The 57,671-nt window shown below is 66.8% G+C and carries 41 protein-coding genes and 1 riboswitch (2 of these 42 only partly in view); of the genes, 28 read left to right on the forward strand and 13 right to left on the reverse strand.

The annotated features are described in order from the left end of the window. Positions 1-312, reverse strand: partial view of a hypothetical protein gene (locus tag PDM29_RS10485; RefSeq protein WP_311190126.1) — the 5' portion only. The gene continues 84 nt to the left of window position 1, outside the view; the window shows 312 of its 396 coding nt (coding positions 1-312); the start codon lies at positions 310-312; the stop codon falls past the left edge of the window. Between the two features lie 192 nt (positions 313-504). Between PDM29_RS10485 and PDM29_RS10490 the strand changes: the two genes are divergently transcribed. Continuing rightward, complete coding sequence (locus PDM29_RS10490) at positions 505-1,293, forward strand: thioredoxin fold domain-containing protein (RefSeq protein ID WP_311190127.1); 789 nt, start codon at positions 505-507, stop codon at positions 1,291-1,293. Positions 1,294-1,560: 267 nt separating this feature from the next. Here the strand turns inward: PDM29_RS10490 and PDM29_RS10495 are convergent, their stop codons facing one another. After that, entirely contained in the window at positions 1,561-2,517 is a 957-nt protein-coding gene (locus PDM29_RS10495; RefSeq protein WP_311190128.1) for a hypothetical protein, read from the reverse strand. Positions 2,518-2,794: 277 nt separating this feature from the next. Between PDM29_RS10495 and PDM29_RS10500 the strand changes: the two genes are divergently transcribed. Continuing rightward, complete coding sequence (locus PDM29_RS10500) at positions 2,795-3,067, forward strand: hypothetical protein (protein ID WP_311190129.1); 273 nt, start codon at positions 2,795-2,797, stop codon at positions 3,065-3,067. Between the two features lie 62 nt (positions 3,068-3,129). Here the strand turns inward: PDM29_RS10500 and PDM29_RS10505 are convergent, their stop codons facing one another. The 3 genes from PDM29_RS10505 to PDM29_RS10515 form a co-directional block, all read right to left on the reverse strand. After that, positions 3,130-3,447: a hypothetical protein gene (locus tag PDM29_RS10505; protein ID WP_311190130.1), complete on the reverse strand. Its 318-nt coding sequence runs from the start codon at positions 3,445-3,447 to the stop codon at positions 3,130-3,132. A gap of 139 nt (positions 3,448-3,586) precedes the next feature. Then, a complete protein-coding gene (locus PDM29_RS10510; RefSeq protein WP_311190131.1) occupies positions 3,587-4,786 on the reverse strand; it encodes a hypothetical protein in 1,200 nt (399 codons plus the stop codon). 180 nt (positions 4,787-4,966) lie between these two features. Next, positions 4,967-7,069, reverse strand: coding sequence for a glycosyl hydrolase family 18 protein (locus tag PDM29_RS10515; protein WP_311190132.1), 2,103 nt, complete (start codon positions 7,067-7,069; stop codon positions 4,967-4,969). Positions 7,070-7,363: 294 nt separating this feature from the next. Here PDM29_RS10515 and purL point away from each other — a divergent pair, with 294 nt between their 5' ends. Then, complete coding sequence (purL, locus tag PDM29_RS10520) at positions 7,364-11,248, forward strand: phosphoribosylformylglycinamidine synthase (protein WP_311190133.1); 3,885 nt, start codon at positions 7,364-7,366, stop codon at positions 11,246-11,248. Between the two features lie 89 nt (positions 11,249-11,337). On the opposite strand, the gene PDM29_RS10525 is transcribed toward purL, so the two are convergent. Together PDM29_RS10525 and PDM29_RS10530 are read right to left on the reverse strand one after the other, a co-directional pair. Beyond that, complete coding sequence (locus PDM29_RS10525) at positions 11,338-11,484, reverse strand: helix-turn-helix domain-containing transcriptional regulator (RefSeq protein WP_311190134.1); 147 nt, start codon at positions 11,482-11,484, stop codon at positions 11,338-11,340. A 41-nt stretch (positions 11,485-11,525) separates the two neighbouring features. Beyond that, on the reverse strand, positions 11,526-12,092 hold the full coding sequence (locus PDM29_RS10530) for a hypothetical protein (protein ID WP_311190135.1): 567 nt from the start codon (positions 12,090-12,092) through the stop codon (positions 11,526-11,528). A 1,057-nt stretch (positions 12,093-13,149) separates the two neighbouring features. On the opposite strand from PDM29_RS10530, the gene PDM29_RS10535 reads away from it, so the two are divergent. The 16 genes from PDM29_RS10535 to pncB all read left to right on the forward strand — a co-directional run bounded on the left by PDM29_RS10535 (position 13,150) and on the right by pncB (position 37,427). Then, positions 13,150-21,519 carry an ESPR-type extended signal peptide-containing protein gene (locus tag PDM29_RS10535; protein WP_311190136.1) on the forward strand — a complete coding sequence of 2,790 codons (8,370 nt, stop codon included), beginning with the start codon at positions 13,150-13,152 and terminating at the stop codon, positions 21,517-21,519. A gap of 161 nt (positions 21,520-21,680) precedes the next feature. Next, on the forward strand, positions 21,681-23,531 hold the full coding sequence (locus tag PDM29_RS10540) for a S8 family peptidase (RefSeq protein WP_311190137.1): 1,851 nt from the start codon (positions 21,681-21,683) through the stop codon (positions 23,529-23,531). A gap of 119 nt (positions 23,532-23,650) precedes the next feature. Further along, the gene (gspE, locus tag PDM29_RS10545; protein WP_311190138.1) at positions 23,651-25,384 is read left to right on the forward strand and encodes a type II secretion system ATPase GspE; all 1,734 of its coding nucleotides are present in this window, start codon (positions 23,651-23,653) and stop codon (positions 25,382-25,384) included. 2 nt (positions 25,385-25,386) lie between these two features. Continuing rightward, positions 25,387-26,607 carry a type II secretion system protein XpsF gene (gene xpsF / locus PDM29_RS10550; protein WP_311190139.1) on the forward strand — a complete coding sequence of 407 codons (1,221 nt, stop codon included), beginning with the start codon at positions 25,387-25,389 and terminating at the stop codon, positions 26,605-26,607. A 43-nt stretch (positions 26,608-26,650) separates the two neighbouring features. Next, a complete protein-coding gene (gspG, locus tag PDM29_RS10555; RefSeq protein WP_311190140.1) occupies positions 26,651-27,085 on the forward strand; it encodes a type II secretion system major pseudopilin GspG in 435 nt (144 codons plus the stop codon). Between the two features lie 69 nt (positions 27,086-27,154). Then, positions 27,155-27,625 (forward strand): type II secretion system protein XpsH, encoded by a 471-nt coding sequence (gene xpsH / locus PDM29_RS10560; RefSeq protein WP_311190141.1) that lies wholly within the window; start codon positions 27,155-27,157, stop codon positions 27,623-27,625. After that, complete coding sequence (gene xpsI, locus PDM29_RS10565; protein WP_311190142.1) at positions 27,622-28,044, forward strand: type II secretion system protein XpsI; 423 nt, start codon at positions 27,622-27,624, stop codon at positions 28,042-28,044. Before xpsH ends, xpsI begins: the two co-directional genes overlap by 4 nt. 2 nt (positions 28,045-28,046) lie before the next feature. Further along, the gene (locus PDM29_RS10570) at positions 28,047-28,691 is read left to right on the forward strand and encodes a type II secretion system protein J (protein ID WP_425508751.1); all 645 of its coding nucleotides are present in this window, start codon (positions 28,047-28,049) and stop codon (positions 28,689-28,691) included. After that, positions 28,691-29,560 carry a type II secretion system minor pseudopilin gene (locus PDM29_RS10575; RefSeq protein ID WP_425508752.1) on the forward strand — a complete coding sequence of 290 codons (870 nt, stop codon included), beginning with the start codon at positions 28,691-28,693 and terminating at the stop codon, positions 29,558-29,560. The genes PDM29_RS10570 and PDM29_RS10575 overlap by 1 nt, the downstream gene beginning before the upstream one ends. Further along, the gene (locus PDM29_RS10580; RefSeq protein WP_311190144.1) at positions 29,557-30,723 is read left to right on the forward strand and encodes a PilN domain-containing protein; all 1,167 of its coding nucleotides are present in this window, start codon (positions 29,557-29,559) and stop codon (positions 30,721-30,723) included. The genes PDM29_RS10575 and PDM29_RS10580 overlap by 4 nt, the downstream gene beginning before the upstream one ends. Continuing rightward, entirely contained in the window at positions 30,698-31,474 is a 777-nt protein-coding gene (gene gspM / locus PDM29_RS10585) for a type II secretion system protein GspM (RefSeq protein WP_311190145.1), read from the forward strand. Before PDM29_RS10580 ends, gspM begins: the two co-directional genes overlap by 26 nt. Continuing rightward, positions 31,464-32,255, forward strand: coding sequence for a hypothetical protein (locus tag PDM29_RS10590; RefSeq protein ID WP_311190146.1), 792 nt, complete (start codon positions 31,464-31,466; stop codon positions 32,253-32,255). The genes gspM and PDM29_RS10590 overlap by 11 nt, the downstream gene beginning before the upstream one ends. 9 nt (positions 32,256-32,264) lie before the next feature. Next, the gene (gene gspD / locus PDM29_RS10595; RefSeq protein ID WP_311190147.1) at positions 32,265-34,472 is read left to right on the forward strand and encodes a type II secretion system secretin GspD; all 2,208 of its coding nucleotides are present in this window, start codon (positions 32,265-32,267) and stop codon (positions 34,470-34,472) included. A 72-nt stretch (positions 34,473-34,544) separates the two neighbouring features. After that, positions 34,545-35,396, forward strand: coding sequence for a glycosyltransferase family 2 protein (locus tag PDM29_RS10600; protein WP_311190148.1), 852 nt, complete (start codon positions 34,545-34,547; stop codon positions 35,394-35,396). Between the two features lie 5 nt (positions 35,397-35,401). After that, positions 35,402-36,244 carry a glycosyltransferase family 2 protein gene (locus tag PDM29_RS10605; RefSeq protein WP_311193761.1) on the forward strand — a complete coding sequence of 281 codons (843 nt, stop codon included), beginning with the start codon at positions 35,402-35,404 and terminating at the stop codon, positions 36,242-36,244. Positions 36,245-36,251: 7 nt separating this feature from the next. Further along, complete coding sequence (gene pncB / locus PDM29_RS10610) at positions 36,252-37,427, forward strand: nicotinate phosphoribosyltransferase (protein WP_311190149.1); 1,176 nt, start codon at positions 36,252-36,254, stop codon at positions 37,425-37,427. Between the two features lie 125 nt (positions 37,428-37,552). Here the strand turns inward: pncB and PDM29_RS10615 are convergent, their stop codons facing one another. Both PDM29_RS10615 and ettA read right to left on the reverse strand, forming a co-directional pair. Further along, positions 37,553-38,869 carry an NCS2 family permease gene (locus tag PDM29_RS10615; protein ID WP_311190150.1) on the reverse strand — a complete coding sequence of 439 codons (1,317 nt, stop codon included), beginning with the start codon at positions 38,867-38,869 and terminating at the stop codon, positions 37,553-37,555. A gap of 464 nt (positions 38,870-39,333) precedes the next feature. Then, the gene (gene ettA, locus PDM29_RS10620) at positions 39,334-40,998 is read right to left on the reverse strand and encodes an energy-dependent translational throttle protein EttA (protein WP_125359933.1); all 1,665 of its coding nucleotides are present in this window, start codon (positions 40,996-40,998) and stop codon (positions 39,334-39,336) included. Between the two features lie 238 nt (positions 40,999-41,236). Between ettA and PDM29_RS10625 the strand changes: the two genes are divergently transcribed. Further along, a complete protein-coding gene (locus PDM29_RS10625; RefSeq protein ID WP_311190151.1) occupies positions 41,237-41,719 on the forward strand; it encodes an RcnB family protein in 483 nt (160 codons plus the stop codon). A gap of 507 nt (positions 41,720-42,226) precedes the next feature. Here the strand turns inward: PDM29_RS10625 and PDM29_RS10630 are convergent. After that, positions 42,227-45,580: an autotransporter domain-containing protein gene (locus PDM29_RS10630; protein WP_311190152.1), complete on the reverse strand. Its 3,354-nt coding sequence runs from the start codon at positions 45,578-45,580 to the stop codon at positions 42,227-42,229. A 235-nt stretch (positions 45,581-45,815) separates the two neighbouring features. Between PDM29_RS10630 and glyA the strand changes: the two genes are divergently transcribed. The 3 genes from glyA (at position 45,816) to ribD (ending at position 48,853) form a co-directional block, all read left to right on the forward strand. Continuing rightward, on the forward strand, positions 45,816-47,069 hold the full coding sequence (gene glyA, locus PDM29_RS10635; protein WP_125359936.1) for a serine hydroxymethyltransferase: 1,254 nt from the start codon (positions 45,816-45,818) through the stop codon (positions 47,067-47,069). 141 nt (positions 47,070-47,210) lie between these two features. Then, the gene (nrdR, locus tag PDM29_RS10640; RefSeq protein ID WP_311190153.1) at positions 47,211-47,735 is read left to right on the forward strand and encodes a transcriptional regulator NrdR; all 525 of its coding nucleotides are present in this window, start codon (positions 47,211-47,213) and stop codon (positions 47,733-47,735) included. Positions 47,736-47,770: 35 nt separating this feature from the next. After that, positions 47,771-48,853, forward strand: coding sequence for a bifunctional diaminohydroxyphosphoribosylaminopyrimidine deaminase/5-amino-6-(5-phosphoribosylamino)uracil reductase RibD (gene ribD / locus PDM29_RS10645; protein WP_311190154.1), 1,083 nt, complete (start codon positions 47,771-47,773; stop codon positions 48,851-48,853). 287 nt (positions 48,854-49,140) lie between these two features. Here ribD and PDM29_RS10650 read toward each other — a convergent pair whose 3' ends face one another. After that, positions 49,141-49,770: an outer membrane beta-barrel protein gene (locus PDM29_RS10650; RefSeq protein WP_311190155.1), complete on the reverse strand. Its 630-nt coding sequence runs from the start codon at positions 49,768-49,770 to the stop codon at positions 49,141-49,143. Between the two features lie 157 nt (positions 49,771-49,927). After that, a riboswitch (FMN riboswitch) is annotated at positions 49,928-50,072 on the forward strand. Between the two features lie 79 nt (positions 50,073-50,151). On the opposite strand from PDM29_RS10650, the gene PDM29_RS10655 reads away from it, so the two are divergent. The 5 genes from PDM29_RS10655 (at position 50,152) to thiL (ending at position 53,893) form a co-directional block, all read left to right on the forward strand. Beyond that, positions 50,152-50,781 carry a riboflavin synthase gene (locus tag PDM29_RS10655; protein ID WP_311190156.1) on the forward strand — a complete coding sequence of 210 codons (630 nt, stop codon included), beginning with the start codon at positions 50,152-50,154 and terminating at the stop codon, positions 50,779-50,781. Then, complete coding sequence (gene ribB, locus PDM29_RS10660; protein WP_311190157.1) at positions 50,778-51,875, forward strand: 3,4-dihydroxy-2-butanone-4-phosphate synthase; 1,098 nt, start codon at positions 50,778-50,780, stop codon at positions 51,873-51,875. The genes PDM29_RS10655 and ribB overlap by 4 nt, the downstream gene beginning before the upstream one ends. Positions 51,876-51,976: 101 nt before the next feature. Further along, positions 51,977-52,444, forward strand: coding sequence for a 6,7-dimethyl-8-ribityllumazine synthase (gene ribH / locus PDM29_RS10665; RefSeq protein ID WP_125359942.1), 468 nt, complete (start codon positions 51,977-51,979; stop codon positions 52,442-52,444). Beyond that, positions 52,441-52,920 (forward strand): transcription antitermination factor NusB, encoded by a 480-nt coding sequence (gene nusB, locus PDM29_RS10670; protein WP_311190158.1) that lies wholly within the window; start codon positions 52,441-52,443, stop codon positions 52,918-52,920. The genes ribH and nusB overlap by 4 nt, the downstream gene beginning before the upstream one ends. A 13-nt stretch (positions 52,921-52,933) precedes the next feature. Next, positions 52,934-53,893: a thiamine-phosphate kinase gene (gene thiL / locus PDM29_RS10675; protein WP_311193762.1), complete on the forward strand. Its 960-nt coding sequence runs from the start codon at positions 52,934-52,936 to the stop codon at positions 53,891-53,893. Positions 53,894-53,931: 38 nt separating this feature from the next. Here the strand turns inward: thiL and PDM29_RS10680 are convergent, their stop codons facing one another. Together PDM29_RS10680 and PDM29_RS10685 are read right to left on the reverse strand one after the other, a co-directional pair. Next, positions 53,932-56,442 carry an autotransporter family protein gene (locus PDM29_RS10680; RefSeq protein WP_311190159.1) on the reverse strand — a complete coding sequence of 837 codons (2,511 nt, stop codon included), beginning with the start codon at positions 56,440-56,442 and terminating at the stop codon, positions 53,932-53,934. 183 nt (positions 56,443-56,625) lie between these two features. Continuing rightward, positions 56,626-57,671 carry the 3' portion of an autotransporter family protein gene (locus PDM29_RS10685; RefSeq protein WP_311190160.1) on the reverse strand. 1,405 nt of this gene lie beyond the right edge of the window, so the window shows 1,046 of its 2,451 coding nt (coding positions 1,406-2,451); its start codon lies beyond the right edge, outside the window; the stop codon is at positions 56,626-56,628.

A 57,671-nucleotide genomic window follows, 5' to 3' on the forward strand; every position in this document is an offset into this window, starting at 1 on the left:
CAGAGTGCCCAGGCTGTGGGCGCGTGTCAGAGACGCCATCTCCTCGTTGAGATGTGTAACCGTGTGCGGCACACGGTCAAGCAGCACATCGTACAGCGACATGAGTCGATCAACTTTCGCCACCAGGGTGTCCTGCGCGATCCGCCCCTTTGAGTAGGTCATGCAGAGCGATGCCTTGCGATTCTCTATGCGCTGCAGTGCCTCTGGAACGCGTGCGCCTCGGGTCCTGCGTGCAAGCTCCACCTGTGCTGGAAGACTGCGGAGGAGGTCCGCCTTGAGGTACAGCGTCAACGTATGGGGAAGAATGCGCATGGTGGCTTCCAGGGCTGTGGGGCCCGTAGCCGGATACGACAGGCCAAGGGGCATATGAAGAGGAATTCCCCAGCCTCTCCGCCAATCGATCCGGCAACTTCCAGGTTTCAATCCCTTTCTGGGCCCCATGCCGCCGCGCCTTCATGAACCCTGTGCGAGAATCGCCCCAACCCCTGTTGTCTGGACCCCCTGATGCTCCGAGTTACCGTCGTCGCCCTGCTGGGCGCGCTCAGCCTCACTGCCTGCGCCCAGCCGTCGGCCCCGGCCGCCCGTTCCACCGCTGCTGCGCCAGCCGCCGCTGCCGCCGCCGGCGCGGTGTCTCCGGAGCAGGCTGAAAAGACCGTCCGCACCGCGCTGCAGGGCCTGAACCCCAATTTCAAGCCGGATTTCATCGGCGCCGCTCCCTTCCCGGGCTTCCGCGAAGTGCTGGTCAGCGGGCAGGTGCTGTACGTGTCCGATGACGGCCGCTTCCTGATCCAGGACCAGCCCTACGACATCCAGGCACGCCGCCCGGCCAGCAGCACCGCACTGCTGCAGTACCGCAAGGAAAAGCTGGACGGCATCCAGCGCGGCGACCGCATCATCTTCGCCGCCGCCAATCCCAAGCACACCATCACGGTGTTCACCGATATCGAATGCGGCTACTGCCGCAAGCTGCACCAGGACGTGCCCGAGCTGAACCGCATGGGCATCAGCGTGGAGTACGTGGCCTTCCCGCGCATGGGCCTGGGCAGCAAGGACTACACCGACATGATCTCGGTCTGGTGCGCGGTGGACCGCCGCAAGGCGCTGACCGAGGCGAAGGAAGGCCAGCCGGTCGCCCCGAAGAACTGCACCAACCCGGTGGCCATGCAGTACACCCTGGGCCAGCAGGTCGGCGTCAGCGGCACCCCCGCCATCTTCGCCGCCGATGGCACCCAGCTGGGCGGCTACATCGCCCCGGCGCAGATGAAGGCCGCGCTGGAAAAGCTCGGCCAGTAAGGCCGGGTGCGCACAGCGGACGGGCATGGCCCGTCCCTACGGCCCTGTAGCGACGCGCCATGCGCGTCCCACGCGAAGAATGCTCGCGCCTGACCGACTGTCACTGGTGTCCTCCCCGACACTTGGATGGACTCGCTCCTCGCCGATTCGTCAGGACACGCCGGTAGCGTCGGTCGACAGACGACGGCCCTGAAGCCCACAACGCCCGGTAACGCATGACCCCGGCCGAAAGCGAAAGCCGGCCAACAGCCAGCCCACCGTCAGACCTCACGCGTCGGATTCCCAATCCGCATCGGCATCGTCATGAACACTGGCAGCATCATCCACACCTGAGTCATCATCCGATTCGTTGATCAGGCTCTTGTTCTCGTTCTGCATGTGGACGAAGCTGCGGCTGAACATCTGTTCGACCAAACTCGCAATCCTCTCAGGCTCACCAGCCTGAGCAATACCTACAGTGCGAAGCGTATCCCTGTCGAACTTTTTCAAGGCATCCAGAAATGACGCCTGTTGTTCCTCGGCATCCGATACCCCACTGTTCCGCCTCGCCGACTCCACACTCGCCATCCGCGTAGCGAGCGGAAGCTGGTCATATGCTTCAAGTTCCGGCCTGTAACGTAGAACGTCAAGCTTGAGCTGCTGGACACCGCCTTCCTGCACAACTGTCTGGGACGTGTCAGTTGCCGCCACCCCCTGTTGCGCAGCACGGTGCGCCCATGTCAGACCGGCAGCAATGATCTCTTCGCCCTCACGCCGAAAGCGCTGCTCGGGAGTCTCCGGGATGTTCCTCTGGTCAGACGCGCCTGCATCGGACTGAATCGCAGGGTCTGCATCAATGTCGTCTTCGAAGTCGCTGTCAAAGTCGCCATCGAAGTCATCGCCCCAATCGCTCGCCACACCAACGTCTGGGCCCCACGCTTGAACGGAAGAACCGGCAATCTCGGCGGGGCTGCCCCCTCCATCCATGCCATCGGGCTCATGTCCATCGATCTCGATGCATGATGGCAGCGATGTCTCTGATTCCTCGACGATGGACGGATGCATGGCAACTTCAAGACGCTCGATACGTTCCTTGAACGGTTCAAACGCCGCCATCATGTCCCAATTGCCGTCGCCGCCGCCCATGCCGACGTGGGTTCCCGCGTCAGGTGACGGAGACAGCACTGACTCCGCTCGCGCCACCACCGCGTGCAGATGGATCTCGCTGCGTTCGGCCCGCAACATCCCTTGGTACCGCTCGGGTGGGGCAGGCTTCCGGGAACCTTCAGACGCGCGGGTTCCTATTCGCTGCAGTCGGGTAGTCGCGGCGAAGGTTGAGTGCGGGCGCGCCAAGGCAGGCTTGCGTATGTCCCGTATTTCCTTCACTGCCTGCGTTGGCACCGGCAAAGGCGGGGCCACTGGCACTGAAGGAGTATTGCCCTCACCGCCCCGATTCACGACGCCGGTAAGCGCCAGCACCAGCGCAGGAGACTTGAGTGGCGGCAATGAAGGAGTACGTTCGGTGGACGACGTGGCACGCACGACCGTCGCAATCGCCTTCACCGGGCTACCGGTGAAAGCGGCAGGCATCGCGGAGGACCTGAAAGCACGGGTGTCCGCGCTCCCAAACGTGCCGTTGTTGATGTGCTGGACGAAGGCCGCAACCCTGCCGACCTGGAACCGCGGCGCGGCGTGTGTCAACGAACCCGACGTCGTTGCCGGACCTGGCAGCGGCTGGGAGGCGACGGTAGGTCTGGGCTGGTTCGCGATGAGCATGGCTGATGTATCCCGCTGACAGATCACTAAGTGAATCTGTCAGCATGCGTGCAGGGTCTTCAGCTCGCTTTCAAATCCCGATCATTTTGCCTCAGACTTGGACGCTTTCGACCCTGCCCTGGGTGGTACCGGGGGCTTCTCACCTACGACCCCCGCGATCTGCCGACCTTCCCAGTCAAAGCGGTGATCGAAGTACGCCTGCCATTCGCTATTCCAGTTGACATCATCAAAATCCGATCCCCAGCCCTCATCGTCGCTGCCGGTGAACTCCGATGTATTGCGAATGGTTTGCGGGACGAGCGTGGGTCGCGGAATGCGGAACCCTTCCTCCGCCTGCTTGAGGTCGCTTACCGATTTCAGCGAAGGATTGACAGTGGGGGGCAGTGCGGGAAGTGGCATGGCGCAGGCGGTCTTGCTTTTGAAGTCGACGAACTCTCAATCGGACCGACCGCCGGCGCTTTCAGTTTCCACGCATTAACGCTGCCGAACGCAGTACCGGCGGAGCTCCGATGCCAGAGCTCCGCCAGTGGTGACGCTATCAGCCGCCTTGGGCGACTGTCGCCTTCAACATGCGCGCCTCCTGCTTCACTTTCAGCTCATCAACCAAGCTCCTCTGCTCCGTGTTTGGCACGAAGCGACCGTTGGGGAGATAGGTGCGTTGTGCCTCGGTTTTCGGCAGGTTGGAGTCAACGCTCCGACGCGGGGAAACCGACTGGGCCGCGTTTCGCTCCGCCTCCAGGCGCGCACGCAAGGCGTCAGCCTGTGCCTTGACCTCTGGCTTGACCTTGATGGCCTTTGCCTTCTTGGCCGGGATCATCTTTTTCATCAGCTCCAGCTGGAAGGCGTCGCGCTGAGGCGTCTCGCCTGGAGCCTTGGCTTCCATCGAGATCTGCTGCCCGCCGCCCGCGGAATCTGATTCGCACGCCGTCCCCATCGTGGCCGGTGCCGAATCGCTGCGCACCAGCTTGTGATCGCGCAGCTGTGCGAACACCGCTGACATATCCGGCCGGGACGGTGGTGGGGCTGAATCAGCGCGCTGCAACGTCTTGAGTCCGTCCATGGGAGGCGCGGGTGGCGGAGTAAAGGTCTTCGCAGACGCCGTGATGTCCTTCATTACCTGCGGCCGCGTCGGTGTTTGAACCGCAGACTGGGGCGTCGGCTTGCTGCTATCGGGTCCACGTGGCGCGGTCGAAGCCTTCGCCTGCTCGGGTGCGGGCACCGGTGGCGGCGGCGCACGCTTTTTTTTGCCATGACTGCGCACCGTCGTTGGCTTCGGCTGAGACGGAGCTTCTGGAGCGGGCCGCTTTACCTTGATGGACGCGGTGGGACTGGGTGGTCGCGCAGGAGCTCCCTGCACCGATGCCGCCGCCACCCGCTCAAAAAAATCGATACCCGCCTTTACCTGCCCGGGCTTCCAGGAGTCGTGCAGCCAGCTGCGGTTGCCGTCAGTTCGTGTCGGATTCGAGACCACGCTGGGTCCTGTCGTCACGCGGTCCGATGTGCGCGGAACAGCAGGTGCAGTACCCGCAGCGCGTTCCTTGCAGTACTCGGGGGCGGTTCGATTGCCCAGCGTATAAAGACGAATCTCCGACGAGGGCGATTTTGATCGCTGCGACGAAGGCTCTCGGAAGCCGTGGACAACAGGCTCCTTCGCATGCTTGAGGTCATACTTCTGACCGCGCAGCGGGTGTTTGATCATGGCATAGGTGTTCTGCACCCAACCGGCGAATGTGGTCAATGTAAACACTCCGTGGTGACAAGGAGTCATCACTGTGTGCATTGACCGCCGAATACGCTTTGAAAATTTGTGCAGAAATTCACAATTGCTTACACCATCACAGATGGCGCACGCGGTTCGTGCCTGCAAACCCAGCAACCACAACACCCGGAGCCGTTTCAGACTCCGGGTGCGTCGTGCTTACTTCAGGCCATTGCTGACGGTATTGACCAGCGTGCCCTGCGCATCGTCACCGCTGAACTCCCAGAAGAACGCACCGCCGAAGCCCTGCGCCTTCACGTAGCCCATCTTCTCGGTGATCAGTGCCGGGGTGTCGAAGCTCCAGAACGTGGTGCCGTTGTAGCTCCAGGTCGCCCGTGCGTTGGCATCGGTGTAGATCGGGTGGTTGAGGTTCTTCAGCACCTTCCAGTCTTCAATGCCGGCCTCGTAGGTGCCCGGTGCGGCGCTGCCGCTCTGGTACAGGCCGTTGTTGACGTTCGGCACGTTGGTCCAGCCGCGCCCGTAGAAACCAATGCCCAGGTTGAGCTTGCTGGCCGGCACGCCGCGGGCCAGGAAGGCTTCCATTGCATCGTTGCTGTTGTACAGCTTCACGTCACCGGTGGACGGGTCGTTCGGCGAATCGAACAGCGCCGAATGATGGCCGGTGATCGGGTCGAAGGCTCCGTGGAAGTCGTACGTCATCACATTGATGTAATCGAGGTACTGGTGGTACGTGGCCGGGTCGGTGACGCGGATCTTGTCGATACCCGCACCCACCGCCACGGTCAGCAGCAGACCGGGGCGTACCGCATCCAGCTGGCGGCGGAACTCGGCCAGCAGCGCGGTGAAGTTTGCATTGTCAGCCGGTGTGCCGCAGGCCAGGCCACAGGCCACCGGGTATTCCCAGTCGATGTCGATGCCGTCAAACACGCCGGCGGCTGCGCCCACGCCACCGGCCCCATCGGTCACCGGCAGGTTCCCCTTGATGTAGGCGTCGATGCACGAGGCCACGAAGGCCTGGCGGTTGGCCGGCTGCGCCGCGCTGGAGAAACCACGCGACCAGGTCCAGCCGCCCAGCGAGATCAGCACCTTCAGGTTGGGATTCTTCGCCTTGAGCTGCTTCAGCTGGTTCCAGTTGCCACGCAGCGGCTGGTCCCAGGTATCGGCGGCCCCGCTGACGCTTTCACCGGCCTGGAAGGCCTTGGTGTAGTCGGCGAACGCGTCGCCCCCGGCACCGGTGCTCTCATTGCTCGGCACGGTGACGCCCACTTCGCAACGGTTGTTGCGCACGTTGCCGAACGCGTAGTTGATGTGGGTCATCTTGGCGGCCGAACCACTGGTATCGATGTTCTTGACCCGGTAGTTGCGTCCGTAGATGCCCCACTGGGTGAAGTAGCCGATCACCCGCTTGTTGCCGCCGTTGCCGCCACCGGTCGAGGTGGTGACGCTGATCGACGCGCTCTGCGCCGAGGCATTGCCGGCGTTGTCGCGCGCACGCACGGTGTAGGTGTAGGCGGTACTGGCAGCCAGGCCACCGTCGGTGTAGCTGGTAGCGCTGGGCGAGCCGACCAGGCTGCCGTTGCGGTACACGTCATAGCCGGCCACGCCGCTGCCGCCAGTGTTGTCGGTGGCCGCATTCCAGGCCAGGCTGACGGTGCTGGCGGTCTTGGACGGGGAGTTCAGGCCGCCGGGTACGCTGGGCGCGGTGGTGTCGTTGCTGGCCGCGTTGACGGTAACGGTTACGGTGGCCGAGGAGGTCACCGCATTGTTGTTGTCGGTGGCCACTGCCTTGAAGGTGTGGCTGCCGGCGCTCGCGTTGGTCCAGGTCACGCTGTACGGCGCGCTGGTGTCCACCCCGAGCGAGGTGCCGCCGCGGAAGAACTCGACCTTGCTGACCGAGCCGTCGCTGTCGCTGGCATTGGCGCTGACCGTGATGGTGCTGCCGGCGCTGAAGCTGGCCCCGTTGGACGGCGAGGTCAGGCTGACGCTGGGCGGCTGGTTGCTGCCGGAACCGTCACAGGCTCCCAGGTTGGTGTAGTAGGGCGCGCCGGCCGGGTGGTCCGGCGGGGCGTTCCAGATGTCGATGTTGGCCCGGTACAGCACGCCGCCCTTCTGCAGGGTGGTGCCGGCCAGATAGATCACCGAGGCGTTCCACTCCGGGGCCCCGGTACAGTTCGCGGCCTGGGCCAGCGCCGGGGTCAGGGTGGCCGAAGCCAGGGCAAGGGCCAGCAGCCAGCGTCGATGGCGGGCGGCGGGGCGTGAGGATATCGATGTCACCGTACTGCGCAGAATCGGGTCCGTCATGGTCATTCTCCGATCAGGTCAGGGGCGCGGGGCGGCGGGCTGCCGCCCCGCGTTGCAGCAGGTCCGGGGCCGGTGAGAGGGGCCGGCAACAGCTTGAGGGGGCGGACAGTGGCCCGCCTGGCATGCACACCGGGGCGGGTCGTGGCAACGTTGTCATGGAATCCGTCGGCATTCCGTGAGCCAGCGCAAACTTCCGGCGGCCGGTCGTCGGAGACGGACCTCGACGGACCTCACGGGCAGAAGGCCCGTGAGGTTAGAATAGTGGGCCCCGTTCCCAACCACGGTTCTCCGGACATGATGGTCCTCGAGGGCGCATCCGCCCTTTCGCCGTTCCGCCGCGAACGTCTTGAATCCCGCCTGCAGTCCCTGGTCGCCGATCTGCGCATCACCGGTGCCTGGCATGTCTACTTCATCCAGACCGAGGGCGATGCGGCCCCGGACCCGGTGATCCTGAGCCGGATCCTGGAAGCGCAGCCGGAACTGGCCGCGCTGGAAGCGGGGGCGGTCTCGCACTTCGTGGTGCCGCGCCTGGGCACCCTGTCGCCCTGGTCGAGCAAGGCCACCGAACTGGTCCGCGGAGCCGGGCAGCCGATCCGCCGCGTCGAACGCGGTCTGCGCATCGACCTGGCCGGCTGGCCGGCCGACGCCGCCCAGCGTGACGCGGTGATCCGGGTGCTGCACGACCCGATGACCCAGTCGGTACTGGACACCACCGATCAGGCCCAGGCGCTGTTCACCGCGCCGGCCCGGGGCGAACTGGAGCGCGTGGCGCTGGACGACCTGGAAGGGGCCAACCGCCGCCTCGGCCTGGCCATGGCCCAGGACGAAATCGACTACCTGCGCCAGCGCTTCGGCGAACTGGGCCGCAAGCCGTCGGACGTGGAACTGATGATGTTCGCGCAGGCGAACTCCGAGCACTGCCGGCACAAGATCTTCAACGCCAGCTGGACCATCGACGGGTCCGAACAGCCGCATTCGCTGTTCCGGATGATCAAGAACACCCACCAGCAGACCCCGCAGCACACGCTCAGCGCCTACAGCGACAATGCCGCCGTGGTCGCCGGTCACCCGGCCGCGCGTTACCGCCCGGACCCGGCCACCGGCGCGTACCGCAGCGAAGCGGTGGTGGATTCGGCGTTCTGCATCAAGGTTGAAACCCATAACCACCCGACCGCGATCGCCCCGTTCCCGGGCGCGTCGACCGGTGCCGGTGGCGAAATCCGCGACGAAGGTGCCACCGGTCGTGGCGGCAAGCCCAAGGCCGGCCTGACCGGTTTCTCGGTCTCGCACCTGCGCATTCCGACCCTGCCGCAGCCGTGGGAAGCGCCGCGCGCGCTGAACCCGCGTATGGCCCCGGCGCTGGACATCATGCTGGACGGCCCGCTGGGCGGTGCCGCGTTCAACAATGAGTTCGGCCGCCCGAACCTGCTCGGCTACTTCCGCAGCTTCGAGCTGCCCGAAGGCGAGGGCCTGACCCGCGCCTATGACAAGCCGATCATGCTGGCCGGCGGCCTGGGCGCGATTGATCGCGTGCAGGTCGAGAAGCTGCGTCTGCAGCCCGGCGATGCGGTGATCGTGCTGGGCGGTCCGGCCATGCTGATCGGCCTGGGCGGCGGTGCCGCCAGTTCGGTGGCCTCCGGCGAAAGCGCGGAAGACCTGGACTTCGCCAGCGTGCAGCGCGACAACCCGGAAATGGAGCGTCGCTGCCAGGAAGTGATCGACCGCTGCGTCGCGCTGGGCCTGGACAACCCGATCCGCTGGTTCCACGACGTCGGCGCGGGCGGCCTGTCCAATGCCATTCCCGAACTGCTGCACGACTCCGGCGTGGGCGGTGTGATCGATCTGGGCAAGGTGCCCACCGATGACCCCTCGCTGTCACCGATGCAGTTGTGGTGCAACGAATCGCAGGAACGCTATGTGCTGGGCGTGCCGCAGGACCGTCTGGCCGAGTTCGCCGCGCTGTGCGCGCGCGAGCGCTGCCCGTTCGCGGCGGTCGGCGTGGCCACCGCTGAAGAGCGTCTGGTGGTGGCCTACGGTGCGACCGTGGGCAACATTCCGGCCGATTCCCCGATTGACCTGCCGATGGACGTGCTGTTCGGCAAGCCGCCGAAGATGCACCGCGACACTGCACACCCGGCGGCCCCGAAGTGGCCGGCACTGAAGACCGGTGGCCTGGACCTGCATGAAGCTGGTCTGCGCGTGCTGGCGCACCCGTCGGTGGCCTCGAAGAACTTCCTGGTCACCATCGGTGACCGCAGCGTCGGCGGCCTGACCGCGCGCGAACAGATGATCGGCCCGTGGCAGCTGCCAATGGCCGATGTGGCCATCACCCTGGCCGGCTTCGACACCGTTGCCGGTGAAGCCATGGCGATTGGTGAGCGCACCCCGCTGGCCCTGCTGGATGCCGCCGCGTCGGCGCGCATGGCGGTGGGCGAAGCGATCACCAACCTGTGCGCCGCCCCGGTGGACGAACTGGAAACGGTGAAGCTGTCGGCCAACTGGATGGCGGCCGCAGGCCACGCTGGCGAAGATGCGCTGCTGTATGACGCGGTGCGCGCGGTCGGCATGGAACTGTGCCCGCAGCTCGACCTGAGCATTCCGGTCGGCAAGGACTCCTTGTCGATGCAGGCGCAGTGGCACGACCAAGGCGAAGCGCACAAGTCGGTGTCGCCGGTGTCGCTGGTGATCTCGGCCTTTGCGCCGGTGGCCGATGCCAGCACCCAGCTGACCCCGCTGCTGGACCGGGAGACCGACAGCGAGCTGTGGCTGATCGGCCTCGGTGCCGGCAAGCAGCGCCTGGGCGGTTCCATCCTGGCCCAGGTGCATGCTGACCACAGCGCGCTGCCGGCCTTTGCCGGAGCGGTGCCGGACCTGGACGACCCGCAGCGCCTGCGTGCGTTCTTCGAGCTGATCCGCGACGCGCGTCAGGCCGGCCTGCTGCTGGCCTACCACGACCGCAGCGACGGCGGCGCGTTTGCCGCGCTGTGCGAAATGGCCTTCGCCTCGCGCCAGGGCCTTGATATCGCGCTGGATGCGTGGGGCGACGATCCGTTCCGCAGCCTGTTCAACGAAGAACTGGGTGCCGTGGTGCAGATCGCGCGCGAAGACCGCGCCGCATTCGCCGACCTGGTCGAGCGTCACGCGCTCACCGAATGCGCGCAGCGCATTGCCAAGCCGACCACCGCTCCGGTGGTGCGCGTCTCGCTGCAGGGCGAGAACCTCGCGGAATGGCGCTGGGAGGCGCTGTTCGACGCATGGTGGTCGGTCACCCACGCCATGCAGAAGCTGCGTGACAACCCGGAAGCGGCGGATGAAGAGCGTGCTGTGGCACGCAGCTTCAATGCGCCGGGGCTGAAGACCAAGCTCAGCTTCGATATCAACGAAGACGTGGCGGCCCCCTTCATCAGCACCGGCGCGCGCCCGCGCGTGGCCGTGCTGCGCGAGCAGGGCGTCAACGGCCAGATCGAAATGGCCAACATCTTCGAGCGCGCGGGCTTCACCGCCTACGACGTGCACATGAGCGACCTGATCGAAGGCCGTGTGAACCTGGCCAACTTCACCGGTCTGGCCGCCTGCGGCGGCTTCAGCTACGGCGACGTACTGGGTGCGGGCCGCGGCTGGGCCACCTCGGTGCTGGAGCGCAGTGCGCTGCGTGATGCCTTTGCCGCCTTCTTCGCCCGCGAAGACAGCTTCGCGCTGGGCGTGTGCAACGGCTGCCAGATGCTGAGCCAGCTCAAGGACATCATTCCCGGTGCCGAGCACTGGCCGCAGTTCCGTCGCAACGCCAGCGAGCAGTTCGAAGCCCGTACCGCGCTGCTGGAAGTGGTGGAATCGCCGTCGATCCTGCTGCGTGGCATGGCCGGTTCGCGCATCCCGGTGGCGGTGGCGCATGGCGAAGGCCGTGCCGTGTTCGCCAGCCCGGTCGACCAGGCCGCGGCGCGCGTGTCGCTGCGTTACATCGACGGTGACGGCAACGTGGCCAGCCAGTACCCGCTGAATCCGAACGGTTCGCCGGACGGCATCACCGGCCTGACCAGCACCGACGGTCGCGTCACCATCATGATGCCGCACCCGGAACGCACTCCGCGTGCGCTCAACCTGAGCTGGCGTCCGGCCGAATGGCAGGGCGATTCGCCATGGCTGCGCATGTTCCGCAACGCGCGGGTCTGGGTGGGTTGAACCACCTGCAGTTGAAATAGAAAGAACCGCCGGTCACCCGGCGGTTCTTTTGTAGTGACGCGCCATGCGCGTCTGCGCTTGATCCGGTGTCACTGTTGCGCCACTTGCCCAACACCACCAAGTGCTTCGACCATCTGACGAAGCGCGATCAGCAGTTCAGCCTGATCTCCATCCTCAAGAATGCTGTTGAGCAGTTCGATGGCATAGCCGGGATCTTCGCGGAAGATTTCCGCCATTGCTGTGTCGTGTGACCGGTCTCTCATCGATAATCCCAGCCTCAGCGCGGCCGTTCGCCTTTGGCTCTCCGGAGGACATTGTGAGCTTCGCTGTCGCTATCGATTCCAAGTTCCCTTTTGACGGTCAGCACATTCTTGCCGTCGATGACCTGCTTCCGGCCGACCTCCTTGGCTGCGATGAGCATAAGCATGTTGTAGTCATCGGTCGCGGGGGGGATGTGGAACTTCAGAGCAGCTTGTGGGCAACTCAAAGCGTCGAGTCTCACAGCGTCTGCCGCTGCTCGCCGTGCTGCAGCGCCAAGAGTCTCAAACTCGTAGCTGCCCGGTGGGAAGTCGTTCTCCAGCGAGATCAGTGCGAAATCGGTGCCATCGCGCACAGCGGCCAGATGCAACTCCAGTGTGGCATCTGAAGTGATCGCGGCGGCTCCGACGCGAATGGCCCTGCTGCCCAGATTGGCTTCTCTGTTGGAGATACACCTGGGTTCAAGGTTTCGAGGTGCATCCCCACCCGTGACGTGCAACTGAAGGGTTGGAGCAGGAGCGGCAAGATTCAGATAAGGATTCTGGCTCTCAAGGCTTAATGCGGAGAGAGAGGGAAATGCGGGCATGGCAACTACTCGTCATGGAGACTCAGGGGCGCGCGATCATGCAGGGAATTAGTGGCATGGGCTTTCGGATTTTCATCCGTTCACCAAGGCGGCGTGCCAGAACCGAAGCGATCTTCCCGGTAGCGTCGGTCGACAGACGATGGCAGTGAAAGCTGAAGCACTCTTCCAACGCATGGACCTCCATCAACAATGTCCGGCATCAGCTCTCACGACTACGCGCTTCGACCCTGAACTCCAGCGTCTGGTAGGCGTTGCTCCCTTGTCGAATGCCGCACCAGCTGGCGATTTCCGTCGCGGACATTCCTTCGTTGCCGATTTCCATGCGTTACCGGACGTTGAGCCGGTACGTGTCGTTGTCTGTCGACCGACGCTGCCACGCTGATTCCCCAGGTATGCAGCCAGCGTGAGCGGTCGGTGCGCGCGGACACCATCCTGTGACGTGAACCCTCGGCGCGGTAGCGTCGGTCGACAGACGACGGCAGTGAAGCGCTCACCGTTCTTTAACGCATGGACCCAGATCGCCACCGTCCACACGACCGAATCCGCGCATTTACCTCCTTCCACCTTGCCGCTTCGCGCAACACGGGTCATGCGCAGTGTTAGCGACGCCAGCGTATGGATTGAACGCTGCCGACATCCGATTTCAGTGAAGACCTTGTGAAGTTTCAACGCGACGTCGCAACGCGATTCAATGTCCGACAATGAGTTACATCGCGTTTCACACGCACGAACGCGTGATGATGATTGCTCACATGCAGCTAACAAATCCGCTGCATGAATAGTCAAATGTGTGACGCTTCTCGCGTTAGAACAATTTCTGCTGTCAAAGTCTTGACGTTCTGAAAACCCTGCGTTAACACTGAGTTCTCAGTTTGCATGTGTTCAGTTCGGAAGTAACCGCAAGGATGGCGAGTTCTCTGTTCGTCGATCGCGCCGAGCGCGCGCCATCCAGCACAACGCAGTAAATCAAGCGGAAAACGCCCTCAGGGGACGTTGGGCCACGCGGCCTGGCGTTGGCGTCGCTTTGCCTAAAACCAGCCAACCAGGAGTCGCATCGATGAATCGGATTTATCGCAAGGTCTGGAACAAAGCACTGGGGCAGATGGTCGTTGCCTCTGAGTTGGCCAGCAGCCAGTCACCTGGCGTGGTCATTGACCAGCGACGATCCGACGGCGCGCGCAGCAGTTCGTTGCTCAGCGCTGCCATTGCGTTGACGCTTGGAGTGGGATTGGCCGGTGCAGCGCAGGACGTCCGCGCGCAATCCGTGGAGATTGGCGGCAACGCCAACTGCGTCGTGCTCAACAGCAACGTGATCGACAGCTGCCTGGTTGACGGCAACGCCACTGCGTCCGGCGCGAACTCGGTTTCCATCGGCAGCAACAGCACCGCCTCGGGTGCCAACAGCGTGGCGCTCGGTGCCGGCTCGAAGGCGACCCGCGCCAACTCCGTGTCGGTCGGTGATGCAGGCAAGGAGCGGCAGGTGACCAACGTCGCCGCCGGCACCGCGGCCACCGATGCGGTGAACAAGTCGCAGCTGGACAAGGTCGCCGCAACGGCGGAAAGCGCCACGCGCTACTTCAAGGCCGATGGCGAGAACAACAACAGCGATGCGGCCAGCATCGACGGCGAGGGCGCGCTGGCGGCAGGTGCCAGCGCCACCGCCGATGGCAACGGTGCGACCGCCATCGGCAACCGCAGCCAGGCGCTGCAGAACGCCACAACCGCCGTGGGTACCGATGCCATCGCCGCCGGCCTCGGCGGTAGCGCTTTCGGTCAGAACAGCCTTGCACTGGGTGATGCCAGTACCGCGGTCGGGCAGAGTGCGGCAGCGATTGGTCTGGGCGATGTTGCACTGGGTGCATCCTCGTTCGCCGCCAGCGAAAACGGCGCGGCCACCGCGATTGGCGGCCTTGCCGAAGCCAGCGCAGACGGCGCAACTGCGGTTGGCGGCGGCGCGCTCGCCATCGGTGCCGGCAGCACCTCGCTGGGTCGCGGTGCGGGCAGCGGCGGCGAAGCCTCGATTGCGGTCGGTGCCTTCAGCACGGCGGTGGCCGATTTCAGCGCCGCGCTGGGCTCCAACTCCGCTGCGGTTGCGGTCGGCAGCGTTGCGCTGGGTGCAGGCTCCTTCGCCGATCGCGTCGATACCGTATCGGTCGGCAACAACAACGGCCTGCAACGCCAGATCACGCACGTGGCCGACGGCACCGAAGCCAACGACGCCGTCAACAAGTCGCAGCTGGATGCGGTTGGCGCAGTCGCCGACACCACCGCGAAGTATTTCCAGGCCACCGGCAGCGCGGACAGCGACGCCGGCGCGCTGGCTGACGGCGACAACGCCACCGCCATCGGTGAAGCCAGTACCGCACTCGGTAATGGCACCACCGCACTGGGAAGTGGCGCGGTTGCGGTGGCGCAGAATGCCACCGCGGTCGGCAACAACGCCCTGGCCAGCGGCCAGAACAGTGCAGCCTTCGGCCACAACGCGCAGGCAGCCGGTCCGGGCAGCGTGGCCGTGGGCGGAGCCGCAGTGGATGAAAACGGCGACCCGCTGATCACCAACGGCGGCGTGCCGGTCGATACCGGTGCCACCAGCGCGGGCGTGGGCGGCACCGCCGTCGGTGCCAGTGCGGAAGCCTCCGGCTTTGCGGCATCGTCGTATGGCGTCGGTGCGTATGCCGCTGGCGCGCAGGCCTCGGCATTCGGTGCGGTCGCCAATGCGACCGGCGATTACTCCACCGCTGTGGGCACACAGACCGCGGCCACCGGCACCAGCAGCACCGCCGTTGGCGGCCCGGTGGATCTGATTCCGGGGCTGGGCTTCTTCGTGCAGACCCAGGCCAGCGGCGAAGCGGCAACGGCCGTCGGTGCCGGCGCGATTGCCAGCGGCGATTACGCCGTGGCCAACGGCACCTTGAGCGAAGCCTCGGGCGTTGAAGCCACCGCGCTGGGCTACTTCGCCTATGCACCGGGTGACGGCGCGTCCGCGCTGGGCGCGGAAAGCTGGGCCAGCGGCGAGCTGAGCACGGCGGTGGGCTTCTACAGCACGGCACGTGGGGCCAACAGTGTGGCCCTGGGGGCGAACTCCACCGCCGTACGCGACAACACCGTGTCGGTGGGCGACGCCGGTAGCGAGCGTCAGATCACCAACGTGGCAGCGGGCACCGAAGCGACCGACGCGGTGAACAAGGCGCAGCTGGATGCGGTGGCCGATACCGCCGATACCACCGCACTGCGTTTCAAGGCCAATGCGTCGGTCGACAGCGACGTCGGCGCGTTCGCCGATGGTGACGGCGCACTGGCTGCCGGTGAAGCAAGCAATGCGCTCGGCGCAGGGGCTGCGGCGGTCGGCAACGGCGCGACCGCAGCAGGCGACAGCACCGTGGCGGTGGGCCAGAACGCCACCGCCAATGGCAATGGCAGCGTGGCCATCGGTGGCCAGGGCCAGGCCTATGACCAATACAACCAGCCGATCGTCGACGGCGACGGCAACGCGGTGCTGATCGGCACGACGGCCGCGCAGGATGCGGTCGCGGTGGGTGCCGGCGCGCAGGCCACCGGTGCACTCAGCAACGCCTTCGGCAGCGGTGCACAGGCGACCGGCGACAACAGCCTGGCGCAGGGCTACAAGGCACGCGCTACCGGTGACTACAGCATCGCGCAGGGTGACAACGCCTGGGCCAGTGGGGTGGAAAGCACCGCCACCGGTGCCTATGCCTGGGCCACCGCCGAAAGCGCCACGGCCTTCGGTGCCAGCGCGTGGGCGACCGAAGCCAACGCTACCGCCCTGGGTTATGCAGCATGGGCGGACGGTGCCGGTGCGACCTCGGTCGGCTACAACAGCTGGGCGCGAGGCACCAGTTCCACTGCGGTGGGCCGCGGTGCCTTCGCGTACGCCAACAACAGCGTGGCACTGGGCTACCAGGCGCTGGGCAACAGCATCAACAGCATCGCCATCGGCACCAACGTGGTGGCCGGCGGCGAAAGTGCGATTGGCATCGGTGCCGGCAGCAATGCCAGCGCGTCCAATGCCGTGGCGCTGGGCGCGGGTTCCACCGCGGATCGCGCGTATACCGTCTCGGTCGGCAACGATGACCAGCAGCGCCAGATCACCCAGGTCGCTGCCGGTACCGAAGGCACCGACGCGGTCAACGTGGATCAGCTGACCGCCGCCACCGACAAGTTCCAGGCGACTGGCGAAGGCGTGGCCGTGGCCGGCGGCGAAGAAAGCGTGGCGGCCGGCTCGAATGCGGCCACTGACGGCGACTACGCCACCGCCGTGGGTTCAAGCAGCTTCGCCAGCGGTACCGGTGCATCGGCGGTGGGCAGTGGTGCGTTCGCACTGGATGCCGGTGCCACCGCGGTCGGCCTGAATGCACTGGCCAGCGCCGCGAATGCGTCGGCGGTCGGTGCCAACGCGCAGGCCACCGCCGAGTACGCCACCGCCAACGGTGCGGAAAGCCTGGCGTCGGGTGAGCAGAGCACCGCCGTCGGCGCGGCCAGCGTGGCATCCGGCGCAGGCAGCCTGGCCGGCGGCACGCTCTCGCAAGCCTCTGGCGAAGAGGCGGTAGCGCTCGGCTACTACACCGAAGCCAGTGGCCGCGGTGCCACTGCGGTCGGCAGCGAAAGCGTGGCCTCGGGCACGCTCTCGGCCAGCTACGGTTTCAACGCACAGGCCGCCGGCAATTACAGCACCGCCATTGGCGGTTACGCGATCGCATCGGCGTTCAATTCCACGGCACTGGGTAACTTTGCCGAAGCCAGCGGTTCCAACAGCGTCGCCCTCGGTGGCGACGCCGTGGCATCGGGGGCCTACAGCACCGCTACTGGCCAGAACGCGCTGGCCAGCGGCACCAACAGCGTAGCCGTGGGTGGTGCGCTGTTCGGCCTGCTGCCCACCGAAGCGTCGGGCAACTACTCCACCGCCGTCGGTGGAGGTGCGTGGTCGCCGGGTCTGAACAGCACCGCGCTGGGCAATGCCGCTACGTCCGAAGGCGTGAACAGCGTGGCGCTCGGTGCCGATTCGATTGCTGACCGCGACGACACGGTGTCGGTCGGAAGCGCTGGCAGCGAACGCCAGATCGCCAATGTCGCCGCCGGTACCGAAGGCACCGATGCGGTGAACCTCAACCAGCTCAATGAAGTGGCCGATGCCGCGGCCGCCACCAGCAAGTACTTCCAGGCCAGCGGCAGCGATGCCAGCGACGCCGGTGCTTATGTGGATGGCGACAACGCCCTGGCCGCTGGCGAAGCGGCCAGCGCGATCGGCAATGGCACCACGGCCCTCGGCAGCGGGGCCAATGCACTGGCGACCAATGCCACTGCCGTAGGCACGGATGCACTCGCCGCAGGCGAGGATGCTTCGGCACTGGGCACCAATGCCCAGGCCACCGGCGAAGACAGCGTTGCAGTGGGCAGCGGCGCGGTTGCTTCGGAGATCGGAGCCAGCGCCACCGGTGCCGGTGCCGCCGCCAGCGGGGCCTACAGCACCGCCAACGGCAGCGAGTCGGTTGCATCCGGCCAGCAGGCCATTGCCAGCGGCTTCCGCAGCACCGCCTCGGATGACGGTGCCTCCGCGTTCGGCAGCTACAGCGAAGCCACTGGCACCCTGTCCACTGCACTGGGTTACGGTTCGGTCGCATCCAATGCCTACGCCACCGCCGTAGGTGCGGCGGCCACGGCAACGGGCGCGAGCGCAGTAGCGGTGGGTGAATACAGCGAAGCCACCGGCGACGAAAGTGTCGCCATTGGCGGCACAACATTCTTCGGCTTCATTCCGGCGCGCGCATCGGGCACCGGTGCGTCGGCGTTTGGTGCCGGTGCCTGGGCGACGGACGACTACACCACGGCGCTCGGCTGGAACTCCTGGGCCGACGCCGTGGGTGCGACCGCCGTCGGCGAAAGCGCCACCGCCAACGGCGTGAACAGCGTCGCGCTGGGTGCCGGTTCGCGTGCGGACCGTGACAACAGCGTCTCGGTCGGCACGGCTACCTCCCAGCGCCAGATCACCAACGTCGCCGCCGGCACCGAGGGCACCGACGCGGTGAATCTGGACCAGCTCAACGCGGTCGCAGACGTCGCTGAAAACACCAGCAAGTACTTCCAGGCCAGCGGCAGCGATGCGAGCGACGCCGGTGCCTACGTCGATGGCGACAATGCCGTGGCGGCAGGCGAAGCCGCCAGCGCGATTGGCGATGGTGCCACTGCACTGGGTAGCGGCGCGAATGCGCTGGCCACCAATGCCACCGCAGTCGGTACCGATGCACTTGCGTCGGGCGTCAACGCTGCCGCATTGGGCACCAACGCGCAGGCCACCGGCGAAGACAGCGTCGCCGTCGGCAATGGCGCTTCGGCTTCAGAAATCGGAGCCAGCGCCACCGGTGCCGGTGCCGCCGCCAGCGGTGCCTACAGCACCGCCAACGGCAGCGAGTCGGTTGCATCAGGCCAGCAGGCGATTGCCAGCGGCTTCCGCAGCACCGCTTCGGAAGCGGGTGCCTCGGCCTTCGGCAGCTACAGCGAAGCCACCGGCGAACTGTCCACCGCACTGGGCTACGGCTCCGTTGCCTCCAACGTCTACAGCACTGCTGTTGGCGCTGCGGCGACCGCGACTGGTGCAAGTTCGGTTGCGGTAGGCGAGTTCAGTGAAGCTACCGGCGATGAAAGCGTCGCCATCGGCGGCAGCACCTTCTTCGGCTTCATCCCGGCACGCGCCTCGGGCACGGGTGCCTCGGCCTTCGGTGCCGGTGCCTGGGCAACCGATGACTACACCACCGCACTGGGCTGGAACTCCTGGGCTGATGCCGTGGGGGCCACGGCAGTCGGCGAAAGCGCCACCGCCAATGGGCTCAACAGCGTCGCATTGGGTGCCGGTTCGCGTGCGGACCGTGACAACAGTGTCTCGGTGGGCACCGCCACCTCGCAGCGCCAGATCACCAACGTCGCCGCCGGTACCGAAGGCACGGATGCGGTGAACCTGGATCAGCTCAACGAAGTCGCCGACGTCGCCGAGAACACCAGCCGGTTCTTCCAGGCCAGTGGCAGCGGCGACGGCAATGATGTCGGCAGCTATGTCGACGGTGCCTACGCCACCGCGGCCGGCGAGGCGTCCAACGCCTTCGGCACTGGTGCGTCGGCCTATGGCAGCGGTTCGCTGGCCAGCGGCCGCAACGCGTCGGCGTCGGGCTACAACGCCTCGGCGACTGCTGATTCGGCTACCGCCGTGGGCGGCGCGCTGTACTACGAAGATGCCAACGGCAACGTGCTGCTGGATCGTGCCACCAGCGCCAGCGGCACCGGCGCGACCGCGCTGGGTGCCGGTGCACAGGCGGATGGGGTGTTCAGCACCGCCAGCGGTGCCAATGCGACCTCGGCGGGTCTGCAGTCCTCGGCCGTCGGCTACAGCGCAGAAGCCGGCAGCGACTACAGCACCGCGGTGGGTGCCTTCAGCGCCGCCACTGGCGTGCGCACCACCGCATTGGGCTACGGTGCCGAAGCCAGCGGCGATTACGCCCAGGCGTTCGGCTGGGGCAGCACCGCGTCGGGGGCTTACGGCGTCGCCGTCGGCCACAGCGCACAGGCCAGCGGAGCCAACAGCTTCGCTGGCGGTGCCAGCGCCTGGGCCACGGCGGCGCAGACCACCGCAGTTGGTCAGCTGGCCTGGGCGACCTCGGCCGGCTCCACCGCGATCGGCCAGGACAGCTACGCCTACAGCGGCATCAACGCCACCGCGCTGGGCAAGAGTGCCTGGGCCAATGGCACCGGCAGCGTCGCCCTGGGTGCGGGTTCGCGTGCGACTGAAGCCAACGTGGTCTCGGTCGGTGGCGGCAATGGCACCACCGGTCCGGCCACGCGCCGCATCACCAACGTCGGTGCCGGCACCAACGCGACGGACGCAGTGAACAAGGCGCAGCTGGACAGCGTGGCGGCCACCGCCGATGCCGTCGGCCAGTACTTCAAGGCCAGCGGCACGGGTGCGGCTGTCGCCAGCGGCACTGACGCGCTCGCCTCCGGCGCAACGGCCACCGCCAGCGGCAATCGCAGCACGGCCTTGGGTACCGCCTCGCTGGCCTCGGCCAACGGTGCAGTGGCCATCGGTGCATCCTCGGGTGTGTCCGCGGCGAACTCGGTGGCACTGGGCTCCGGCTCACGCGCGGTCGAAGCCAACGTGGTCTCGGTCGGTGGCGGCAACGGCACCGACGGCCCGGCCACGCGCCGCATCGTCAATGTGGCCGCCGGTCGCATCGCCGCCGGCAGCACCGATGCGGTCACCGGTGGCCAGCTCAACACCACCAACCAGCGCGTGACCTCGGTGGAAACCCGTGTGGGTGACATTGACGATCGCATCGGGTCGGTGGAGACCAGCACCGCCAACGCACTGAGCTATGACGACAGCAGCCGTGACACGGTCACGCTGTCGGGCCTGCAGGGCACCACCCTCGACAACGTGGCGGCCGGTTCGGTGGCCAGCGGCAGCCGTCAGGCGATCAATGGCGGCCAGCTGTTCCAGGCGCTGTCGGATACCGCCAGCTTCCTCGGCGGCGGTGCCAGCGTCGGCATGCAGGGTGTGTTCGTGGCCCCCAACTACGTGATCCAGGGCAGCAGCTACAGCAATGTGGGTGATGCACTGGGGGCGCTGGATGCCAAGGTCACCGAAATCGACCAGCGCACCGCAGGCACGAGCAGCAACGCACGCGCCCGCACTGCGTCGGTGTCCACCGCCAGCGTCGCCGCCGCACCGGAGGCCGCTGTGGCCGCCGCGCCGGCTGCCGCTGACGTGGCCGCTCCGGCGGTGGTGCAGGGCACGCCGACGGTGGCCAGTGTGGGTTCCGCACAGCCGGCTGTGGTGGCGGCTCCGACCGCAGTGAACGCGGTGGCGATGGGCGAAGGTGCCGTGGCCAGCGGTGCCTCGGCCACCGCGATCGGGCAGGGCGCATCGGCAACGGCGGCCAACTCGGTGGCACTGGGCCAGGGCTCCGTGGCCGACCGCGCCAATGCGGTGTCGGTGGGCAGCGCTGGCAACGAACGCCAGGTGACCAACGTGGCCGCCGGTTATGCGGCCACCGACGCGGTCAACAAGGGACAGCTGGACAGTGGCCTGGCCACCGCCAACAGCTACACCGACCAGCGCTTCAGCGCCATGGCCGACAACTTCGACATCTACAAGGGTGAAATCGATGAGCGCCTGCGTCACCAGGACCGCCGCATCGACCGCCAGGGTGCGATGAACGCGGCCATGTTGAACATGGCCACCAGCGCCGCCGGCGTACGCACGCAGAACCGCGTGGGTGTCGGTGTCGGCTTCCAGAGCGGCGAATCGGCGCTGTCGCTGGGGTATCAGCGCGCCATCAGTGAACGCGCCACCGTCACCTTCGGCGGTGCGTTCAGCAGCGATGACAGCTCGGTGGGCGTGGGTGCCGGCTTCGGCTGGTAACGCCACGGAAAGATCGCAGCGGGGCTGCGTGCCCCGCTGCATGCAATGCAGGGCCTGAGGGGGCGGGTCACCGGAACCCTGGCCAGGGCCGGCCGGGGTTTTCGCAGGGAGTGTTTGGCCTGAACCGTCGTTTGATCCATGACCTTGAAGAGGATTTCAACGTGACCAAGAAGCAGAACCTTCGCATCAACGTGCTGGCCGCCGCCGTGCTGTCGCTGTCGGTCGGTGCCACCAGCGCCTATGCCGCCGGTTTACCGGTCAAGGAACCCGCGCGCCAGGCCGCCGCCGCCCAACAGGGTTCCGAACGCATCATCGTCAAGTACCGCACCGGTGCGGCCACCACCACGTCGGCCAAGCTGGCCACGGTCACCTCGGCGGTCACGCGCGCCAGCCTCGGCAGCACGACTGCGCGTTCGGCGGCGGCCGCGCCGCAGCACCTGCGTCGCCTCGGCACCGGTGCCGACGTGATCCGTCTGCAGGGCAAGCTCAGCCAGGCTGACCTGCAGAAGGTGCTGAAGGAAATCCAGGCCGACCCGCAGGTTCAGTACGCGGTGGCCGACGTCAAGCTGCAGCGCGCCGACCTGCGGGCCAAGGAAACCCCGCAGCTGGTGCCGAATGATCCGTACTACGCGCAGTACCAGTGGCACCTGAGCAGCCCCACCGGCGGCGTGAACGCACCGGCTGCGTGGGACGTGGCGCAGGGCGAAGGCGTGGTGGTGGCGGTGCTGGACACCGGCATCCTGCCGCAGCACCCGGACTTTGCTGCCGGCACGCTGCTGGAAGGCTACGACTTCATCAGTGACGCGGAAACCTCGCGTCGTCCGACCGATGAGCGGGTGCCGGGCGCACTCGACTACGGTGACTGGGTCGAAAACGACGGCGAATGTGGCACCGGCTCGGTGGCCGAGGACAGCTCCTGGCACGGCACCCACGTCTCCGGCACCGTCGCCGAAGCGACCAACAATGCGCTCGGCATGGCCGGTCTGGCCTACAAGGCCAAGGTGCTGCCGGTGCGCGTGCTCGGCAAGTGCGGTGGCTATCTCGCTGACATCGCCGATGCGATCACCTGGGCCTCTGGTGGCACGGTTGCCGGCATTCCGGCCAACCCGAACCCGGCTGAAGTGATCAACATGAGCCTGGGCGGCGGCGGCGCCTGCGACCCGGCCTACCAGGATGCGATCAACGGTGCAGTGTCGCGTGGTACCACCGTGGTGGTCGCGGCCGGCAATGCCGGCTCGAACGCCGCCAACTATCGTCCGGCCAGCTGCGCCAACGTCATCGCCGTGGGTGCGACGCGCATCACCGGTGGCATTACCTACTACTCCAACTACGGTGCGGTGGTGGATCTGTCCGGTCCGGGCGGCGGCGGCAGCGTTGACGGCAACCCGGGCGGTTACGTCTGGCAGGCCGGCTACAACGGCCTGACCACGCCGACCTCCGGTGCCTACAGCTACATGGGCATGGGCGGCACCTCGATGGCCTCGCCGCACGTCGCCGGCGTTGCCGCGCTGGTGCAGGGCGCGCTGGCCTCGGCCGGCAAGGACCCGCTGACCCCGGCGCAGCTGGAAACCCTGCTCAAGCAGACCGCGCGCAGCTTCCCGGTGGCCCCGCCGGCCAGCACGCCGATCGGCACCGGCATCGTCGACGCCAAGGCCGCGCTCGACAAGGCCCTGGAAGAACCGTGCGAAGTCGATTGCGCACCGGACGCCACCCCGCTGACCAACCGCACCGCCGTGAGCGGTCTGAGCGGCGCCGGTGGCAGCGAAACCCTGTACAGCTTCGAAGCCGGCGCGGGCAAGACGGTCAGCTTCCTCACCTACGGTGGCAGCGGCAACGTCTCGCTGTACGTCAGCGCTGGTGAAGAACCGACCAGCACCGACTTCGATGCCAAGTCGACGCGTCCGGGCAACAGCGAAACCGTACGTTTCACCGCTCCGGTGGCCGGCACGTACTACATCAAGCTGGTGGGTGAGACCGCGTTCAGCGGCGTGAGCATCCAGGCCGTGCAGTAACACACCCTGGGGTGTGCAGCGGGAGTCCGTCATGTGACGGGCTCCCGCTTTCTGTCTGCGTCAACGTCATCCGTACCGCGGCGAACTGCTAAAGTCTCCGGGTCGCCAGGAGAGCTTTCGTGAACGCGGTAGCCCACGATCTTGCAGCTGCATCCCACGAGGACGCCGAGTCCCGCATTGTCGCGTTGCTGTTGCGCAACGGGCGCCTGAAGGAAGCCGACCTTGCCCGCGCGCGCCCGCTGCAGCGCGAATCCGGTGGCAGTCTGCTGCCCTTGCTGGTCCGTCTGGGCCTGGTATCTGAACGCGATCACGCCCAAGCGTGCGCCGAGGTGCTGTCGCTGCCGCTGCTCGAGGCCAAAAGCGTCGCCGAGGCCGCACCGGAATCGTTGCTGGATGCCCTGCCGCTGTCGCTGCGCTTTCTCAAACAGTTTCATGTCTGCCCGCTGGCCCTGCATGAGGGCATGCTCGACCTGTGGCTGAGCGACCCGCAGGAGCCGTATGCGGCCGAGGCGGTGCGTCTGGCCATCGGCGTGCCGGTGCGTCTGCACATCGGGTTGCGCTCGGAGATCGATGACGTCATCGAGCGCTGGTTCGGCCAGGGCCGCAGCGCGATGGGCGCGATCATCGAGACCGCCGATGGCGAAGGTGCGGTGGTCGATGACATCGAGCACCTGCGCGATCTGGCGTCCGAAGCGCCGGTGATCCGGCTGGTGAACCTGGTCATCCAGCGTGCGGTCGAACTGCGCGCCTCCGACATCCACATCGAACCCTTCGAGAACCGCCTGAAGGTGCGTTACCGCGTCGACGGGGTGCTGATTGAAGGCGAAAGCCCGCCGGTCAACCTCACCGCGGCGGTGATCAGCCGCATCAAGATCATGGCGCGGCTGAACATCGCCGAGCGCCGGCTGCCGCAGGACGGCCGCATCATGCTGCGCGTGCAGGGCAAGGAGCTGGACCTGCGTGTGAGCACGGTGCCGACCGCGCACGGTGAAAGCGTGGTCATGCGTCTGCTCGATCGCGACACGGTGGTGTTCGATTTCCACCGCCTGGGTTTCACCGATGCGTTCCTGCCGCAGTTCCGCAAGGTGCTCGACCAGCCGCACGGCATCCTGCTGGTCACCGGCCCCACCGGCTCGGGCAAGACCACCACGCTGTACACCGCGTTGAGCCAGCTCAATACGCCTGACGTGAAGATCATCACCGTCGAAGATCCAGTCGAATACCAGATCGAAGGCATCAACCAGATCCAGGCCAAGCCGCAGATCGGGCTGGACTTCGCCAACGCGCTGCGCAGCATCGTGCGCCAGGACCCGGACATCATCATGATCGGCGAAATGCGCGATCTGGAAACCGCGCGCATCGCGATCCAGTCGGCGCTCACAGGTCACCTGGTTCTGTCCACGCTCCACACCAACAACGCCGCCGGCGGCATCACCCGTCTGCTCGACATGGGAGTGGAGGACTACCTGTTGACCTCCACCATCAATGGCATCCTGGCCCAGCGCCTGGTGCGCCGGCTGGAGCCGCAGCACGCGCAGCGCTACCCGGCGTCGCCCGAAGAGATCGAGAAGTTCGGGCTGCGTCGCCTGCAGCCGGAAGGCGACATCTTCCTGTATCGCGCGCAGCCGTCCGCGCTGGCCCCCACCGGTTATCTGGGCCGGACCACCATCATGGAATTCCTGGTGATGAACGACGAGCTGCGACGCGCGGTGATGCGCCGCGCCGGCATGGGCGAGATCGAACAGATCGCGCGCGCGGCCGGCATGCGCACCATGTACGAAGACGGCCTGGCCAAGGCACTGGCCGGCCAGACCACCATTGAAGAGGTGCTGCGCGTGACCGAGGAAAGCTGAGCATGCCGCAGTACCGCTACAAGGCACTGAATGCGCACGGCGAGCTGTTCGACGGCCAGATGGAAGCGGCCAGCGAAGCCGAGGTGGTCGCACGCCTGCAGGACCAGGGCCACCTGCCGATGGAAGCGCGGGTGGCCGGCGACGGCAGTGGCGGGTCGTTCTCCTGGGCCGCGCTGCTCAGCCGAAAGCCGTTCGACGGGGCCGCGCTGGTGCAGTTCACCCAGCAGCTGGCCACCCTGCTGGGTGCGGGCCAGCCGCTGGATCGTGCCTTGAGCATCCTGCTGGAACTGCCCGAGGACGAGCGCAGCCGACGGGTGATCGCCGACATCCGCGATATCGTGCGCGGCGGCGCGGCGCTGTCCACCGCACTGGAACGCCAGCACGGCCTGTTCTCGCGCCTGTACATCAACATGGTGCGCGCCGGTGAAGCCGGCGGCAGCCTGCACGACACGCTGCAGCGGTTGGCCGATTACCTGGAGCGCAGCCGCGAACTGAAAGGTCGGGTGATCAACGCGCTGATCTATCCGGCCATTCTGCTGGCGGTGGTGGGTGGCGCGCTGCTGTTCCTGCTGGGCTACGTGGTGCCTCAGTTCGCGCTGATGTATGAAAGCCTGGATGTGGCGCTGCCGTGGTTCACCCAGTGGGTGCTCAACGTCGGCCTGCTGGTACGAGACTACTGGCTGGTACTGGTGGTGGTGCCGTGCGTGCTGCTGTTGCTGCTGGAGCGCAAACTGCGCCAGCCCGCGTTCCGCCTGGCCGTGGATGGCTGGTTGCTGGAGCGCAAGGGCGTCGGCGCGCTGGTGGCCAAGCTGGAAACCGCACGCCTGGCACGCACCCTGGGCACGCTGCTACGCAACGGCGTGCCATTGCTGGCCGGGCTGGGCATCGCCCGCAACGTACTGGGCAACCGCGCGCTGGCGGCCGATGTCGACACCGCCAGCGACGAGGTGAAGAACGGTAACGGCCTGTCTGCTGCGCTGTCGCGCGGCAAGCGTTTCCCGCGTCTGGCCCTGCAGATGATCCAGGTGGGCGAGGAATCCGGTGCGCTGGATGCCATGCTGCTGAAAACCGCCGATACCTTCGAGCAGGAAAGCGCGCGCGCCATCGACCGCCTGCTGTCGGCGCTGGTGCCGGTGATCACCCTGGTACTGGCCTCGGTGGTCGGGCTGGTGATCGTCGCGGTACTGGTGCCGTTGTATGACCTGACCAATGCGATTGGCTGACGCCGATGGCATCTTCCTTTACGACCCGCTGCAAGGAGCTTTCATGATCCATCGTCGCAAACCGGTCCGCTTTGTGTCCCGTCGCCACCAGGCCGGTATGAGCCTGCTGGAAATCATCATTGTCATCGTGCTGATCGGCGCGGTGCTGACCCTGGTCGGCAGCCGGGTGCTGGGCGGTGCCGACCGAGGCAAGGCCAACATCGCCAAGTCACAGGTGCAGACCATTGCCGGCAAGATCGAAAACTACCAGCTGGATACCGGCAAGCTGCCGACCAAGCTGGAAGACCTGGTCACCCAGCCCGGCGGCAGCAGCGGCTGGCTGGGCCCGTATGCCAAGGAGGCCGAGCTCAACGACCCGTGGGGCCACGCGCTGGAATACCGCGCGCCGGGCGAAGGCCAGCCGTTTGATCTGATCAGCCTGGGCAAGGACGGCAAGGCCGGCGGCAGCAGCTACGATGCGGACATCCGCTACGAGTAAGCGCGCTTGGTCGTGAATGCCCTGCCGCCCTTCCTGCCGCGATGCGCAGCGCGTACCGCGCGACCGGGCATGCGTGGCGTTTCGCTGCTGGAGATGCTGCTGGTGGTGGCGCTGATCGCCATCATTGGCGTGATCACTGCCACCGCGATGAACGGCGGCATCGACGGCCTGCGCCTGCGCAATGCCGGCAAGGAAGTGGCCAGCCAGCTGCGCTACACGCGCACCCAGGCCATTGCCAGCGGCGAGATGCAGCGCTTCCTGATCGATCCGCGCACACGGCGCTGGGAAGCCGCCAACGGCCGCCACGGGGAATTGCCGGACGCGCTCGAGGTGCGCTTCCACGGTGCTGCGCAGGCCGCCGCCGGCACCGGCCAGGGCGGCATCGCCTTCCATCCAGACGGCGGCTCCAGCGGCGGCACCATCGAACTGGACCTGCGTGGTGCCCTCTGGCGCATCGACGTGGCCTGGATCACCGGCGAAGTCCGCTCCGGCCCGGTACGGGACACCGATCGCGGTGTTGTCGGGGGAACGCCGCCATGAAACACCAACGCGGCTATTCCCTCCTGGAAGTCATCGTCGCCTTCGCCCTGCTGGCACTGGCCCTGACCCTGCTGCTGGGCAGCCTGTCCGGCGCATCCCGTCAGGTGCACAACGCCGACCTGCGCACCCGCGCGGTGCTGCACGCGCAATCCCTGCTCGCACTGAGCGGTGTCGATGCGCCCCTGCAGGAAGGTCGCCAGCAAGGGCAATGGGAAGACGGTCGCTACCGCTGGGAACTGCAGGTGGCTCCGTTCGTGGAGCCACGCAGCAGCAGCGTGCCGGCAACGGCCGACAGCAGCGCGACCGGCCCGCAACTGGCCGAACTGAGCCTGCAGGTGCGCTGGGGTGAAAGCGAAGGCGAGCAGCTGCAATGGCGCACCCTGCGTCTGCTGCCGCCCGCGCAGGGGGCAGCACGATGACCCTGGGCGCGCGCCAGCGCGGCTTCACCCTGATCGAAATCCTGCTGGCCACGGTGCTGCTGGTCGGCGGGCTGGCGATTGCGTTCGCGACCGTGCGCTCTGCCATGCAGATCGCACAGCGCGGCGAACGCGTGGCGGCGCAGAACGAGCGCATGCGCGCGGTGGAAGGCTTTCTGCGTCGTCGCCTGAGCATGGCGCTGCCGACCGCCGCTGAACCCCCGGATCCCACCCGTGAGCCGCTGTACTTCCAGGGCGAAGCACAGCGCATGCTGTTCGTGTCCGAACTGCCCGGCTACCTGGGGCGGGGCGGGCCGTACGTGCATGAACTGCAGGTACGCGGAGGCGGCGATGCGCAGCGCCTGGAGCTAGGCCTGACCCTGGTCCAGAACGGTGAACGCGTGGACGAGACACCGCCGCGCCCACCGGAAATGCTGGCTGACGCGCTGCGCGAGGTGCAGTTCCGCTATCGCGGCGTGGATGTGCGGACCGGGCAGCTGGGGGACTGGCAGACGCAGTGGGATGACACCCGCCGCCTGCCGAATCTGGTGGAGATCCGCATCACCCCACAGCAGGGGCCAGCGTGGCCGCCGCTGGTGGTGGCGTTGTCGCAGTCACGCGGTGCGCGATCTGCCGGAGCCGGCACATGATGCGGCATGCTGCGCGGGGTGCCGCCCTGGTGCTGGTGCTGTGGCTGATCGCCCTGCTCACCGCCGTGGTGGGTGCGTTTGCACTCAGCGCGCGCATCGAGCACATGCAGCAGCGCGTCAGCGGCGACGATGCGGTCGGGCAGGAACATGCGCGCGCCGGGGTGGAGTACGCGCTGTACCGGCTGCAGCCCAATGCACTGCAGCCGCCTTGGACGCCGGACGGGCGTCGCTACCGGTGGACATTCGACGATCGCACCATCGACCTGCGCATCATCGACGAGAACGGCAAGGTCAATCTCAATCTGGCCGATGCCACCCTGCTGAGCGGCTTGATGGAAGCGGTGGAGGTCGAACCCGCGCGCGCGAAGCAACTGGCCGGGGCGATCATCGACTGGCGCGACCCGGACAGTCTGAAACAGCCCGGTGGCGGGGCCGAAACGGCCGATTACGTCGCCGCTCGCCTGCCTTATGGGGCGCGCAATGCGCGCTTTGAAACGCTGGGCGAGCTGCAGCGCGTGCTCGGCATGGATGCAGCGTTGTATGAACGGTTGGAACCGCTGCTGACCCTGTACAGTCGGCAGTCGCGCCCGGATCCGCGCTTTGCCGCCGGGCCGGTGTTGCAGGCGCTGGGGCTGGATGCCGATCGCCTGCTGGCCGACCGCGAACGCCTGCAGGGCAGTGACGGCGACGGAAACGTGACCGCAGCGGCACCGGTGGGCGGCAGTGGCACTTATAGTATCGAGAGCCGCGCCATGGACCCGCGCGGCCGGGTTTCAGTCCTGCGCGCGGTGGTGCGCAGGGGCGCAGCAGGCACGCCGGGCACGGCATACACGGTACTTCGCTGGGAACAGGGAATGGCAGCACGATGACTTCATGGCGGGACAGTCTGGTGCAGGCACGGGGGCGGTTCGCGCCGGGCGTGGGCAATGGTCTGCGCTGGTGGCGGCGTTCCCTGCTGGCCTGGTTGCCGGTGCGCTGGCAGTGGGCGCTGGGCTGGTCGCGTTCGCGCCTGCTGCTTGCCCGCGACGGTGAGCAGCTGATCGTGCAGCGCGACACCGCCGGCGAACTGCAACCGGTGCTGCAGCTTCCCTGGCCGCAGTCGCCCGCCGATCTGGAGCCGGTGCTGGATGCGCGCGTGCGCGGCCTGCCGCGCTACTGGGTGCTGCCGGCCCCGGCCGTGCTGCGGCGCTCATTGCGGCTGCCTGCCGCTGCTGCGCCGCGACTGCGCGACGTGGTCGGGTTTGAGATCGACCGGCAGACCCCGTTCGAGCCGGGCCAGGTGCACTACGACGTGCGCGAAGGCGACACCCTGCCGGACGGGCAGCTGCAGGTCGAACTGGTGGTGATTCCGCGTCCGGCGCTGGAGCAGTGGCTGCAGCAGTCGGGCAGCTGGGCCGGCCAGCTCGCCGGCGTGGATGCCGACGATGGCAGCGGCCAGCCGCTCGGCGTGAACCTGCTGCCGGTCGGCCAGCGCTTCGTGGCGCGTGACCCGATGCGGCGCTGGAACCTGCTGCTGGGTGCGGCGGCCGTGGTGCTGCTGGCACTGGCAGGCAACCAGCTGCTGCTCAACCGCGAGCGCGCTGCCGACCAGCTGCACGAACAGGTCAATGCGGCCGCACGCGATGCGCGCGCAGTCGCCGCCGAGCGCGAACACCTGCAGCGACTGGTGGATGGCGCGGCGTTCCTGGAAGAAAAGCGCACGGCCCAGGCCAGCACGCTGGAAGTGTGGAACGAACTGACCCGCCTGCTGCCCGACGGCACCTATCTGGAGAAGCTGTCGGTGGAAGGCCGCACCCTGCAGCTGATCGGCCTCAGCCGCGAAGCGTCGCAGCTGGTTCCGCTGCTGCAGGCGTCGCCACTGTGGACCAAGGTCAACCTGACCGGGGTGCTGCAGGCCGATGGCGGCGCGGGCGGTCGCGACCGCTTCACCCTGACCGCTGAACTGCAGCCGCTGCCTGGTGCTGCCCCTGCTGCGCCAGCGGCTGCCCCTGCCTCGGAGGTTGCCAATGGCAATGCCGCCGACACGCCGTGACCGCTGGCTGGCGCTGGGCCTGCTGCTGGTAGCCCTCGTACTGGCTTACCTGCTGCTGGTGCACCCGTGGTTCACCCGCCCGCTGCTCGACATCAATCAAGGCATCACCGAAGTGCAGGACCGGCAGCTTCGCGTCGATGCGCAGTTGCAGCAGCGCGATGCAGTGAACAAGCGACTGCAGCAGGTGCAGGCCGCGCTGGCCGGCCGCCCCGGTTTCCTGCGCGAAGCCACCGCCGAATCGGCCGCTGCCGCGCTGTCCTCGCGCCTGCAGGACGCAGTGGCCTCGGCCAGCCCTGGCAACCGCAGCTGCACCATCAGCAACCGCTCGCCGTTGACCGACAACAGTCCCGATGCCGCGTTCCCACGGGTCGCCCTGCAGGTGCGGCTGCGCTGCGGCGTGCCGGAAATGGCCGCCGTGCTGCACACCCTGGAAACCGGCAGCCCACGCCTGTTCGTGGGCAATCTCAATCTGCTGGCGCAGCGTTTCCAGCAGTCGCCCAATGAAAGCGGCTTGGGGCTGGATGTCTCCTTCGAGCTGGTCGGCTATCTGCAGCCGGGCCTGACCCCGGACGTCGCGGCGGCCGCCGCGGTGCCGCCGTCGGTGCCTGCACCCGAACCAAGCGGCCTGGAACCCGCGGGCCTGCAGCCCACCGCCGATGGTCCCGGTGCCGCGATGGGCGCGCCTGCCGACCCTGCCGCTGCGGATGCCGCGGCAAGCGAACCGGTACAGGAGGCCCCGCATGAAAATTGAGTGGGCATCCCTGCGCAGCTGGTGGCTGGGCGGTGTGGCACTGTGGGCTGGCGCGATCTGGGTTGCCACGCTGTTCGGCCTGGGCGGACGCATCGCGCCGCCCGACGCGGATGCGCAGTCTGCACCGCGCCTGCCGATGCTGGCACCGGCCGCGGCTGACCGCATCACCTCGCCGCAGGCGTATGCCGGCATCAGCGAGCGCCCGCTGTTCGCCGAAGACCGCAAGCCGCGTCCGTACCTGCTGGGCGGCAGCGAGCCGGGGGCCACAACCAGTGCGGTCACCCTGACCGGGGTGTTGCTGACCTCGGAGTTCGGCATGGCCATCCTGACCACCGACCAGAAGCAGTCACTGCGCCTGCGTCTGAACGGCGAGGCCGTCAACGGCTGGCAGCTGGTGGCGTTGGAGCCGCGCAGTGCCACCGTCACCGGCCCCAGCGGCACGCAGACGCTGGAGCTGGTGACCTTCAGCGGGCAGGGCGGTGAGCCGCCCACCGTGTTGGGCAGCACCGCGGCTACACCGTCGTCGGGGCAGGGGCCGGTCGCGCAGGGCACGATCGTGCCGCCGCCGTCGCATCCTTCACCGCCGGTACGGCCCAGCGCACCGGTGCCTGCACCGGCACCCGCGCCAGCCCAGAATGCCGGCAACCCGGCCGCGCAGGGCCCGAGCGAAGCGCAGATGCAGGCCATCCGCGCGCGCATCCAGGCCCGCCGCCAGCAACTGCAGCAGCAACAGCAACAGTCACAGCGACCGCCTGCGGGCGGCTCCGGTCAAAACCCTTAGAGTGAACGCATGACCTTGCGCCTATTTCCCCTTTCGTTCGCGGTCGCCCTGCTGGTCGGCTGCGCCACTGTGCCTGCCCCGGAAGTGCGCCGCGATGCCGTGCTCGACGGCACTCACCAGGTGGTGGCCGGCGATGGCTCGCATGACGGCGTGGAGACCCAGGCGCTGGGCAGCGAAGGCAGCCCGCAGGCGGTGATCCGTCGCGGCACCGGCACCATGATCAACCGCAGTGCGGCATCGGCACCGTCGCCGGCGCTGTCGCAGGCCAGCACGGGGACGGCCACCTTCAACTTCGAAGGCGAATCCGTGCACGCCGTGGTCAAGGCGATCCTGGGCGACATGCTGGGCCAGAACTACGTCATCGCACCGGGCGTGCAGGGCACCGTCACCCTGGCCACGCCCAAGCCGGTGTCCTCCGCCCAGGCGTTGAACCTGCTGGAAATGGTGCTGGGCTGGAACAACGCCCGCATGGTCTACAGCGGCGGCCGCTACAACATCGTCGCTGCCGACCAGGCCCTGGCCGGCACCGTGGCACCCAGTACCGCACCGCCGGCCAATGCGCGCGGCTTCGAGGTACGCGTGGTGCCGCTGCAGTACATCTCGGCGACGGAAATGAAAAAGGTGCTGGAGCCGTACGCGCGGCCCAATGCCATCGTCAATGTCGACAGTGGTCGCAATGTGATCACCCTCGGCGGCACCCGCGCGGAACTGGAAAACTATCTGCGCACCGTTGAGATCTTCGACGTGGACTGGCTGTCAGGCATGTCGGTGGGCGTGTTCCCGATCCAGACCGGCAAGGCTGAGCAGGTCGCCGCCGACCTGGAGAAAGTGTTCGGCGAAGAAAGTAAAACCCCAAGCGCCGGCATGTTCCGCTTCCTGCCGCTGGAGAATGCCAATGCGGTGCTGGTGATCACCCCGCAGGCGCGCTACCTGGACCAGATCCAGCAGTGGCTGGAGCGCATCGACACCGCCGGTGGCAGCGCCCGCCTGTTCTCCTACGAGCTGCGTTACATCAAGGCCAAGGACCTGGCGGAACGTCTCGCCGAAGCCTTCGCCAGCGAGAACGGCCGCGGTGGTCGCAGTGGCGGCGGTTCGCTGGCTCCCGGCGCGATCGCGCAGGAACTGAACAGCCGTGACGGAACCAGTGGCAACAGCCTCAACAACACCCAGCTGGGCAGCAGCGGGACCAGCCGCACCGGCGGCCTCGGCGATGGCACCATGAACCTGCCGCAGCGTCAGTCCGGCAATGCCAGCTTCAACCTGGAAGTGCAGGGCGACAGCGTCGGTGTATCCGCGGTGGAGGAAACCAACACGCTGCTGGTGCGTTCCACCCCGCAGGCGTGGCGCTCGATCCGCGAGGTGATCGAAAAGCTCGACGTGATGCCGATGCAGGTGCATATCGAAGCGCAGGTCGCCGAAGTCGCGCTGACCGGTGACCTCAGCTACGGCGTGAACTGGTTCTTCGAACAGGCGGTGACCACCGGGAAGACCGAAAGCGGCATCGACCTGCCCAGTGCGTTGGGGCGTTCGATCTGGGGCAGCATCTCCGGTGCTGTCGGTGAGAATGGCCTGGGCTGGACGTTCCTCGGCAAGAACGCCGCTGCCGTGGTGACCGCGTTGGACAAGGTCACCAACCTGCGGCTGCTGCAGACCCCGTCGATCTTCGTGCGCAACAACGCCGAGGCCACCTTGAACGTGGGCACCCAGATTCCGATCAACTCGGTGTCGGTGAACACCGGCGTGGGCAGCGACAACACCTACAGCCAGGTGCAGTACCTGGACACCGGTGTGATCCTCAAAGTGCGTCCGCGCATCACCCGCGACGGCGTGGTGTTCCTGGACATCGTGCAGGAAGTCAGCTCCGCCGGTGCGGTGCCGGCGGGCTGCGACCCGACCCGCAGCACCTGCAATCCGCCGATCAACACCCGCAAGATTTCCACCGAGGCGGCGGTGCAGAGCGGCGACACCATCATGCTGGCCGGCCTGATCACCAACTCCGATGAAGACGGTGCCAACGGTGTGCCGGGGCTGAGCAGGATTCCGGTGCTGGGCGCGCTGTTCGGCAAGAAGACCCAGAACAGCGGGCGTTCGGAAGTGATCGTGCTGCTCACCCCGACCATCGTGCGTAACGCACAGGAGTCGCGCAATCTGACCGACGAGTACAGCAACCGCTTCCGCGCGATGGAGCCGTTCCCGACCCGCAAGGCCACCAACTAAGCGACCCAGCCGGCTGCCGTCTTCGCAGCCGGGCTGTTACCCTGCGGTCAGATGCCGCGCGTTGGGGGACGGATGGGGACAGTCGTGTTGCTGCCGATGGGCGTGGATGACACCGCGCTGGACCGGTGCCTGGGCGCACTGGACGCCGGCACCCCGGCCGGCACGGCGATCTGGCTGGCCGACGACGGCCAGGCCGGGCCGCGCGCACAGGCGGTGATCGAACACTGGCTGGCGCATACCCCGTTGCAGGCCGAGTACACCCGCCGTGCCCGCGCCATCGGTGAAGTGGCGCACCTTGATGAAATGCTGCGTGCCTGCGACGGCACCGACGTGGTGGTGCTGGCTCCGGACGCGGTGCCGGCCCCTGGTTGGCTGCAACAGTTGGATGCCTGTTTCGCCCGCGATGCCTCGATCGGCTCGGCCACGCCGTGGTGCAACGCTGGCGAAACCGCCGCGTGGCCGCGGTTGGGCGAGATCAGCCCGGTGCCGGAGCACCTCGATGCCATCGCCCAGGCGTGTGCGGCGCTGCCCAGCCTGCATCCGGAACTGCCCTCGGCGGTGACCCATGCGGTACTGCTGCGGGCCAACGCCCGGCGCAAGGCCGGCGGGCTGGACATGCACAGCTACGCCTCGTGGAGTGCCGCGCTGATTGACCTGAGCCTGCGCATGGCCGGTCTGGGCTGGCGCAATGCGCTGTGCGAAAACGCCTTCGTTGCGCGCGATACCGAATCAACGGCCCAGGACGGTGACATGGAAGCACTGGGCACGCGTTGGCCGGCGTGGCAGCCACGATTGGCCGGCTTCCTCATGGCCGATCCGTTGCGTGCCACCCGCGAAGCGCTGCAGCAGCTGCACCAACAGGCGATAATGCCGCGTTCGCAGGGCGACCTGTTTGCCGCGCCCGCCACGCCTGATCTGGAGTGACCCGTTTGAATGCCCGCATTGCCGCCATCATCGTCAGCTACCAGAGCGCCAGCACCCTGGATGCCTGCCTGACCCGGCTGCGCGCCGCCCAGGACATCGCCGAGATCCGGGTGGTGGACAACAATTCCGACGATGGCACGCTGGAGATCGTGCAGCGCCACGCCAGCGCCGACCCGCGCCTGCATTTCATCGCCAACCCGGACAACCCCGGTTTTGCAGCCGCCAACAACCAGGGCGTGGCCGACAGCCGCGCACCGTGGCTGGCCTTCATCAACCCGGACCTGATGGTCGATGCGGACACGCTGGCCCAGCTGTGCCAGCGCGGTGAGGCCCTAGGCGACTGCCTGCTGGGGGTGGAGCAGGTGGACGAAGCCGGTGTGCCGGACGCGGCCGTGCGTCGGCGTGACCCGGATTTCGCGGCCATGCTGCGCAACCCGGGGCAGGGCGCGAAGCTGGCGCTGCCGGTGGACCGGACGCAGACGCTGCAGCGGGTGCCGGCGCTGTCCGGGGCGCTGCTGCTGATGCCGCGGGCGCTGTTCGACCGCATTGGCGGCTGGGACGCCGGCTACCGGCTGCACGCCGAAGACCTGGACCTGTGCCGGCGCGCGCGCGAGGCCGGGGCGGTGGTGGCCATTGCCAACGACCTGCGCGTGACCCACGTACGCGGGGTGTCCAGCCGCTCGCGCCCGTTCTTCGTGGAATGGCACAAGCACCGTGGCCTGTGGCGCTACTTCCGCAAGTTCGAGGCACCGCAGCGCAGCCTGCCGGTGCAGCTGGCGGTGTGGGGCGCGATCTGGGCCCATGCTCTGGTACAGGTTCCCCGCATCCTGATGCGGTCGGGCGCATAATCGCCCCATGATCATTCAATCCCTGCTCGACACCGACCTGTACAAATTCACCATGATGCAGGCGGTGCTGCATCAGTACCCCGGCGCGCAGGTGCAGTATCGGTTCAAGTGCCGCACGCCGGGTATCGACCTGGCCGCGTACATCGACCAGATCAACGCTGAAATCGACCATCTGTGCACGCTGCGCTTCACCGACGAAGAGCTGGATTACATGCGCGGCCTGCGCTTCGTGAAGCCGGACTTCGCCGACTTCCTCGGGCTGTTCCACCTCGACCGCAAGTACATCGACCTGCGTCCGTCGACCACGGTGCCGGGCGAGATCGAACTGGACATCACCGGTCCGTGGCTGCACACCATTCTGTTTGAAGTGCCGCTGCTGGCGATCATCAACGAGGTCTGGTTCCGCAACACCAGCACACCGGACTACGCCGAAGGTGAGCGCCGCCTGCAGGCCAAGACCGCGCTGCTGCGTGACACGCCGGGGTTCGAGCTGTGCCGGATTGCCGACTACGGCAGCCGCCGCCGCTACTCGCGCGACTGGCATGCGCGCATGCTGCCGCAGCTGCGTGACGCGCTGGGCGCGCAGTTCGTCGGCACCAGCAACGTGCACTTCGCGCGCCTGTACGGCATGACCCCGCACGGCACCATGGCACACGAGTACCTGCAGGCGTTCCAGGCACTGGGCCCGCGACTGCGCGACTCGCAGGTGGCGGCGCTGGAGTCGTGGGCACGCGAGTATCGTGGCGACCTGGGCATCGCGCTGTCCGATGTGGTCGGCCTGGACGCGTTCCTGCGCGACTTCGACATGTACTTCTGCAAGCTGTTCGACGGTGTACGCCACGATTCGGGCGACCCGTTCGTCTGGGGCGACCGCATGCTGGAACACTTCCAGCAGCGCCGCGTGGACCCACGCAGCAAGGTGCTGGTGTTCAGCGACGGGCTGAACATCGAGAAGGTGATGCGCCTGTTCGACTACTTCCGCGGCCGCTGCCAGGTGGCGTTCGGGGTCGGCACGCACCTGACCAATGACCTCGGGCCGACGCCGCTGAACATCGTGATCAAGATGGTCCGCTGCAACGGGCAGCCGGTGGCAAAGCTGAGTGATTCGCCCGGCAAGAGCATGTGCGATGACCCGGGGTATCTGGCCTATCTGCGCCAGGTATTCGAGTTACCAGCGGGATGACGGACCGCGCGGGTCACGACCAACGGTCGTGACCTACCGCTTTCCGATGCAATTGCGAAACCCGCACCGTGCCCATTACCGAACCCGCCCGGTAGGTCACGACCGTTGGTCGTGACCGGAGCGCGTCATTCCAACGCATACCGGACCACAAACAACCCGGCCACCAGCCACACCGCCGGATGCACATCCCGCCAGCGCCCGGTACCCGCCTTCAACACCGCATAGGCGATGAACCCGAACGCCAACCCATTGGCAATCGAGTACGTAAACGGCATCGCCAGCGCGCACAGCGCAGCAGGCACAGACTCGGTCAAATCGCTCCAGTCTACATCCACCAGCTCGCGCAGCATCAGCCCGGCCACGAACAGCAGGGCAGGGGCGGTGGCATAACCGGGCACCATGGCGGCCAGCGGCGAGAACAACAAAGCCGCCAGGAACAGCGCCGCCACCACCAGCGCGGTCAGCCCGGTACGGCCACCGGCCTGTACCCCGGAGGCGCTTTCCGCAAAGGCGGTCGTGCTGCTGGTCCCCAGCATCGAGCCGGCCACAATCGCGGTGCTGTCCGCGAGCAGGGCCCGCCCAAAGCGCTTCTGTGCACCGGGCAGCTTGAGCAGGCCGGCGCGACCGACCACGCCATACAGCGTGCCGGTGGCATCGAACACTTCCACCAGCACGAACACCAGCACCACCTGCAGCAGCACGGCCAGTGGCGCGCCGCCATCGTGGTGGAGCAGGCCGGGAAGATCGAGCTGCAGGAAGGTGGGAGCAAGGCTGGGCGGCAGCGACACCAGCCCGTGGTACTGCACATCCCCCAGCGCCCAGGCCGCAGCGGTGACCGCCAGAATGCCGATCAGGATGGCACCGCGCACCTTGCGCGCTTCCAGAATGGCAATCAGCAGGAAACCGGCCAGCGCCAATAGCGGCGGAGCAGTACTGAGCGGCCCCAGCGTCACGAGGGTATCGGCGTTGGCAACGATGACGCCGGACTTCTGCAGCGCAATGATGGCCAGGAACAAGCCAATACCCGCGACGATGGCAGCCCGCAGCGAAGCAGGAATGCCCGCCACCAGCCAGGCCCGCACGCCAGTCAGTGACAACGCCAGGAAGACCAGCCCACTGATGAACACCGCGCCCAGCGCCTGCTGCCACGGCAGCCCGGCGGCCCCGACCACGGTGAAGGCGAAGAACGCATTCAAGCCCATGCCCGGAGCCATGCCTACCGGGAAGTTGGCGGCAAAGGCCATCACCATCGAGCCCAGCGCTGCGGCCAGACAGGTCGCCACGAACACCGCGCCCGGATCCATGCCGGTGGTGGCCAGGATGTCCGGATTGACAAACACGATGTACGACATCGTCAGAAACGTGGTCAGCCCAGCCAGCAGTTCGGTGCGCACGCTGGTGCCGTGCTGCTGCAGTTGGAAGGTGCGTTCAAGCAGATTCATGGTTCTTTCTCGAATTTATTTCCGCGCCAACGTCAACGGCAACGTCAAAAGCCGTCGTCGGATGCGATACGTGCTGAGGGCCGACGGGTGCGGGGGTACGGGACACGCCGTGAACCCATCCATGGGGGCTCGTAGAAAACATCCATGTTTTCTACGGTCCCGTACCCCCACACCCGACGGCCCTCTTCAGGTGGGTCGGCTGCCAAGGGCAATCAACAGCCAACGCCGGATGGGTCTGTGCTTTTGCATCTGCCAGCCGCGCTACGTAATCCATCGGGGGAGGCCGGCAGGTAGCCCCCGGAGGGACTGTCAAAAACATGGATGTTTTTGACAAGCCTACATGGATGTATTTACGGCGTGTCCCGGAGCGGGGCTGCCTGTCGGCCTCCCCAGCACGTAACAACTGAAACGCTGCTCTACGCCAAATGTGAAACGGCCGCGCGAGGGCGGCCGTTTCGTTCTACTTACTTCAGTGCCTTGAAGCGCAGGCGCTTCGGGGCGGCGTCGTCGCCCATGCGGCGGCGCTTGTCTTCTTCGTACTCGCGGTAGTTGCCCTGGAAGAACTCCACGTGCGAGTCGCCTTCGAACGCCAGGATGTGGGTCGCGATGCGATCCAGGAACCAGCGGTCATGCGAAATGACGAAGGTGTTGCCGGGGAACTCCAGCAGCGCATCTTCCAGCGCACGCAGGGTTTCGATGTCCAGGTCGTTGGACGGTTCGTCGAGCAGCAGCACGTTGCCACCCTGCAGCAGGGTCTTGGCCATGTGCAGGCGGCCACGCTCACCACCGGACAGCGAGCCGACCATCTTCTGCTGGTCCTGGCCCTTGAAGTTGAAGCGGCCGATGTAGGCGCGCGACTGGATCTCGATGCCGTTGATGTTCAGGATGTCCAGGCCACCTGCGATTTCCTGGAACACGTTGTGGTTGCCTTCCAGCGCGTCGCGGCTCTGGTCGACGTACGACAGCTTCACCGTCGGACCCACCACGATTTCGCCCGAATCCGGCTTTTCCTGGCCGGTGATCATCTTGAACAGGGTCGACTTACCGGCACCGTTCGGGCCGATGATGCCCACGATCGCGCCGGCCGGCACCAGGAAGCTCAGGTCGTCGAACAGCAGGCGGTCGCCGAACTTCTTCGACACGTTCTTGAATTCCATCACCGAATTGCCCAGGCGCTCGCCCGGCGGGATGAAGATTTCATTGGTTTCGTTGCGCTTCTGGTAGTCCACCGACTGCAGTTCTTCCAGGCGGGCCAGACGGGCCTTGCCCTTGGTACGGCCGCCCTTGGCATTCTGGCGCGACCATTCCAGTTCCTTCTGGATCGCCTTCTGGCGAGCCTTTTCCTGGTTGTCTTCCTGCTTCAGGCGCTCGTCCTTCTGCATCAGCCATTCGGTGTAGTTGCCCTTCCACGGAATGCCGCGGCCGCGGTCCAGTTCCAGGATCCACTCGGCGGCGTTGTCCAGGAAGTAGCGATCATGGGTCACCGCCACCACGGTGCCGGTGTAGCGCGCCAGGAACTGTTCCAGCCATTCCACCGACTCGGCGTCGAGGTGGTTGGTCGGTTCGTCGAGCAGCAGCATGTCCGGCTTCTGCAGCAGCAGGCGGCACAGCGCCACGCGGCGCTTTTCACCACCGGACAGCTTGCCGATCACGGCGTCCCACGGCGGCAGACGCAGCGCATCGGCGGCCACGTCCAGCTGGTTTTCCAGGGTGTGCGCGTCGCCAGCGGCCAGAATGGCCTCCAGACGCTCCTGTTCCTTGGCCAGCGCGTCGAAATCAGCGCCTTCTTCGGCGTAGGCCAGGTACACCGCGTCCAGCGCGGCCTGGGCCTGCAGCACTTCGCCCACGCCTTCCTCGACGGCTTCACGCACGGTCTTGGTCGGGTCCAGCTCCGGTTCCTGGGCCAGGTAGCCGACCTTGATGCCGGCCTGGGGACGGGCTTCGCCCTCGAAATCGGTGTCCACGCCGGCCATGATCTTCAGCACGGTCGACTTGCCCGCGCCGTTCAGGCCCAGCAGGCCGATCTTGGCCCCCGGGAAGAACGACAGCGAGATGTCCTTGATGATCTGCCGCTTGGGCGGGACCACCTTGCTGACGCGGTTCATGGTGTAGATGTATTGCGAGGACATGGGCTCTCCGAGGGCGCAATCCTGCGCCCGTTCCGTCAGGAACAGTCGCAGTGGGAATTGGGATGTCGCCAATTATAGCCGGAAGCGGTGACAACCGCCGGACAGCCCGGCCCATGGGGCTTGCCGCTGCCTGAATGGGCCGTCAAACCCCGTTGAATGGAAACCGTTTCCAGCCGGAAACCGTTCAGTCGCCGTCCGCATGATGGAAACCGTCACTTCCCACCCAGCGAGAAACGCCATGCGCATGAATCGAATTGTGGTCGGTACCGTTGCCGCGCTGCTGGCAGTGGGAACCGTCGCCCCGGCGTTTGCCGACGATCACCGTGGCCGCGGCCACGACCGTCGCGAATGGCGTGATGACCGCCGCGAACACCGCGACGACCGCCGCGAGTGGCGGGATGATCGCCGTGAGTGGCGCGATGACCGTCGCGAGGCCCGCCACGACCGCCGTTACCACAATCACGGCTACTACCGTCCGGCCCCGCCGCCGCGCGTGGTCTACCGCCCGGCTCCGCGCCCGGTGTACGGCTACGGCTGGCAGCGCGGTCACCGCTACCGCGACTACTACGGTGGCCCGGTGTACGTGGTGAACGACTACAGCCGCTACTCGGTGCGTCGTCCGCCGTACGGCCACCACTGGATCCGCGACGACCGCGGCAACCTGCTGCTGGTCGCCATCGCCACCGGCATCATCGCGGACTTCGTGATCAACGGGCGGTAATGGCTTTACGCGAACGGCGGCGTCTCAATTCATCCGTGCTGGGGAGGCCGTCAGGCAGCCCCGCTCCGGGACACGCCGCAAGTACGTCCATGTAGGCTACTCCACGGCATCCATGCCGTGGAGTGTCCCTCCGGGGGCTACCTGACGGCCTCCCCCTCATGCATCGCGCAACACGGACGGTAGCGTCGATCGACAGACGATGGCCGTGAAATGATCAACATCCGGTAACGCATGACCCCAAATCAACATCGCTGTTGATCCGGCATTTCCCATGGCCGCCGACGCATTGTCGATGGCGGGTTGGGGTGGGCTGGAGGGGGCGTGAGCCGCATGGATGCGGCGATCGAGCTTACATGGACGTACTTGCAGCGTCCCCCGGAACGCCCATCCCGACCCGCCAAACACGGGAACCGATGCCCACCGGCTGTTCGCCAGAATGCAGAAGGGGTGCCGGGCCAAGCCCCGCACCCCTACGTAGTCCCTGCAATCGCAATCGCAGTTCGAGCTTTAGAACCCGACCGACCAGTCCAGCTGCGCGCCCAGCTCACGCTGGTCGCCGCCGCGACGGCCCTGCACCTGCAACGAGACCCGGCTGTTCGCGGACGGGCTGATCGCCACGCCCAGCTGCGCCAGTGCGGTGCTGCGTGCCAGCGGCGTGCCAGCGATGCTGAAATCGCGGGTGCCTGACGCGAAGCGGGCATCGGCCAACGGCAGGCGGTCGCCGTCGGCGTACTGCCAACCGACGCGCGCGGTCAGCACCGCACGGTCACGCTGGCCGCCGCTGATGTCCCAGTCGGCCTTCAGCGCTGCCACGCCGGTGCGGTAGTCGCTGTCTGCGGAACCGATCACCAGCGCGCTGTCGCCGCCACGCTCCTGGCTGCCATCGCTGTCCAGGTTCACCTGCGCCAGCTCGATTTCCGGCGTCAGCTGCAGGCGCGCGCCACCAAAGGTCCAGCCTGCACGCACGAACGCCGTGGTGCCTGTCGCGTCCTCACGTGCCACCAGCGTTTCGCTCAGCGTGCTGCCCACTTGTGCGGTACGGGTGCTGTCGGTGCGGTAGTCCGCCCGGGTCACACCACCACGCAGACGCAGGCCCTGCCACTGGTACGCCGCGTACACGCCGTACTCCGTGCTGTCGGTTTCGGCCTGGCCGTTGCCACTGCGCAGGCGCGTTTCCAGACGCTGCTGACCCGCAGCCACGCCCAGTTCCAGCGCCTCACCGACCTGCCAGCCGGCACCGGCCATCAGGCCGTCCTGCGACACGCGGGTGGCGGTGTTGTTGGCGGTGGCGTCGGTGCGCTGCTGGCCACCGCTGCCGGCCAGCCACACGCGCAGGCCCGGCGAGACTTCGCCGCTGATCGCGCGGCCGTCCAGGTGACGATCAATGCCATCGTGCAGGAAGCGGTTCTGCAGCAACGTGCCGCGATGGGCCGCGTGCACTTCACCGCTCAGGCTGTCGAACGCCGGCGCCACCTGCGGCACTTCCAGGCGCACCACGGCGTCGTAGACCGCATTGCCTTCGCCCAGTGCTTCCACCGCACCGGCCACGGCCTTCTGGTTGGTGTTGACCACCACGTCCGGGAACGCCAGTTCGATGTCCGGCATCGACACGTCGTTGCGCGCCATGGTCAGGTACACGTTGTTGGCGTCGTACTCCAGGGTCGGGTCGAGGAAGGCCAGGTTGCTGGTTACGCCCGAGAAGGTGCCGTTCACACCGCCCGCAGCGGTCAGGATGCGGTAGCGGGTGGACGGTGCCCAGTCGCCGTCGGTGGCCACGGCCACGGTGTTGGCCTGGCCCAGCAGGGTACTGCCGCCGACCGACACGAAGTCACTGGCTCCGTTGGCCGCCAGGTCCACCTGGAAGGTCGAGGTGTCGTCGAAGTTCAGCACGCCGGCGATATCCATGCGGCTGATCGCCGCGCCAATGTTGTTGCCCGGCGACAGCGTGCTGAAGCCGCTGACGAACACGTTGCCGAGACTACCGTTGCCGGTCAGCCAGCCGCCACGGGTGACCTGCACATCGCCACCGAGCGAGCCGGTCACGTTGAGCTGGCCACCATTGATCACCGTGGTACCTGTGAAGGCGCTGCTGTCGCCGCTCAGGGTCAGCGAATGGCGGCCCTGGCGCAGGAAGCCGCTGCCGCTGATCTGGCCGGCGTAGTTCAGCACGCGGGTGGTGTCGGTCTCGAAGGAGGCACCACTGCCGATCTCGATATTGCCGCCGTTGAGCGCGTTGCCGGTCACGCGCAGGGTGCCGCCTTCCACGCGGGTCGTGCCTACGGTGCCGCCGCCCAGGGTCAGGGTGCCCGCATCGCGCTTGACCAGCGTGGTGCTGCTGCCGCCGCTGACGTTGCCGGCCAGGGTGGCGCTTTCGCCATTGGCCACCACTACGGCGACCTCACCCAGCATCTGCACCGAGTTGTTGAAGTTCATGCCATCAGAAAGGCCCAGCGTGGTGCCATCGGCCATGCCCAGCCAGCCGCCGCCCAATGCCGCGCTGTGGGCCAGGTTCAAGGTGCCCGTGTCCACCTGCAATGCGCCCGACCAGCCGGTGCTGTCGCCACGCAGCGTCAGTTCACCCGTGCCGGTCTTCAGCAGGGTGCCTGTGCCCGAGAACGCGCGGCTCGCCGTCAGGCTGCCGTCCACGTCGAAGGTCGAGTCGGCGCTGAGCAGCACTGCCGAGTCCAGGTTCATCTCGCTGCCCGTGCGCAGGGTGCCCCCTGCCATTTCAAAGCGGGCGGTGCCCGCGCCAGCGGACACCACCGGATTGGTGGACTGGGTGCCCACGATCATCAGCGCGTTTGGACCCACCGTGATCGTGCCGCTGGCACCGGCGTTGCTGGCCAGGATGATGCCGCCGCCGATCTCGGCCGTGGCACCATCGGTTACGGTGAAGCTGCCCTGACCGGATACGCCTACGCTCAGCGAGCTGCTGACCCAGTTCGAGCTCGCGCCGGAGACGAGGATGTCCCCGCGGCCGCCAACGAACTGCCCCATCGTTGCGTGGCCAAGCGTTGCGCTGGCACCGTCAAGGATTTCATAGGTGCCTCGGCCCCCGTTGCCCACCGTCAGTGCGCCGGTGTGATTGGCGGCGCTGCCGGTGCCGCTCACCGTGATCCGGCCCACGCTGCCGCCGAGGTTGCCAACAAGGGCGTCGCGACCGTTGAGCTGGCCACCACCCGTGACTTCCAGGGTGCCGGTGCCGGCCTGGCCGGCGAACAGGGTGTCGCCGGTGTTCCACGTGCTGCCGGCACCCTGGACCCGCACGATGCCGGTGCTGCCGTTCATTGACGCGATGTAGCTCTCGCGGTCGATGGTCATGCTCCCACCGCCGAGGATGGACAGCTCGCCGGTGCCGAAGTGGCCCACGCCGATGCTGTAGCGGGCGTTCCACTGCGAGCCAACGCCATTGATCGTCGCTACGCCCAGCGAGCCTACCTGGGTACCCATGTAAAGCGTATTGGTGTCCAACCTGCCGCCCGCGAAGATATCCAGTCGCCCGGCACCGCTGTTGCCGATGTGCACTTCGTCGGCATCGGGTACGAGGATGCCGGTGATCCGCACGCCGCCGCTGTTGACGTAAGCGGTGTCGTTGGGGGTGTCGATACCGCGGTCGGTCGGTACGCCAGCGCTCCAGCTGCTGCCGACGTTCCACTCGCTGCCCGGGGGCCCCACCCAGATCGTATTGATGGCCAGCGCCGCTGGTGCCATGCAGGCCAGCGCAATGCCGGTGAACAGCGGGGCCAGGCGCGGTGTGCGACGGTGGCCTGTGGTGGTGGCATGGCCGCCACGGGTGAATTCGGAAACAACCTGCACGCACTTCAGCGCGTGATTGAAGACCACGCGATACACATGATTCACAAGCCAACCCCTGTTTGAACGAAACGATTCCCTGAGTTGGCGATAACGGCCGCTGGCTGAACGACTTTAGGGTTCGAGATCGATTAATCTGAACAATTCAAGGAACGGTGTCCCAATTCAGCTATTTGGCCGGATTTGCACAGGCGGGTGAGCACGCCCTCCGGCACGGGCCAGCCCGGCCCGCCGGCCTTACAATGGAAGGCTGCCGTTCCCCTCACCCTGCCTGGAGTAAGCGATGTTCCCGCGTGACGTCCGCATCGAAACCTACGATCCCGAACTGGCCAAGGCCATGGCTGCTGAAGTCCAGCGCCAGGAAGACCATGTGGAGCTGATCGCCAGCGAGAATTACACCAGCCCGGCGGTGATGGAAGCCCAGGGCAGCCAGCTGACCAACAAGTACGCCGAAGGCTACCCGGGCAAGCGCTACTACGGTGGCTGCGAGTACGTGGACGTGGCCGAACAGCTGGCCATCGACCGCCTCAAGCAGCTCTTCGATGCCGATTACGCCAACGTGCAGCCGCACAGCGGCTCGCAGGCCAACCAGGCGGTGTACTTCGCCTTGCTGCAGCCGGGCGACACCATCCTCGGCATGAGCCTGGCCCACGGCGGCCACCTGACCCACGGGGCCAAGGTCAACGCCTCGGGCAAGATCTTCAACGCCGTGCAGTACGGGGTGAACGAGCAGGGCCTGATTGACTATGACGAAGTCGAGCGTCTGGCCCTGGAGCACAAGCCGAAGATGGTCGTGGCCGGCTTCTCGGCCTATTCGCAGGTCATCGACTGGGCGCGCTTCCGCGCCATCGCTGACAAGGTCGGGGCCTACCTGTTCGTGGACATGGCCCACGTCGCCGGCCTGATTGCCGCCGGCGTCTACCCGAGCCCGCTGCCGCACGCCCACGTGGTCACCTCGACCACCCACAAGACCCTGCGCGGCCCGCGCGGCGGCATCATCGTGGCCAAGGGTGCGGGTGAGGAGATCGAGAAGAAGCTGCAGTCGGTGGTGTTCCCGGGCATCCAGGGCGGTCCGCTGATGCACGTCATCGCCGCCAAGGCGGTGGCCTTCAAGGAAGCGCTGGAACCGGGCTTCAAGACCTACCAGGCGCAGGTCGTGAAGAACGCCCAGGCGATGGCCACCACGCTGATTGCGCGTGGCTACAAGATCGTCTCCGGTGGCACCCAGAACCACCTGATGCTGGTCGACATGATCGGCAAGGATGTGTCAGGCAAGGACGCGGAAGCGGCGCTGGGCAAGGCCCACATCACCGTCAACAAGAACTCGGTGCCGAACGACCCGCGCTCGCCGTTCGTGACCTCGGGCCTGCGCCTGGGTACCCCGGCAGTGACCACCCGTGGCTACACCGAGCAGGACTGCGTGGAACTGGCCAACCTGATCGCCGACGTGCTGGACGCGCCGGCCGATGAAGCCGTCATCGCCCGCGTGCGTGACGCGGTCAGCGCGCAGTGCCGCAAGTACCCGGTCTACGGGTAATGCCAAGGGCCGCCGGGTTCACCCGGCGGCCTTCGCGGCGTGGCGGAAACCGGCCGTGATTTGCTGTGAACCGGGCTTCTCAGGTACCTTTGCGACGCTGCGGTGACCGCAGCATGACGATTTTTCGATGCAAGGCGCTTCATGCACTGTCCGTTCTGCCAGCATGCCGATACCCGGGTGATTGACTCGCGCGTCTCTGAAGACGGCGCGACGATCCGCCGTCGGCGTGAGTGCGAGGCCTGCAACGAGCGCTTCAGCACGCTGGAAACCATCGAGTTGAAGCTGCCGGCCATCGTCAAGAGCGACGGCAGCCGTGAGGCCTTCGACGCCCGCAAGCTGCGGGTCGGCTTTGACCGCGCGCTGCAGAAGCGCGCGGTGCCGGAAGAAAAGATCGAGCTGGCCGTGCGCGCGGTGATGCACCAGCTGCGCATGTGCGGTGAGCGCGAAATTCCGTCGATCAAGGTCGGCGAGTTCGTGATGAACGAGCTGCGCAAGCTCGATCACGTGGCCTATGTGCGCTTTGCCTCGGTGTATCGCAGTTTCGAGGACGTGGCCGATTTCCGCGAGGAAATCGAGAAGCTCGAACGCGATCTGCCGGCCAGCACCGAGCAGTTGCAGCTGCTGGGCGATGTGATCGCCCTGACCAAGAAAAAGAAGGGCGCGTAGAGCGGGGCTTGCCCCGCTGCATTACCATCGTCGCCATGACGTTCTCCGCAACCGATCACCTGCACATGGCCCGCGCGCTGCGCCTGGCTGAGCGTGCGGCCTACACCACGCGACCCAACCCGATGGTGGGCTGTGTCATCGCCCACGGCGAACAGGTGGTGGGCGAGGGCTGGCACCAGCGCGCCGGCGGCCCGCATGCGGAAATCCATGCCTTGCGCGCGGCCGGCGAGGCGGCACGCGGAGCGACTGCCTACGTCACCCTGGAACCCTGCGCGCACTACGGCCGCACGCCGCCGTGCGCGCTGGCGCTGATTGAAGCCAGGGTAGGGCGGGTCGTGGCCGCGATGCGCGATCCGTTCCCCAAGGTCGACGGCGGCGGCTTCACCCTGCTGCGCGACGCCGGCATCGAGGTCGCCGAAGGGCTGATGGCGACGCAGGCGCGTGAGCTGAATCACGGCTTCCTGTCGCGGATCGAGCGCGGCCGGCCTTGGCTGCGGGTCAAACTGGCGGCCAGCCTGGACGGCCGCACGGCGATGGCCGACGGGTCGTCCAAGTGGATCACCGGCCCCGCCGCGCGTGAAGACGTACAGCACTGGCGCGCCCGTGCCGGGGCGATCCTGACCGGTGCCGGCACCGTGCTGGCTGACGATCCGCAGCTGACCGTGCGCTTGTCGGGCGTGGAGGCGCTGCCGCCGCTGCGGGTGGTGCTGGATGCGCAGTTGCGCACGCTGTCGCAGCGTCGCGTGCGCGAGGGCGATGCGGCCACCCTGTATCTGCATGGCGAGGGTGAGCGCGCGCCCGCCGATACTGACGCGCAGTTCCAGGCGCTGCCGCTGCAGGACGGGCGCTTCGATCTGCCGGCGGTGATGGCGCTGCTGGCCGAACGCGAGATCAATGAGGTGCACACGGAGGCAGGGGCCACGCTTTCCGGCGCACTGGTGCGCGCGGGCCTGGTGGACGAACTGCTGCTGTATCAGGCCCCCACGCTGTTGGGCGAACAAGGCCGCCCGCTGCTGGATGGGCTGGGCATTGCCGCGATGGATCAGCAGCGACGTCTGCGCGTGGTCGAACAACGACAGGTCGGCGACGATCTGCGCCTGCTTCTACGGCCCGCGTAAACGCCACTGGGGTAACCAACGCCATCGTCCTGCGCACGTAACAATTCGTAGTGACACGCCATGCGTGTCAACCGCGCGCAGCGCGGCACAAGCATCCGATGCCAACGGCAATACCGATGTCCATCCACCTTCCGGGTGTGGTGGTGAACGAAGCGCGTTTCAGATGCCCGTGGTGCCGGAACGAAGAGCAGACGCGCATGGCGCGTCTCTACGCGACGTTGCCCACAAAAAACGGGCCCCTTGCGGGGCCCGTTCGATCACAGCGCAGGGGTAACCCCGCCGCCCGATCAGAAACTTGCGCGCACGCCCACCGAGTACTGGGTGATGTCGTCGAAGTACTGCGCTTCGCCGACCAGGCCCCAGTTCTTGGTGAAGTTGACCTGGCCACCCAGGGTGCCGATCCACTCGCCGTCCATGTCGCTGCCGTCGATGTAGCCGGCCTTCAGCCAGGCTTCGGTGCGCTTGGAGGGCTTGCCACGCACGCCGAAGGCGGCACGGCCGGCGTTGGTGTGGAACTCTTCACGCTCGGAGAACTGGTCGTCCTTGTACTTGAGTTCGTTGTTGATGCGCATCCAGGCGAGGTCGGCAGTGAAGTCCAGACGCTCGCTGATCGGCATGTGGTAGCCGATGCCCAGCTCCGGCTGCTCGATGGTATTTTCGATGCTGTACGGGCCGTAGATGTCTTCGTAGTGGTACTTCTTCGACACCGTGCTGTAGCCACCGAACACATATACCTGCTCGGCAATCGCGAACGAGCCGCGGATGTAGCCGCCGTCCAGCTTCGGGTTGCTGCCCGGCTGGCTGACCTGCAGCTGGGTCCAGCCGCCTTCAACGTAGGTGTAGCTGAGCGCATCGGCCGAAGCGGCGAGCGGAGCGGCAGCCAGCAGAGCGGCGGCCAGAACGAGAATCTTGCGCATGGCGGTTCCTTGGGGAATGAGGTCCATTTCAGCCGGCCCCTCATGGGACGGCAGGGCGGTGATCATCACCGCGGCGCGGAGTTTAACAAATACTTTACAGAAAGCGAGCGCTCAGCCTGGGCTGTTACAATGCCCGGGTCGGCTCGCCGACATAATCAAACGTCTTCAGGGCGGGGTGCGATTCCCCACCGGCGGTAGGTGCGCAAGCACGAGCCCGCGAGCGCTTCCGGTGTTGCCGGAAGGTCAGCAGATCCGGTCCAATGCCGGAGCCGACGGTATAGTCCGGATGAAAGAAGACGGTGCTCCAGGGCCTGCGATGGCTCTGTGCCCGCCTGTTTGCCTTGCGGCGTTTTTCGCTCACTTTTCGCGGAGAACGTTCCTTTGTTTACCGGAATCATCGAAGGCGTCGGCCATGTGGCCGCACGCGAATCTCTTGGCGGCGATGTCCGCTTTACCTTCCACGTCGGCAGCCTGCCGTTCGACCACGTCCAGCTGGGCGAAAGCATCGCCATCAATGGCGTGTGCCTGACCGTGATCGCCTTTGACGCGGTGTCCTTCCAGGCCGATGCCTCGACCGAGACCCTGGGGTTGACCACGCTGGGCCAGTTGGCCGACGGCGCGATCATCAATCTGGAGCGGGCCATGCGCCCCACCGACCGCCTGGGTGGTCATCTGGTCAGCGGCCATGTCGATGGCCTGGGCGAAGTGGTGTCCATCCATGACGATGCCCGCGCACAGCGCTGGCGCTTTGCTGCGCCGGCGGATCTGCTGCGCTACATCGCGAAGAAAGGCTCGATCTGTGTCGACGGGGTCAGCCTGACCGTCAACGACGTGGATGATGCCGGCTTCGAGGTCGCGCTGATTCCTCATACCGTCGCCCATACCGCCTTTGCCACCCGCCGCGTGGGCAGCGCGGTCAACCTGGAAATCGACCTGATCGCCCGTTATGTGGAGCGACTTGTCGGCCTGCCGACCAACGGTCGGCAGCTACCGCCGGAGGCACACGCATGAATTTCGCCCCCATTCCCGAGATTCTGGAAGACATCCGCCAGGGCCGCATGGTGGTCATCGTCGATGACGAGGACCGCGAGAACGAAGGCGACCTGATCATGGCCGCCGAGCTGGTCAAGCCGTCGGACATCAACTTCATGGTCACCCACGGGCGCGGTCTGGTCTGCCTGCCGCTGACCCGCGAGCGTGCCGCCGACCTCGGCCTGGCCCCGATGGTGCAGGCCAATACCGCGCAGTTCCAGACCAATTTCACGGTCAGCATTGAAGCCGCCGAGGGCGTCACCACCGGCATTTCGGCCTACGACCGCGCCCACACCATCCGCACCGCGGTGAAGCCGGATGCCAAGCCCAGCGACCTGCACCAGCCGGGCCACATCTTCCCGCTCATCGCCCAGCCGGGCGGGGTGCTGACCCGCGCCGGGCATACCGAAGCCGGCGTCGACCTGGCCATGCTGGCCGGGCTGGAACCGGCCGGCGTGCTGGTGGAGATCCTCAACCCCGACGGCAGCATGGCGCGCCGCCCGGAACTGGAGGTGTTCGCCCGCGAGCACGGGCTGAAGATCGGCTCCATTGCCGACCTGATCGCCTACCGCCTGGCCACCGAGAAGACCGTCGAGCGCGTCGACGAACGCGAGATCGAGACCGAATTCGGGCCGTTCACCCTGGTCACCTACCGCGACCGCATCGCCCACGACGTGCACTTTGCGATGGTGCGCGGCACCGTGGATGCCGAGCCGACCCTGGTCCGGGTACAGGTGGAGAACCCGCTGGCCGACCTGCTGCACTGGCGGCGGGACGACTTCGGCGTGGCCGCCACCGACGCCCTGCGCGCCATTGCGGCGGCCGAGCGCGGGGTGATGGTGGTGCTGTCGGCCCCGCGCGACGGCCAGGCCCTGCTGGCCCGCCTGCGCCAGCAGCCGCAGCCGGTGGCTCCGGGCAAGGACAAGGACGTGAGCCAGTGGCGGCGCAACGGCGCAGGTGCCCAGATCCTCTCCGACCTCGGCCTGGGCAAGCTGCGCGTGCTGGGCACCCCCCGCCGCCAGATCGGCCTGTCCGGCTACGGCCTGGAAGTCGTCGAGACGGTCACCCCGTAATCCCGTAGAGCCGGGCTTGCCCGGTTGTTCGGCCAACCGCCAGCCGGGCATGGCCCGGCTCTACGCTAGAATACCCCCCATCTATCGGACCCCTTTTAACCATGAGCCACTACGAAGGCGACCTCCGCACGCCGGAAACGGCCCGCTTCGCCATCCTCGCCAGCCGCTGGAACGCCCGCATCACCGACGTACTGGTGGCCGGTGCGCGGCAGAGCCTGGCCGGCAACGGCATTGCTGAAGCCGACATCGACGTGATCCGCGTGCCGGGTGCGTGGGAGCTGCCGCTGGTGGCGGCCCGCCTCGCTGCCGCGCACGAACATGCCGCCATCATCACCCTGGGCTGCGTGATCCGGGGCGACACCCGCCATTACGAACACGTGGCCGACCGCTGCGCCGAAGGCCTGATGCGCGTGCAGCTGGACTTCGGCGTGCCGGTGCTGAACGGCGTGCTGGCAGTGGAACGTGCGGAAGATGCCGAAGCCCGCGCCGGCGGCAGCCATGGCAACAAGGGCGAAGAAGCCGCACTGGCGGCGTTGGAAATGGTCAATCTTCTGGAGCAGTTGCCGTGAACAATAAATCCCCGGGCAAGCCGTCCGGCAAGCCGGTCCGCCGCGATGGCATCGACCCGGTGCTGCGCTCGCGCGCGCGCCGTCGTGCCCTGCAGGCCATCTACGCCTGGCAGATCTCCGGCGGCACCGCACAAACCCAGATCGCCCAGTTCGCCCACGAGCAGGCCCGTGAAATCGCAGATCTGGCCTATTTCGAGGCCTTGATCCACGGCGTGCTCGACAACCGCAAGGACCTCGACGAGGCACTGACTCCGTACCTGGACCGTGGCATCGAAGAAGTGGACGCGATCGAGCGCGCCGCGCTGCGCGTGGCCGCGTATGAACTGCGCTACCGCATGGACGTGCCGTACCGCGTGGTGATCAACGAAGCCATCGAATCGGTGAAGCGTTTCGGCTCCGAACACGGCCACACCTACGTCAACGGCGTGCTGGACCGTGCCGCCGTGGAATGGCGCAAGGTCGAAAACGGCGGCTGACCGCCTCATGGCGCTGGCCGAGTTCTCGCTGATCGACCGTATCCGCGCGCGCACCGCCGCACGCGCGGACATTGCACTCGGCATTGGCGATGACGCCGCACTGCTGCAGCCGCAGGCCGGACTGCAGCTGGTGGTGACCGCCGATACGCTCAACAGTGGCGTGCACTTCCCGCCGGAAACACCGGCGGCGGATATCGGCTGGAAAACCCTGGCGGTCAATCTTTCCGATCTGGCCGCGATGGGCGCGCAACCGGCGTGGTGCACGCTGGCGCTTTCATTGCCGGACGCGCAGGAAGACTGGGTCGATGGCTTTGCGGATGGCTTCTTCGCACTGGCCGATGCCCACGGCATCGTGCTGATCGGCGGTGACACCACGCGCGGGCCGCTGTCGCTGTCGGTGACCGCGATGGGGCAGGTCACTCCAGGCACGGCCCTGCGTCGCGACGCCGCGCAGATCGGTGATGACATCTGGGTCAGTGGCACGCTGGGCGATGCGGCCATTGCACTGCGCGCCTGGCAGGGCGGCACGCTGGACGTGCGTGGTCCGGCCGAAGATGCGCAGGTGGAGCACCTGCGTCTACGGTTGGCGCGCCCGACCCCACGCGTGGCACTCGGCCGCGCGCTGGTGGGGCTGGCCCATGCCGCCGTGGATGTGTCTGATGGCCTGCTCGCCGACCTGGGGCACATCTGTGCGCGCAGCGGTGTCGGTGCCCGGATCGACCCTGCCTGTCTGCCGCTGTCGGCTGCAGCACGCGCGCGGGTGGGGGACACCCACGCACGCGATGCCGCTCTGCGCGGGGGCGATGATTACGAGCTGTGTTTCACCGCACCGCCTGCAAAGCGCGCAGCGATTGCAGGGTTGGGTGAGCGGCTTGTGCTGCACCTCACCCGTATCGGTGAGGTTGTGCGGGGGCAGGGCGTTGTGGCCGATGGCAGCGAGAGCGGCACCACCGGCTACGAGCACTTCCTGTAAGCCGGTAGCGCCGGCCGCTGGCCGGCGTCACCCTGAACTCACCAGCGGTAACTGACGCCCACGCTGGCCCCCAGTTCGCGATAGCCCTCGCCACCGCGGCCCAGGTCAAACTCGCCCCACGCCGCCAGGCCTCCGCCAAACTGCGCCTGCCCACCCACGGCCAGTGTCGTCCACGTCCGCGGACCGACTGCATCCAGTGCTTCACCGTCGAAGCGAAGTCCGCCGGCTTCATCGCGATGATGCGCATTGAACTCCACATACGGCTTCAGATGCGCGCGGGCAGCGGCCACGTCGCCTTCCAGGCGCAGCCCCAGTCGCGTGGAGAGACCGCTGTCAGCGATCTGCTCGACCACGGTGCCGTTGTCTTCCACATGCGCGTCCATCGCTGCCCGGGTGTGGGTGACCTGCACCTGCGGTTGCAGGTGCCATGTAGAGGTGCCGATTTGACCGGCACGGAAACGGTAGCCGGCCTCCAGCGTGCCTTGCCACAGCTGCGCGTCATACTGCTCCGCGGCAATGCCTTCGCCCTGCACACGGTTGCTGAAGCGACCGTGCTGCACCGACGCATCCAGATACAGCGCCTCGCCGGCCCAGTGCGCATACACACCCAATGCCCCGCCTTCAACTCGACTCTGTGCAGCGTAGCCGGTGACGGTGGAACGCGCGGTGCTGTCGGCGCGGCCGGCGGCCAGCATCGCGCCCACCCGGCCCTGGCCGTGATCGAAGCCGGGGATATCGGCTCCCACCTGCAACCGCTGCTGCTGTGTGCGCAGCGTCTGCTGCCCGGTCGCCTGCATGCGTTGCTCGCTGTGCCCGGTGGTGGCCCAGGTTCGCGCACCTTCCACCGCGTCTGCGGCGATCATCCGTTCGCGGGCGCGGTGCTGCAGCAATCGGCCCATCGCGTACTGGTTGGCCAGGTAAGCCCCGGTTTCCGGACGCAGCACCGGCTGCGGAACATCGGGGTTGCCCGTATCGGGATCTTCGATGTCGGGATCCTCGATATCGGGGTCCTCAATATCCGGGTCCTCAATATCCGGGTCCTCAATATCCGGACCGTCCGGATCAATGGGTTCCACCGGCAGGGTGATCTCGCACTGCGGCAGGGTCGGATCCTGCAGGCACTCGTGCGGGGTTTCCGGCTGCTCCTCCAGCTGCGAGCGCAGGTACCAGTTGCCGTCCTCGCCCTTGTGCAGGAAGTACTCGTACTGACCGCCGACGGCGCGGCCGAGCAGGTCGAACTCGGCGTTGGACGCACCGCCGATGTTGATCAGTTCGATGCCGTTGACGGTCTGCGCGCCCTGGCCGCCGGCATTTCGGACGATCACGTCGGCCTGGCCATTGGCATCGCCGGTGATGATCAGCTTGTCGGTGGCGGATTCATCGCCGTTCAGCACGGTGTTGAACACGATGTCACCGCCGTTGCCGGTGAAGGTGTCCAAGGTCAGTGTGTTGAACTGACCGCCGGTTCCATCACCCAGCACCACGGAACCCGCCGCGCCGAGCGTCAGGTCGCCAAGCGTGCTGTCACCGGTCAGCGTCCAGCTGCTGCCGGTGCCGATGCTGGCAGCGGTCACGTTGTTGAAGATGCCCTTCAGGTGCGCGTTGGCCTGCAGCGACACATCCACGCGACCGTTCATCTTGCTGTCGTCGAAGGTGATGTTGCCTTCCAGCGTGCTGTTGGAGACGGAGAAGTTCACCTGGCTGGTGCTGGTGGCCTGCAGGCCGTTGAAAGCGCGCACCAGCAGCAGGTTGCCGTCGCCGCCGGTGAGGGTGGAGCCGTTGTTGACCTGGATGTCGACGGTGTTGTCGCCGTCGCCCTGCGCGGCCACTTCGATGGCGGCACCGCGGCCTGAGTTGATGTGCGAGCCGTCCAGGTGCACACGGAAGTCGTGCGCCAGCTCCTGCTGGCTGTGCACGATGATGCCGACGTTGGCGGCACTGATTCCGGAATTATTCTTCATCTCGATGCCACCCGCACGCAGGTAGGCACCAATGCCGGAAGCGTAATGGGCCAGATCGGCGCGGTCGGCGACACTGACGGTGGAGTTGTCCAGCAGCACGCTCGGGTTGCCGGTAGCACCCGGAGCCTGGATGCTGATACCGAAAGCGCTGACGCGGTTGTCGCCCATGCCGGGGCTGGTGGCATCCAACACGATCGAGCTGTTGGTCAGCGTGCCATGGCCGCCGCCGGTCACCAGCAGGCCACCGCCCACCAGTCGGGTGCCGTTGATCTGGCCCTGCGAATTGCGCAGTTCTAGCGCGTGCGCGAGGCCAACCGCCTCGTCGCGGGTCACCAGGGCGTTGTTCAGTTCGACACGGCTGTCCATGGCCATGATGGTCTTGGTGCTGCCGCCGTTGACGATCAACTCTGCGTTTTCTCGCAGGGTCCAGGCTTCAACCTGGTCGGCATCGGTGATGGTGCGGGTTTCGTCAACCAGGTCGGCGGCCAGTGCGCTGCTCATGGGCAGCGAAGACAGGGCCAATAACACGCCGCAGGCAAGTGGGCGCAGGGCCGGAGTGCGGCGGTGGGTACCGTCGTAGTGGGTCATTGCAGTGTTCCTTGGGGGAGAGGAATCCCGCAGCGCACTGGCGCGCACACACGCTCGCCGGTCCCGGCGCAGGGCCGGGACCGGGCAGACAGGCGAAAGACGAGCTGACGCTGCGAGGGCGCGCAGTTTCAGATTTTTCCTACCCCATCCCTATGCAACTAGTTTCAAAACCGCATCGCATGATCACCAGCGGTACGCCGCACCGATGCGTGCGACGGTGTCGCGGTGGCGAGTCTCGCCGTGGCTGGCACCGACCTCGCTCCACGCCGAGAGGCCATTGCTCAGCTGCAGCTGGCCGCCCAGGTTGAGTTCGGCGCGCTGGCGCGGCACGCCGCCCAGGACCGTCTCGCCGTCGAAGACCATGCCGGCGTGGCGGGTGTCGCGGTAGCCGTTGATGGCGACGTACGGAGCGAAGCGGCTGCTGCCGATCACAGTCTCACCTTCCAGGCGCAAGCCCACGCGGGTGGACAGACCACTTGCGCCGCTGCTACGGACCACGGTGCCGTTGGATTCCACATGTGCGTCGGTACGGGCGTCGGTGTAGATCAGCTGCAACTGCGGCTGCAGGTTCAACGCCATGCCACCGATGCCGCCCAGGTCGAAGCGGTAGCCTGCTTCCACTGCACTCTGCCAGGCGCGGCTGTCATAGCGCTCGGCATCCAGGCCTTCGCCGTGCACGGTGTTGCGGAAGCGGCCGTGCTGCACCGAGGCGTCCAGATACTGTGCGTCATTGGACCAGTGTGCATAGGCACCCACGGCACCGCCTTCCACGGTGGCTTCGGCGCGGTAGCCGGTCACCGTCGAACGAACGGTCGCGTCGGCCTTGCCGGCGCTGAGCATCGCGCCAACGCGGCCCTGGCCGCCGTCGAACACGCCGATGTCGGCACCCAGCTGCAGGCGCTGGCGGGTGGATTCAAAGCGCTGTTGACCGGTCAGCTGCTGGCGGCTTTCGGCGACTTCGGTCGACGCCCAGGTGCGCAGGCCGTCATCCGTTGCATCGTTCGCCATACGGCGCTGCGCGCTGTGCTGCAGCAGCTGGTGCATGGCGGCTTGGTTGGCCAGGTACGCCCCGGTTTCCGGGCGCAGCACCGGCTGCGGCACCGGCGGTTCCCCGGTATCGGGATATTCCGGATCGATCGGTTCCACCGGCAGGGTGATCTCGCAGTGCGGAAGTTCCGGATTCTGCAGGCACTCATGCGGGACGTCGGGCTGCTCGTCCAGCTGCGACC

The organism is Stenotrophomonas oahuensis (genome assembly GCF_031834595.1).
Taxonomy (GTDB): Bacteria; Pseudomonadota; Gammaproteobacteria; order Xanthomonadales; family Xanthomonadaceae; genus Stenotrophomonas; species Stenotrophomonas oahuensis.

Coding starts and splice junctions, on each gene's coding strand:
- PDM29_RS10490 (WP_311190127.1), top strand. CDS start 505: ATGCTCCGAGTTACCGTCGTCGCCCTGCTGGGCGCGCTCAGCCTCACT.
- PDM29_RS10495 (WP_311190128.1), bottom strand. CDS start 2,517: ATGTTGCGGGCCGAACGCAGCGAGATCCATCTGCACGCGGTGGTGGCG.
- PDM29_RS10505 (WP_311190130.1), bottom strand. CDS start 3,447: ATGCCACTTCCCGCACTGCCCCCCACTGTCAATCCTTCGCTGAAATCG.
- PDM29_RS10515 (WP_311190132.1), bottom strand. CDS start 7,069: ATGACGGACCCGATTCTGCGCAGTACGGTGACATCGATATCCTCACGC.
- purL (WP_311190133.1), top strand. CDS start 7,364: ATGATGGTCCTCGAGGGCGCATCCGCCCTTTCGCCGTTCCGCCGCGAA.
- PDM29_RS10525 (WP_311190134.1), bottom strand. CDS start 11,484: ATGGCGGAAATCTTCCGCGAAGATCCCGGCTATGCCATCGAACTGCTC.
- PDM29_RS10530 (WP_311190135.1), bottom strand. CDS start 12,092: ATGCCCGCATTTCCCTCTCTCTCCGCATTAAGCCTTGAGAGCCAGAAT.
- PDM29_RS10535 (WP_311190136.1), top strand. CDS start 13,150: ATGAATCGGATTTATCGCAAGGTCTGGAACAAAGCACTGGGGCAGATG.
- xpsF (WP_311190139.1), top strand. CDS start 25,387: ATGCCGCAGTACCGCTACAAGGCACTGAATGCGCACGGCGAGCTGTTC.
- gspG (WP_311190140.1), top strand. CDS start 26,651: ATGATCCATCGTCGCAAACCGGTCCGCTTTGTGTCCCGTCGCCACCAG.
- xpsH (WP_311190141.1), top strand. CDS start 27,155: ATGCGTGGCGTTTCGCTGCTGGAGATGCTGCTGGTGGTGGCGCTGATC.
- xpsI (WP_311190142.1), top strand. CDS start 27,622: ATGAAACACCAACGCGGCTATTCCCTCCTGGAAGTCATCGTCGCCTTC.
- PDM29_RS10575 (WP_425508752.1), top strand. CDS start 28,691: ATGCGGCATGCTGCGCGGGGTGCCGCCCTGGTGCTGGTGCTGTGGCTG.
- PDM29_RS10580 (WP_311190144.1), top strand. CDS start 29,557: ATGACTTCATGGCGGGACAGTCTGGTGCAGGCACGGGGGCGGTTCGCG.
- gspM (WP_311190145.1), top strand. CDS start 30,698: ATGGCAATGCCGCCGACACGCCGTGACCGCTGGCTGGCGCTGGGCCTG.
- PDM29_RS10590 (WP_311190146.1), top strand. CDS start 31,464: ATGAAAATTGAGTGGGCATCCCTGCGCAGCTGGTGGCTGGGCGGTGTG.
- gspD (WP_311190147.1), top strand. CDS start 32,265: ATGACCTTGCGCCTATTTCCCCTTTCGTTCGCGGTCGCCCTGCTGGTC.
- PDM29_RS10600 (WP_311190148.1), top strand. CDS start 34,545: ATGGGGACAGTCGTGTTGCTGCCGATGGGCGTGGATGACACCGCGCTG.
- pncB (WP_311190149.1), top strand. CDS start 36,252: ATGATCATTCAATCCCTGCTCGACACCGACCTGTACAAATTCACCATG.
- PDM29_RS10615 (WP_311190150.1), bottom strand. CDS start 38,869: ATGAATCTGCTTGAACGCACCTTCCAACTGCAGCAGCACGGCACCAGC.
- ettA (WP_125359933.1), bottom strand. CDS start 40,998: ATGTCCTCGCAATACATCTACACCATGAACCGCGTCAGCAAGGTGGTC.
- PDM29_RS10625 (WP_311190151.1), top strand. CDS start 41,237: ATGCGCATGAATCGAATTGTGGTCGGTACCGTTGCCGCGCTGCTGGCA.
- glyA (WP_125359936.1), top strand. CDS start 45,816: ATGTTCCCGCGTGACGTCCGCATCGAAACCTACGATCCCGAACTGGCC.
- nrdR (WP_311190153.1), top strand. CDS start 47,211: ATGCACTGTCCGTTCTGCCAGCATGCCGATACCCGGGTGATTGACTCG.
- ribD (WP_311190154.1), top strand. CDS start 47,771: ATGACGTTCTCCGCAACCGATCACCTGCACATGGCCCGCGCGCTGCGC.
- PDM29_RS10650 (WP_311190155.1), bottom strand. CDS start 49,770: ATGCGCAAGATTCTCGTTCTGGCCGCCGCTCTGCTGGCTGCCGCTCCG.
- ribB (WP_311190157.1), top strand. CDS start 50,778: ATGAATTTCGCCCCCATTCCCGAGATTCTGGAAGACATCCGCCAGGGC.
- ribH (WP_125359942.1), top strand. CDS start 51,977: ATGAGCCACTACGAAGGCGACCTCCGCACGCCGGAAACGGCCCGCTTC.
- PDM29_RS10680 (WP_311190159.1), bottom strand. CDS start 56,442: ATGACCCACTACGACGGTACCCACCGCCGCACTCCGGCCCTGCGCCCA.